The 57671-nt window shown below is 46.2% G+C and carries 32 protein-coding genes (1 of these 32 running past the window's edge); 24 read left to right on the forward strand and 8 right to left on the reverse strand.

The window, feature by feature from the left end:
- Positions 1-276 precede the first annotated feature (276 nt).
- Positions 277-2490 carry an endo-1,4-beta-xylanase gene (locus JW881_07940; protein MBN1697429.1) on the forward strand — a complete coding sequence of 738 codons (2214 nt, stop codon included), beginning with the start codon at positions 277-279 and terminating at the stop codon, positions 2488-2490.
- 44 nt (positions 2491-2534) lie between these two features.
- On the opposite strand, the gene JW881_07945 is transcribed toward JW881_07940, so the two are convergent.
- Positions 2535-3494, reverse strand: a complete 960-nt coding sequence (locus JW881_07945) for a hypothetical protein (GenBank protein MBN1697430.1) — start codon at positions 3492-3494, stop codon at positions 2535-2537.
- A gap of 340 nt (positions 3495-3834) precedes the next feature.
- Between JW881_07945 and JW881_07950 the strand changes: the two genes are divergently transcribed.
- The 7 genes from JW881_07950 to JW881_07980 all read left to right on the forward strand — a co-directional run bounded on the left by JW881_07950 (position 3835) and on the right by JW881_07980 (position 19855).
- Positions 3835-9396, forward strand: coding sequence for a hypothetical protein (locus tag JW881_07950; GenBank protein ID MBN1697431.1), 5562 nt, complete (start codon positions 3835-3837; stop codon positions 9394-9396).
- Positions 9380-11854 carry a penicillin-binding protein 1C gene (gene pbpC, locus JW881_07955; GenBank protein ID MBN1697432.1) on the forward strand — a complete coding sequence of 825 codons (2475 nt, stop codon included), beginning with the start codon at positions 9380-9382 and terminating at the stop codon, positions 11852-11854. Before JW881_07950 ends, pbpC begins: the two co-directional genes overlap by 17 nt.
- Before the next feature lie 290 nt (positions 11855-12144).
- Positions 12145-12813, forward strand: coding sequence for a DUF2202 domain-containing protein (locus JW881_07960; GenBank protein ID MBN1697433.1), 669 nt, complete (start codon positions 12145-12147; stop codon positions 12811-12813).
- Entirely contained in the window at positions 12814-12951 is a 138-nt protein-coding gene (locus tag JW881_07965) for a hypothetical protein (GenBank protein ID MBN1697434.1), read from the forward strand.
- Between the two features lie 215 nt (positions 12952-13166).
- Positions 13167-14546, forward strand: coding sequence for a sigma-54-dependent Fis family transcriptional regulator (locus JW881_07970; GenBank protein MBN1697435.1), 1380 nt, complete (start codon positions 13167-13169; stop codon positions 14544-14546).
- 244 nt (positions 14547-14790) lie between these two features.
- Complete coding sequence (locus tag JW881_07975) at positions 14791-16587, forward strand: hypothetical protein (GenBank protein MBN1697436.1); 1797 nt, start codon at positions 14791-14793, stop codon at positions 16585-16587.
- 142 nt (positions 16588-16729) lie between these two features.
- On the forward strand, positions 16730-19855 hold the full coding sequence (locus JW881_07980; protein MBN1697437.1) for a response regulator: 3126 nt from the start codon (positions 16730-16732) through the stop codon (positions 19853-19855).
- A 129-nt stretch (positions 19856-19984) separates the two neighbouring features.
- Here JW881_07980 and JW881_07985 read toward each other — a convergent pair whose 3' ends face one another.
- The 3 genes from JW881_07985 to JW881_07995 form a co-directional block, all read right to left on the reverse strand.
- Positions 19985-21010, reverse strand: a complete 1026-nt coding sequence (locus JW881_07985) for an adenylate/guanylate cyclase domain-containing protein (protein ID MBN1697438.1) — start codon at positions 21008-21010, stop codon at positions 19985-19987.
- A gap of 122 nt (positions 21011-21132) precedes the next feature.
- The gene (locus JW881_07990; protein ID MBN1697439.1) at positions 21133-23142 is read right to left on the reverse strand and encodes a VWA domain-containing protein; all 2010 of its coding nucleotides are present in this window, start codon (positions 23140-23142) and stop codon (positions 21133-21135) included.
- Positions 23143-23302: 160 nt separating this feature from the next.
- On the reverse strand, positions 23303-26155 hold the full coding sequence (locus JW881_07995; GenBank protein MBN1697440.1) for an insulinase family protein: 2853 nt from the start codon (positions 26153-26155) through the stop codon (positions 23303-23305).
- Between the two features lie 155 nt (positions 26156-26310).
- Between JW881_07995 and JW881_08000 the strand changes: the two genes are divergently transcribed.
- Both JW881_08000 and JW881_08005 read left to right on the forward strand, forming a co-directional pair.
- Positions 26311-27015, forward strand: coding sequence for a hypothetical protein (locus JW881_08000; GenBank protein MBN1697441.1), 705 nt, complete (start codon positions 26311-26313; stop codon positions 27013-27015).
- A 50-nt stretch (positions 27016-27065) separates the two neighbouring features.
- Complete coding sequence (locus JW881_08005) at positions 27066-27884, forward strand: GNAT family N-acetyltransferase (protein MBN1697442.1); 819 nt, start codon at positions 27066-27068, stop codon at positions 27882-27884.
- 25 nt (positions 27885-27909) lie between these two features.
- Here the strand turns inward: JW881_08005 and JW881_08010 are convergent, their stop codons facing one another.
- Positions 27910-28809 (reverse strand): hypothetical protein, encoded by a 900-nt coding sequence (locus JW881_08010; GenBank protein ID MBN1697443.1) that lies wholly within the window; start codon positions 28807-28809, stop codon positions 27910-27912.
- Between the two features lie 337 nt (positions 28810-29146).
- Between JW881_08010 and JW881_08015 the strand changes: the two genes are divergently transcribed.
- The 7 genes from JW881_08015 (at position 29147) to JW881_08045 (ending at position 35824) form a co-directional block, all read left to right on the forward strand.
- A complete protein-coding gene (locus JW881_08015; protein ID MBN1697444.1) occupies positions 29147-30571 on the forward strand; it encodes a caspase family protein in 1425 nt (474 codons plus the stop codon).
- 10 nt (positions 30572-30581) lie between these two features.
- A complete protein-coding gene (locus JW881_08020) occupies positions 30582-30971 on the forward strand; it encodes a VOC family protein (protein MBN1697445.1) in 390 nt (129 codons plus the stop codon).
- A gap of 120 nt (positions 30972-31091) precedes the next feature.
- Positions 31092-32225, forward strand: a complete 1134-nt coding sequence (locus JW881_08025) for a beta-lactamase family protein (GenBank protein ID MBN1697446.1) — start codon at positions 31092-31094, stop codon at positions 32223-32225.
- A gap of 145 nt (positions 32226-32370) precedes the next feature.
- Entirely contained in the window at positions 32371-33198 is an 828-nt protein-coding gene (locus tag JW881_08030) for an ABC-2 family transporter protein (GenBank protein MBN1697447.1), read from the forward strand.
- A gap of 70 nt (positions 33199-33268) precedes the next feature.
- The gene (locus JW881_08035; GenBank protein ID MBN1697448.1) at positions 33269-34063 is read left to right on the forward strand and encodes an ABC-2 family transporter protein; all 795 of its coding nucleotides are present in this window, start codon (positions 33269-33271) and stop codon (positions 34061-34063) included.
- Between the two features lie 2 nt (positions 34064-34065).
- A complete protein-coding gene (locus tag JW881_08040) occupies positions 34066-35055 on the forward strand; it encodes an ATP-binding cassette domain-containing protein (GenBank protein ID MBN1697449.1) in 990 nt (329 codons plus the stop codon).
- Between the two features lies 1 nt (position 35056).
- Positions 35057-35824 carry an N-formylglutamate amidohydrolase gene (locus JW881_08045; GenBank protein MBN1697450.1) on the forward strand — a complete coding sequence of 256 codons (768 nt, stop codon included), beginning with the start codon at positions 35057-35059 and terminating at the stop codon, positions 35822-35824.
- Here the strand turns inward: JW881_08045 and JW881_08050 are convergent.
- Together JW881_08050 and JW881_08055 are read right to left on the reverse strand one after the other, a co-directional pair.
- Complete coding sequence (locus JW881_08050) at positions 35811-37952, reverse strand: tetratricopeptide repeat protein (protein ID MBN1697451.1); 2142 nt, start codon at positions 37950-37952, stop codon at positions 35811-35813. The two genes, JW881_08045 and JW881_08050, sit on opposite strands and share 14 nt — an antisense overlap.
- Before the next feature lie 157 nt (positions 37953-38109).
- Positions 38110-39639, reverse strand: a complete 1530-nt coding sequence (locus tag JW881_08055; protein ID MBN1697452.1) for a hypothetical protein — start codon at positions 39637-39639, stop codon at positions 38110-38112.
- Between the two features lie 669 nt (positions 39640-40308).
- On the opposite strand from JW881_08055, the gene JW881_08060 reads away from it, so the two are divergent.
- The 5 genes from JW881_08060 (at position 40309) to JW881_08080 (ending at position 53731) form a co-directional block, all read left to right on the forward strand.
- The gene (locus JW881_08060; protein MBN1697453.1) at positions 40309-41250 is read left to right on the forward strand and encodes a tetratricopeptide repeat protein; all 942 of its coding nucleotides are present in this window, start codon (positions 40309-40311) and stop codon (positions 41248-41250) included.
- A gap of 93 nt (positions 41251-41343) precedes the next feature.
- On the forward strand, positions 41344-42384 hold the full coding sequence (locus JW881_08065; protein ID MBN1697454.1) for a hypothetical protein: 1041 nt from the start codon (positions 41344-41346) through the stop codon (positions 42382-42384).
- On the forward strand, positions 42371-43171 hold the full coding sequence (locus JW881_08070; protein ID MBN1697455.1) for a hypothetical protein: 801 nt from the start codon (positions 42371-42373) through the stop codon (positions 43169-43171). The genes JW881_08065 and JW881_08070 overlap by 14 nt, the downstream gene beginning before the upstream one ends.
- A gap of 33 nt (positions 43172-43204) precedes the next feature.
- Positions 43205-43870 carry a hypothetical protein gene (locus JW881_08075; GenBank protein MBN1697456.1) on the forward strand — a complete coding sequence of 222 codons (666 nt, stop codon included), beginning with the start codon at positions 43205-43207 and terminating at the stop codon, positions 43868-43870.
- 12 nt (positions 43871-43882) lie between these two features.
- Positions 43883-53731, forward strand: coding sequence for a hypothetical protein (locus JW881_08080; protein ID MBN1697457.1), 9849 nt, complete (start codon positions 43883-43885; stop codon positions 53729-53731).
- A gap of 121 nt (positions 53732-53852) precedes the next feature.
- On the opposite strand, the gene JW881_08085 is transcribed toward JW881_08080, so the two are convergent.
- Positions 53853-54497 carry an IPT/TIG domain-containing protein gene (locus JW881_08085; protein ID MBN1697458.1) on the reverse strand — a complete coding sequence of 215 codons (645 nt, stop codon included), beginning with the start codon at positions 54495-54497 and terminating at the stop codon, positions 53853-53855.
- A 434-nt stretch (positions 54498-54931) separates the two neighbouring features.
- Here JW881_08085 and JW881_08090 point away from each other — a divergent pair, with 434 nt between their 5' ends.
- Both JW881_08090 and JW881_08095 read left to right on the forward strand, forming a co-directional pair.
- Entirely contained in the window at positions 54932-56353 is a 1422-nt protein-coding gene (locus JW881_08090) for a carboxypeptidase regulatory-like domain-containing protein (GenBank protein ID MBN1697459.1), read from the forward strand.
- 661 nt (positions 56354-57014) lie between these two features.
- Positions 57015-57671, forward strand: partial view of a DnaJ domain-containing protein gene (locus tag JW881_08095; GenBank protein MBN1697460.1) — the 5' portion only. Its footprint extends 3 nt past the window's final position; 657 of the gene's 660 nt are visible here — the first part of the coding sequence; it begins with the start codon at positions 57015-57017; the stop codon falls past the right edge of the window.

Here is a 57671-nt window from a genome sequence, read left to right on the forward strand (position 1 = left end):
CTCATGCAAAACAGATGCTGTCATATGAGGCTCCTTGAATAAAAAGTTTTATACATTATATAACGCATAGAAAGTGACCGCTGCTTTGATTTTTTTTTAAAATGCCGTCAAACAATTATTCAACAGGAACCGTTTAGAAAAAACATAAACAACAAAACCGATTTTATCGCTTTACCTGTCTTGATAGAAAAGAAACGGTCAATTATTATTGATGTAAGGATAAAATTCGCGTAAAAAACCGGTCGGTTTTAAAACCGGATAATGAAAGGAAATACAATGAAAAAAATTGTCTGTTTATTGCTGCTGTTATCATTTTTTCTCTTCTCCTGCGTGACCCCGGACAATGCAGCGACCGGACAACGGCAGGAAAAGGCCGCCGGCGACGTCGAGATCACGATAGAGACGGATATTCCTTCACTGAAAGACGTTGTAAAAGATCATTTTTTAATCGGCGCCGCAATTGAACCCAATAAATTGAGAAATCCGAACCATATCGCATTATTGAAGAAACATTTTTCAAGTATCACGGCGGAAAACTGCATGAAGCCGTCTTCTCTTCAACCTATGGAAGGCACGTTTAATTTCTATGCCGCCGATAAACTGCTTGAATTTGCCCGTGAGAACGGTATCGCGTTTCGCGGCCATACACTTGTCTGGCACAACCAGGCGGCGGAATGGATGTTTTATGAGAGCAAGGGAAGTGAACATCCTGCATCAAGGGAACAACTGAAAACCCGTCTTAAGGACCATATATACACTATTATGGAACATTTTAAAGGGAATGTGTACGCCTGGGATGTGGTGAACGAAGCGATTGACGTGGGCAAGCCCGATGACATGCGCAACAGTAAATGGTATCAGATAATGGGCAAGGAATATATAGAACTGGCTTTCCGGTACGCTCGGGAAGCGGACCCGGATGCGAAATTGTTTTACAACGACTATGATATGACCATTCCCGGTAAAAGAGACGCCGTCATAAGAATGGTAAAAGAGATGCGGGAAAAAGGTGTTCCTATCGACGGTATCGGCATGCAGATGCACGGCTCGATTACAAGCCCGACATTACAGTCGTTCGAAGAAGCGCTGGCCGTCTATTCGGGATTGGGTGTGGAAATCCATATAACGGAACTCGATATTAATATATATGGAAGCGGGGCGCAGTCTTTCGAGACGATACCCGAAGAACTCCTTATCGCGCAGGGATACCGTGTAAAAGACCTTTTTGAAATAATGAAAAAATACAAAAACATCACCAGCGTGACGTTCTGGGGACTTGCCGATGATTACTCCTGGCTTCAAAAAACGGACCGGATGAACTGGCCGCTACCTTTTAATGAAGCGTTTAAAGCAAAACCCTTTTATTGGGGAATCGTCGATCCCTCAAAACTAAAACCAAGGATTAATATGGCAAAGGCGGTCGAGGGGACTCCCGAAATAGACGGTACACCCGATGATTTGTGGGAGTTCACCGAATATGTCCCGAATATTCCGGGCACGTTGGATGTGAGTGCCAATGTCCGCACCCTGTGGGACAAGGATAATCTCTATATTCTGACGCAGGTTAACGACAAAACACCCGCCCGGAATGATGAAATAACGGTTTTTATTGATGAGAAAAACGACAGAACGGACACGATGGATGAAAATGACCGGATTTTACACTACAAGCTGGATAAAAGCTGGAAAAACTCGCAAGACGCCGTCGTTTCAATCACCGAAAACGGCTATATCTTCGAGGCCTGTATCCCGTTTGAACATATCGATGGGAAAAAAGCCGTAAAAATCGGATTCGACTTTTCAATTAAAAACGACGATCGTGCAGTTTTAAAATGGAATCATCGGGATAGGATTGAAAGTGAAAGCCCCTCTTTATGGGGATTAATAAACCTGGATACGGCGCCCAAAGGAATGATCGTTTATGAAGGAACTCCCGTGATCGATGCCGAAAAGGATACATCATATAACAAGGGAACGGCTTTCCCCGTTGATCTTTTTATTTTGGGGATTCAGGGCGAAGATGTCCGGTTTGCCGGCGCAACGGCGAACGCCCGGGTGATGTGGGATTCGAAGGGGTTGAGTGTTTATTTGCAAGTTATCGATCCCGTCCTGAGCGATAAAAGCGATCTCGACTACAGTCAGGACAGCGTTGAAGTGTTTATCGATGAAAACAACCACAGGACCACCTCGTATGAACAGGATGACGCCCAATACAGGGTCAATTTTAAAAACCAGACATCCTTCGGTTCCACAGGCAGCGTCGAAGGATTCAACAGCGCGGCAAAAATAATCCCGGGCGGATACGCGGTCGAAATGTATATCCCTTTCAGAACGATAACAGGGAACAAGGGAACCATCATCGGATTCGACCTGCAGGTGAATGACGACCAGTTGGGAAACGGCAACAGGGCAAGCATTTCAAAATGGAACGATCCGACAAATGATTCATGGCAGTCGACCGCACAATTCGGAGTCGTCATTTTCAAATGAAGCGATAAATCGTACGCATGCTTTGGATATCGGGCAATAAGCGGTTATTCCGCCTCCCCGCATTGCTGCTTGACGAGTCTTGTGTGATTGTCGTTATACACGATCCACTCGAGGTCCCTGCTCCAGTCAAGGCTCAATATTTTCCCCCCGGAAACCTTGCAGACGTTATGTATCTCACCGGATGATAAGGTCAGGAAATATATTTCATAGTAGCAATTCCCAGAGCATTTCTCGACCGCAAAGACGATCCCGCCTCCGGTATCGTCGAACCTGAAATACCGGGTCGGTTCCCTGCCCCCGAGGGCGTTCCTGTCGAACTTTTTCACGGGAACGGCCCCTTTTTTATTAATTGCATAGACGGTATAGGCCCTTTCACCGTCGTCGAAGCATATCGCCTTTGTATCGGTCTTGTCGAACCTGAACCGTGACCTGCCCGACATGGCGTAGCTGAAGTTTTCAAGCGGAAGGCGGCCGCCGGTTGTTATATCATGCAGGAAAAACCCGTCACTGTCGTTCATCAGAAGGTACCTGCCCGTATTCGAAATCTGAAACAGGTTGACGGTCTCGAATTGCCCGCCGCTTCCGGGGATCGTCCTGATCTCACGCCGGTAGAGTTCCCGAATTTTCTTTGTCCCGATGTGTATCGCCTTTACGACGATATAGGGTTTGGCAGGGTCTTTCAGCCAGAATTGATAGACCGCGGCTGAGGCATCCATAAAGGCGACCTCGTTCTCGTTGATCCAGCATATTCTTCCCACCGGTTCTCCGTATACCTTTTCGAAATTACCCTTTGCCGTACTGCCGATCCAGAGGTGCGCCTTGTTCGTGTAATAGTTCGCCTTGTCGCGCGCCTGCAGGGCGATTCTGTTGCCGTCCGGAGAAACAAGCGGGCATTCCTCGATAAAGAACGTCCCTTTATCGAAGCGCTGCAGTACGGACTGGGCATTGGCCGCATAACAAAAAAGGCAGATTAATACCGATATAAACAGTATTGTTTTTTTCATAGCTCCCTCCGTCAATGTTCTTTTAATGACCGTTGATAGTGAAATTTTAAAAGACTTTGAATAAAAAAGCAAACTTATCGACGATTCAATAAACCTTAAAAGCAGGGTTATTGAGGTGCCCTTATTTCATTATTTCCCGTCTCAGAAGCTTTTACATATATCAAAACGTTCATTACAGACGCGCGGTACGGAACCGAACACGACACAGCGATATATCGAAATCACGGAACCGGGATGCGGTCTCGATAAAAATATCGAAAATCCCGGCCAAGAAAATAATTGATTTTACACTCTCTATTTACAATAATTAATGAATATCACATAAAGAAAAGGAGTCGAAATGAAGCATATCACCGTCTCTCTCTTTCTCTGTATATTTTTGATCCTTGTCGGCGGTTGTGCCAAAAAAGCGGGACAGGAATTAACAAGAACGGACGACCTGCTATATATCAATTATATTTCGGAATATACGACTGGCTCCGTTTCCTGCACATCGCCGGTTACCGTACGGCTTGCATCCAATGCCGATCTCGAAAACAGGGACATCGCCCTGGAAAACGGGGAGGCGGCGCCGGGAATCCTCATCATAAAACCTCCCGTAAAAGGAAAAGCCATATGGGACGACCCGAGGGTCATCCGGTTTTACCCCGACGACAAACTTCCGTCCGGGGTCTCGTATGACTGCGAGCTCGCCCTGTCGAAAATTTTCGATGTACCGGAAGAACTTTCTTCATTTCCGTTCTCATTTAAAGTGTTTAGACAGGACTTTGATGTCGTCATGGGCGATGTTCTTTTTTCCGGTGATGCCGTGACAAAGCAGACAATTACCGGGACCGTTACCACTGCGGACTGGGCTTCTATCGACAATGTAAAACGAATTATTACGGTAAAGGGAAAGGACAGAGAATTATCCGTTCTGTGGGAACATGAACTGGATGAAAACAAACACACATTTAGAATAGAAAATCTGATTCGTGAAAACAAGACCTATAAAATTAAGATCGAATGGAAAGGAGATCCTATCGGTGTCAATAAAAAGGGAAATACCTTTGTCGATATCTACGGACTAGAGGTTTTCAAATACCTGAATTTCCGGCTTGTTCTGGAAGGCGAACGGCATATGGATATGCAATTTTCCATGCCCCTGGATGAAAAACAGCAGCTGGCCGGGATTATTGCCGTCGACGGGGATGTCAGCCCTTCCCTGTTTATTGAAAAGAATATTATCAGCCTGTATCCGTCAAAAGGGGCGAGAAATACATTGAACGTTACCATCAACAATGAATTAAAGGATGTGACGGGCTCGAAACTCGGTGAAAAAGTGGAATTATCCGTAACCTTCAAACAGGAACCCCCGCAGGTTCGCTGGGTCCGTAAAAAAGGCGGCATTCTCCCGAGTACGGAAGGATTCGTCATTCCCTTTGAAGCGATCAGTCTGAAGGCGGTCGATGTGTCCGTGATTGAAGTGTATGAGAACAATCTCATACAATTTTTGCAGGTTAACAGGGATGTTACCGGCGACAGGGAAATCAAGCGGGTGGGAAGACCCCTTCTGTATAAAACGGTTCCGCTTGAACACAAAGAGGTAAAGGATCTGTATGAATGGAACAGGTTCAACCTCGATTTTTCCGACCTCATCAAGGTCAAACCCGGATCGTTATACCAGGTAAGAGTCAATTTCAGAAGATCGCAATCGATTTACTATTGCACGGATACCGGAGAGGCCGTCATTGCCGATGAAATGCTGAAGGACAATTGGGATTCACAACAGGAAAGGTCAAACTGGGATTACTGGGACGATTACTATTACGACGAGGATTACTGGGAAAACAGAAACAATCCGTGTAAAGACGCATACTACGGGAAACAGAGGGAAATAACGACGAATTTACTCGCATCCGACCTCGGCATCATTGCCAAAGGCGGTGAAAACGGGGAACTTCATGTATTTCTGACGGATATAAAAAACACGGATACATTGAGCGGGATCGATATCGATGTCTATAATTTCCAGCAGCAATTGATCGCTTCAGAAAAAACAAATGCATCCGGCTATGCTTTAATCAAGATAAAAAATACCGACAGCATACCCTTTGCCGTCATTGCCGGACGCGGCAAGGAACGGGGGTATCTCCGGGTGGATGACGGAACCTCCCTGTCCATGAGTAATTTCGATGTCGGCGGTTCCAGTACAAGACGGGGCCTCAAGGGCTTTATCTACGGAGAACGGGGGGTATGGAGGCCGGGAGACACGATGTATCTCAACTTTATCCTCGAGGATAAAGGGAAAATACTCCCGGAAAATCATCCCGTAATTTTTGAACTGGTCAATCCGAAATCCCAGGTGGAAGAACGGATCGTGAAAACTGAAAATATCGCCGGAATCTATTCTTTTCCGGTAAAAACTGATCCCGATGACCCCACCGGCGACTGGAAAGCCCGTATCCGCGCCGGCGGTGAAATATTCAGCAAGGATATCAAAGTCGAGACAATAAAACCGAACAGGCTGAAGATAAACCTGGACTTCGGAAAAGAGCGGCTTTCCGCCCTTGATACATCGATAACCGGAACCATCGAGGCGGCATGGCTTCACGGGGCACCGGCAAAAAACCTGCGCGCGGAATTTACGCTTCTGCTCAACCCCATGCTCACATCGTTCGACGGATATCCGGGATTCAGTTTCGACGATCCGTCACGGGAATACTATCCGGAAAAAGAAACCGTATTCGACGACAATCTCTCGGAAGAAGGCAAGGGATATTTTTCCTTTATTCCGGTGACAATCGACAATGCCCCGGGCGCATTAAAAGCGATTTTTATGGGAAAGGTATATGAAGAGGGGGGGGATTTCAGTATCGACAAGGTAACCCTGCCCTATTACCCGTATACCTCTTTTACCGGGATAAAACTCCCGCCCGGAGACAAATCCCGGGGAATGCTGCTGACCGATGAAGATCATAAGGTTCAGATTGCCACCGTCGACCCGCGGGGGAAACCCCTCTCCCGAAGAGGACTGGAAGTATCCGTATACAAACTCTCCTGGAAATGGTGGTGGGATCAATCCGGTGAAAATCTTTCAAGTTATATCGGGCGGTCATACAGCCAAAGGATTTCAAACGGGGTGGTGGATACCGTCAACGGCAAAGGAGAATGGAGTTTGAGGATCAATTACCCGGATTGGGGACGGTACTTTATCAGAGTATATGATCCGAACTCAAAACATGCCGCGGGAAAAATATTTTATATCGATTGGCCGGGGTGGGCCGGCAGTGCACAAAAAGGCGAGCTGTCCGGAGCGACCATGCTTTCATTCTACTCGGACAAGAATGAATACACCGTGGGAGAGAAAGCGAAGGTGACGATTCCGGTGTCGGCGGACGGACGGGCCCTTGTAAGCCTTGAGACGGGGAGCAAAATAGTCCGGAATTTCTGGGTCCAGACAAAAAAAGGACAAACGACCTTTGATTTCGACATTACCTCCCTGATGTCGCCCACGGTTTATATTCATGTCACGCTTGTCCAGCCTCATGCGCAGGTGAGCAACGACCTGCCTGTCCGGCTTTACGGGGTTTTTCCCGTAAAGGTGATCGATCCCGAGACAAAACTCCAGCCGGAAATCGGTATTGCCGATACCCTTGCCCCTGAAAAGGAAGTTTCCATCGTCATAAAGGAAAAAACGAGAAAGCCCATGGCATATACCCTTGCAGTCGTCGATGAAGGACTTCTGGATATAACAAACTTCGATACCCCCAACCCCTGGTCCGGCTTTTATACAAAAGAAGCGCTGGGAATTAAAACATGGGATATCTACGATGAAGTAATCGGCATACTGAGCGACCATTTCGGTCCCCTGCTCGCCATCGGGGGCGGGGGTGATGAAATTCTTCCCCCCAAAGACCAGAAAGCGGAGCGCTTTAAACCGGTGGTAAAATTCTTCGGACCATTTTATCTTGCCCCGGGCAAAACGAATAACCACAATTTTATTATGCCCCGGTATATCGGTTCGGTAAAAACGATGGTCGTGGCGGCATATGAAGGGGCGTACGGAAACGCGGAGGCCACATCATTCGTGAAAGAGTCCGTAATGGTGCTCGGAACACTCCCCAGGGTACTGGGTCCCGGTGAAAAAATCAAATTGCCGGTCAATGTGTTCGCAATGGAAGAAGGGATAAAGAGTGTCGATATCGGTGTAAAAACGGAAGGTCCCTTACATCTCGACGGCAAGGCAAGTCAAAGGATCTCATTTGCAAAACCGGGTGAAAAATTCGTCTATTTCGACCTTACCACACCGGAAGAAATCGGGATCGCAAAGGTCTTTATCACGGCGCAATGGGGGCAGGAAAAAACAGGCTATGATGTCGAGATGGATGTCAGGCCGTCAAATCCCGCCGAAACGAAAGTTTATCAGGCACTCATTGAATCCGGCAAAGCATGGGAGATGGACATCGATCCCATCGGCATTCCCGGAACCAACAAGATGACCCTCGAACTTTCCTATCTTCCGCCGGTGAACCTGGAAAAGCGGCTTTCATTTTTAATCCGGTTCCCCCACGGCTGTATCGAACAGACCACGTCGTCGGTTTTTCCCCAGGTGTATCTCGACGAGATTGTCGACCTGACCCCCGACCAGGCGGCGGAAATAGAAAGGAATATCAACGCGGGAATCGATATGCTGAAATCGTTCAGAACCCCCTCCGGCGGTTTCGGATACTGGCCCGGCGATACGGATGCATCGCCGTGGGGTTCCAACTACGCCGGGCATTTCTTGCTCGAGGCTAAAAACAAGGGATACAATGTTCCGCCGGGAATGCTCGGCGACTGGGCCAATTACCAGGAGTCCGCGGCAAACAGATGGGATAGTAAACGGGGGTTCGATGAAGATATCAACCAGGCATACCGTCTTTATACCCTCGCCCTTTACGGCAGGCCCAACCTCGGGGCGATGAACCGCCTAAAAGAAAAACAAACCCTGGACAACCGTGTGCGGTGGCGGCTCGCCGCCGCTTATGTGCTTGCCGGAAAAAAACCCATCGCGGAACAGGTAATCGATGAATACAAACTCGATACCTCCGTTCGGGATTACCAGGTCACTTCCGCCACCTACGGATCCGCCCTGAGGGACAAGGCCATGATTCTTGAAACGCTTGTGCTGATGGAAAACAGGGAGATGGGATTTACTTTGCTGAAAGAAATCTCTGAAAACCTGGGAAGCGACCAATGGCACAGCACCCAGACCACCGCATACGCATTGATCGCGATTGCCAAATTCGGGTCAAGACAGGGAACGGGTGACCATATCGCCTGTGATTATACATTCGGCAGTAAAAAAGGAACCCTCCAGGGCGACACACCTTTTGTCTCGACGGAACTGCCGGTCCTGTCCGCACACTTCACCGTAAAGAATACAGAGACAAAACCGGTGTATGCACGGTTTACTTCCATGGGAATACCACTCAAGGGGAAGGAGCTCGATGAAGAAAAGGGGATATCCATGAACGTCACATACAAATTGAAAGACGGTACCGTTATTAGGGATCTCTCCAAATTCACCCAGGGAACGGATATTTTTATAGAAACGGAAATAAAGAACCCGGGTATATACGGAAGCCTGGAAGAACTTGCATTGACGCAGATATTCCCCTCCGGATGGGAAATACTGAACCTCCGCCTTCAGGATATCGAGGATTACTCCGGATTCGGCAAGCCGGAATACCAGGATATACGGGACGACAGGGTGTATACCTACTTTGACCTGGCGGCCAATGAAAGCAAGGTGTTCCGGATAATGGTGAATGCGGCATACCTCGGTGAATACTATATGCCGGGAATAAATTGCAAGGCCATGTATAATAACGGGATAACGTCGAGTAAAAAAGGCAGAAACATTGTTATTGTCGAGTAAATGGTTCGTACAGACCGGGAAACGATTAAAACGATATCTCCTGTCATTAATGGATATTCGGGAAGTGCAATGCCGGGTGATATCCCGTATAAAGCAATTGAAAGGAATTATCAATAAAAAGTGGCATGGCGCCTTTCTGACATGCTTTTTTTTCTTTACGTTCATTCTCCTTCTACCGCTCGAGCAGCCGCTGTTCGAAGGGGATTATTCGACCGTTCTGAAAGACGGCAAGGGGAACCTGCTTTGTGCCCGGATCGCCCGGGACGAGCAATGGCGGTTTCCCCCGGTGACGAAGGTGCCCGAAAAATTCAGGAAATGCATTATACTTTTTGAAGATAAAAATTTCTACGTTCATCCGGGGATCGATCCGTTCGCAATCGCGCGTGCCCTTTGCCGGAATATTGAAAAAGGTGAAATCGTTAGCGGAGCAAGCACCATCACCATGCAGGTGATACGGCTTTCCAGGAAAGGAAAGCCGAGAATTATAACGGAAAAAATAATGGAAGCCCTTCTTGCCTTGAAACTCGAACTCATGTACACCAAAGACCAGATACTGGCGTTTCATGCATCGAATCTTCCGTTCGGCGGAAATGTCGTGGGTATTGAAGCAGCGTCATGGAGATATTTCGGGCGGCAGCCGGATAATTTGACCTGGGCGGAGACGGCGCTGCTTGCCGTTCTCCCGAATGATCCCGCAATGATCCATCCCGGCAAAAACCGCGGCCTCCTGCTCGAGAAACGCAACCGCCTGCTGGACAGGCTCTGCGAGAAAAAGATAATTACACAAACGGAATGTACCCTGGGAAAAGAAGAACCGCTGCCCGGAACCCCCTATCCCATCCCGGCAAAAGCCCCGCATCTTTTCGACCGGATGATAAAAGACGGACATGGGGGAACCTCCGTTATTTCCAGTATCGATCCCGCGCTGCAGCATCTTACCGCTTCGATCATCCGCAAGCATTACAAACATCTGTCTCGCTCGAAAATATACAATGCGGCCGCTTTGATCATAAAAGTCGATACGGGAGAAGCCCTTGCCTATGTGGGAAACACGGAACCGCTTTCCGGCGAACAACACGGTAATGCCGTGGACATTATCGCCGCAGACAGGAGTACGGGAAGTATTCTCAAGCCGTTTTTATACGCATTTATGCTGGATGAAGGGGAAATCCTTCCGGAAGAGATCGTTCCGGATATTCCGCTTTTTTACAGGGGATTTGCCCCGATGAATTTTGCAAAAACCTTCGACGGTGCAATCCCGGCGAGCAGGGCGCTGACCCGTTCACTGAACATCCCGTTCGTGTATCTGCTGCAAAAATACGATTACCGCAAATTCTACAGGAAACTCGCACAACTCGGCATGACACTCCCCTATCCCCCCTCCCATTATTCATTATCCCTGATCCTCGGCGGCGCGGAATCAACCCTCTGGGATCTGACCGCTATGTACGCGACAATGGCGCGGGTACTCAAACATTATCCTGTTTCAGGATACAGTCATGAGGATTACATCAGGAATACCTATCTGCCCGTTCCCGGTAATCCGGCGGATCCAGAAAAAAGAAAAAAATCGGACACGAGTCTCCTGGGCGCTGCTTCCATCTGGTTCACTTTTTCCGCAATGAAAGAGGTTGTCCGTCCGGACGAGGAAAGCAACTGGAATCGATATGCATCGTCACGGCCCATCGCTTGGAAAACGGGAACCAGCTATGGAAACAGGGACGGCTGGGCAATCGGCATTACGCCGGACTATGTCGTCGGGGTATGGGTCGGAAATGCCGATGGGGAAGGCAGACCCGAAATAAAAGGGATCCATATCGCCGGACCGATCCTCTTCGACATTTTCGGCATCCTGCCCCATACGAACTGGTTTACAAAACCGTGGACCGATATGGTATTCGCTGCGGTATGCAAAAAAAGCGGTATGCTGGCATCACAATCCTGTGAGGATACTATCATAACGGAAATCCCCGCCCGCGGTCTTTCTTCTTACCCCTGCTGCTACCACAGGATCGTCCATCTGGATGAAAAGGAAGCATATCAGGTGAATAGTTCGACGTATCCCGTTTCAAAAATGGTTCATAAAAAGTGGTTCGTACTCCCCCCGGTACAGGAGTATTATTTTAAAAAGCGGAACAGTTCATACAAAGTGCTGCCCCCCTTTCCGGACCATGTTGATACAAGGATGGAGTTTATCTATCCCGCGAAGAACAAAACGAACATTTATGTTCCCCTGGAACTCGACGGTACCCCCGGCAAAACGGTGTTTGAAATCGCGCACCGGAGCCCTGATACAACGGTTTTCTGGCATCTCGACGGCGAGTACCTCGGCGAGACAAAAGCCATTCATCAGATGGGGGTTTTCCCCCGGGAGGGAGAGCACGAGCTTGTCGTGATAGACGAGGAAGGGAACGTGCTCACGAATCATTTCACCGTTGTGAAAAGGATGAAGGGCTGACCCGACGAAATGGATACGTGCTCCCCGGTCAAAACAGAGACACAGCCCGCTGTCGACCGGTATCGCATATTTTCGCGAAAGTCTCCCGGAATACCGGCCGCCGTCATCCGCTTTCCTGTAACATCCCGGACGATTCCCATTTACCGCAAATGATAAAAACCGATGTTACCGGTCGGTTTCATTCTCCTTTCGCTTTAAGTTGAAACCGCCCCAACCGCCATCGAGTATAGTTATATTGAGTGATCCATTGAAAGGGATCGGATATACATAAGGTAAAAAAGGAGGTACATATGAAAAAAACAGAATCAATTGCCGCCATTGTCATTGCCCTTTCGGTTCTCTGCATGGCGGTGCCGGTTTTTGCCGCAAGCCCGGATGAAGGCGATATACAACACCTGATCTTCATGCGGGAAGAGGAAAAACTGGCGAGGGATGTCTACCTGACCATGGCGGCCCTTTATCCGCAATCCGGCGTCTTCACCACGATCGGGACGCAATCCGAGCAGACCCATACGGACACGATCCGGGACATGCTCGAGCAATTCGGGATTCCCGATCCCAACCCCGGAGCGAACATCCTGCCGGAAAGCATCGGCGTGTTCACCGGAAAAGAGTACGGCTGGTACTTCACGGATAAATACAATACGCTGGTGTCCCGCGGCAGGATAAGCCTGCTCGATGCGCTGTATGTGGGCGCGTTTATCGAGGAACTCGACATGCTCGATATCGTCTCCTGTCCGAAAGTCATCCTGGAGACGGCCGATCTTTCGGGCACCTGCCGGTGCGGCCTTGCATGCACGGACGTGAAGGCGATCCGGACGATGCTCACACATCTCCTTGACGGATCGAAGAACCACCTGCGGTCGTACGTGAAGAACATCGAGAAAATCATCGGCAAAGGCAATTACGAGGCCCAGGTCCTTACTCAGGAAGAGGTCGACGAGATACTCGGAAGGTGAATGAAAGCCCCGCGCGCGGGGCTTTTTTTTAAATGGTATTGGAACGCGAACGGCCATGAAAGCGGCCGGTTCGATTATCAAAGCCGTTCGGTCAACCATCAATGGAATGCGATGAGTGACTTTCTGAATATCGGGTAAGGGGGCGGTTTCTTTTTTCATCAGCGATGTGCTATATGGGGAAGACCTGTATGTTACAGGCGGAATAATACCGGCTTATTTATGGTTTTATTAAAATCTCCTTCCACACCGCATAATGATATATTCGTATAGCCGTTGTTCCAGTAAATCCGTAATAGCCGCATAATATTTTTTTAAATTGAATATACGATTTTATTATGATATTCTGGCCATAAATGGAAGATGGAAAAGATATATCTATCATTGTCGTTGACGATGAATCAATCATTCTTGAAAGTATAAAAGATTACTTCGATTATTTATCGATCACGATATTTTCGAATCCCGTGAAGGCACTTGAAGCCTTTAAAAAGCAGTATTTTGATATTGCTGTTGTGGATTACAAAATGCAGACTATGAACGGCCTTGAATTACTGATCAATGCCAAAAAAATGAAATCTTATGGCTACGGTATTTTGCTGACCGCCTATGCGAATAAAAAACTCCTGGAACAGTTTATCAATAAATCGCTTATACAGCATGTAATGGAAAAACCTCTATCTCTGGATTCTCTGGAGACGATATTCAACCGGGCTATAAAAATATGCAGAGAAAAGAAAGATCAGCCGGACTATAAAGCGCTTTACAGGGACCTTCGGGATACAATTAATATACAGAGTAAAAACCGGTTATTTTTAGATCCGAAGCTTGATGAGTATTTCGGTAACTTCAGGAAAATTTCATATTCCGATGCAAACATTCTTATTACAGGTGAAACGGGAACAGGTAAAAACGTTCTGGCCATGTTGATCCATGAAATGAGTCGAAGGGCGGATAAGCCTTTCGTGAAGATCGACTGTGCTGCCTTGCCGGGGCAATTGATAGAGAGTGAATTATTCGGTTATGAAAAAGGGGCATTTACGGGAGCCGATCAGTCAAAACCGGGAAAGATCGAATTGTCAAACGACGGAACCCTTTTTCTTGATGAAATAGGAGAACTCGATCTTCGGCTTCAGATAAAACTGCTTAAAGTCTTGCAGGAAAAAGAGGTTGAGAGACTGGGAAGCAACAAAACAAAACCTATAGATTTCAGACTTATAACGGCGACTAATAAAAATCTGCAGCAATTACTCGATCGGAACCAGTTCAGGGTGGACTTATATTACAGGATAAATACCTTCCACCTGCCTGTTCCTCCTTTACGCAACCGAAAAGAACTGCTGAGACAGTTGATATTTCATTTTACTAAACTCTTTTCGGAAGAAATGTATCATAAGGATATTGATATAAGTGACGAAGCATTAAGCCTTCTTCTGCATTATACATGGCCTGGTAATATCCGTGAACTGGAGAATGCAATCAAAAGATCTCTCATACTAGTGGATGAGGAGGCCGAAAAACTTGAACCCGGCGATTTTAATTTTTTATTCAACATCAAACCGCATAATGAAGATATTTTCCACAGTATCGCCGAATACATAATCAGGGAAAAAAAATCCCTAAAGGATATCGAAAAACCTATTCTAAAACAAATCATCACACATTTCAACGGCGACATCAGCACGGCCGTACAAAACACATCGATATCCAAAAATACATTTTACCGTAACCGCTGAATTTTAAGTATATCCCGATCTATGCAGCGACATGTCCGAATTCATTATTGCCGGGTTATTTTCCCAAAAAGAGAAAATCATTCCCATTATGGGAATAAATATATTGATGCCTATGCGGACAACCTCCATGGGACAAGATGTTTTCTGCTGGAATTCAACCGGTGACACTTATTTTTCAACCGGCAGCATGATGGCATGATAATTGCATAATACTGACATGATTAAAATATATAAGGAGGAAAAAATGGATAGGAAGACTATTCGAATATTTTTAATCATTGTTTTAATTGTCTCAGATACCGTCATTTTGTCTGCAGCCGGAGAAAGGGAGCCGGAACCCGTGGACGAAATCGAGGAGCTGGGAGCGCCCGTCGGCGAGAATGAACTCAGGGAAATGATGCCGGAATATTATGCTTATGAAAAGGTACTTAAAAGACTGGGACCGGTTGATCTTGAGGCCAGTATGAAAAGGCTCCCCAAATCTCATCCTGCTTACGGCATGAAACCGGGTGAAATAAAATACGGGGATATTTTTATACAATGCGGTCCCGATCCCAAGGCAGTCCGTCCTCCGTATATTCTGGGCGTTCCGAAAAACAGGCAACCCTTGTATAAAATTCTTGAAAGTACTGATTTCGAGTCCGAGGAAATTTACCGGCAAAAACAAAAAACGAATATGCTTGAGTATTACAAGTGGTACGCTTCTTTTTATGGCGGCAAACTGGGCCGTGTCGGGCAGGAAAAGCTTGCATCCGTTTATATCAAAGCGTATGAAAAAATGGAAGCCATCAGAGACCGGGAAATACCTGCCGAAGAATCTCTGAAAAAAACAGCGGCAATTCTGGCGGAAACCTCACTTATAGAGTATAGCATTTACAAGGAAAACAGAATCACGCCCCCTGCTTCGAATCCATTCAGCAACGGCAATTACCGTGACCCGCTGTTCAAAAAAAAGGTGGAGGACATGTTCTACAAGTCCTTTCTTTATTATACAGACAGAGAATACAGAGACAACCTCAAAATTCCGGTAAAGGAAATTACATTCAACCGGGATTATTATCAGAACGACTCAGCCTTTTTAAAAATAAATCCCCGGGAGGTTTCTTATGAAACCGTCAGGGTCAATGTTACCAGTCCGGATAGTCTTGCCGAACATCTCAGGAAACATGAAAGCATCCTGGAAAGGGAACATACAAGCGTGACAACCAGCCTGTCTGATGCAGAACTTTTGTACTATGACTTCCGTGTCTATTCCGCAGAACATCCGGTCGTGTCGGATTGGGAAACCGTCAGGCATGTCAGTATCGTCGGCGGCTGCTGGGTCCATTTGATAAGAAAAAAAACAGTGACGACAGTAAAACACCCTGAAAATGAAGTGATAGATGAAAAAGTATACACACTGCATGAGGAGCTTTTTGTATGCTGGCTTATCGGAAACGGCTGCCTCGGAGATTATAAAGCCACTGACAGTCTGAAATTTCTGGGAAACTGGCATTTCTCGACATATGACGCTGTAAGAAGAAAGGCTTATGGTGTAGAACCCTATAGAAAATCCAATGGAGTGAAAAAACATTATCCCATGCGGGCCTGCGCTTACTGTGTCGGTACTTACGGCGTCACCTTTTTCTGCCACAACAACGCGAATGCCTTTACCGTCAGGAAATGGAATTGGGCCTGGATAGACGATCCTGATGAATATCAGGGAATTCATCCTCCATATGGACTATACGGCGTGCTTGGTATCAGCAACAGGACGTGTCTATTGAGTCCCGGTGTCATATTGAAGGGGGGAATACCGGGATCGGGATTACATTATAATATTCCCGCCGTCGCGTATCTTCCCCATACACATGCGGTGGATCTGGCGATTTCAACTCTTATTGAATTAGCTGCTCCTGCATGGGGATACGGATTAGGAGTATATTATAATGCTAAGAAAAATGACTGGAGATCTTCCGGCGCCAAATATACTCCCCATCTTATTCCCCCGGAATTGGGATTAAAAACCAACCGCACTTTCTTGACGGAAGGCTGGCCTTAGTAAGCGATGCGGATGGACAAACGGATCCTGGTCAGGACATCCCAACGGCATATCCGCCTCACGCAGGCGGATATGCCTCATTGACGTCGGGAGTATTGGGGAGTATGATTTAAGCACAAAAATGAAACTATTTATACAAATTATGCTTGTAATAACTATTGTATTCCAAAACGGCTGCTCGGTATTCGAAGAAGGGATATTCCGGTCGACGGCCAGCAAAGGACATCTCGATCTGCGGTCATGGGATCCCGTCAATGACAACCCTGCAGATCTGTCGGGTGAATGGGAAATATACTGGAACCGTCTGCTGACTCCGGACGATTTCAATAAAACAGACCCGGTTCCCTCATACATCGAAGTCCCATCACCCTGGCAGGGGAGAAAAATCGACAATGAACTCCTGACACCGATGGGCTACGCTACATACAGATTGACAATTCAGCTGAACCGGTATGATACGGTACTGGGTCTTTATATCCCGAATATGGATAATGCCTACCGCCTGTGGGTCAATGGATCATTAATTTCAACAGGAGGATATGTCGGAACCAACCATGATGAAATGAAACCTCAGCGGTTGCCCTTAATACGGTTATTAAGTACGGCTGAAAACAATCTCGAAATGGTGATCCAGATATCAAATTTCCATCATCGTAACGGCGGAATGCTTCATCCGGTCTTGATCGGGAGCTGGATAACTATTAACAGGTATCACGACAGGGGAATAGCCTGGGAAATGTTTTTATTCGGAGGCCTTTCGCTTACCGGTATCTATCATCTAATATTGTCCTTAATAAGAAAAAGAGAACTATCATGCCTTTTTTTCGGTCTTTTCTGTATAATCATCGGAATACGGATACTGGTTTCAGGGCATTATTTGCTTGTTTACGCCTTTCAGGGGATAAACTGGGAATTTGGAGTAAAGCTTGAGTACCTGAGTTTTTACTTTGGCCTTCTCTTTTTTTCACTTTATCTATATGGCCTTTTCAGATCAATAATCAACGTCCTTGTTATTCGGATTATAACGATAATTTCTTCTCTTTTCATTATAACCGTTCTGGTGACACCGGCCGTAATATATACACAATACACATTGATACCGTTTCAAATACTGGCGGTAGCCGGCGGTGTATATTATATAGTATTTCTTTTAAGAATCAGCCTGAAATCAGACCGTGAAGCTGTTTTTGTTTTATGTGGATTATTATTTATTTTTACGGCGATGGTAACCGATATTTTATCCTCTCATGCCGTATTCAGACTGAAGCCTCTCATTCCTTTTGGATCATGTCTGTTTATCTTTTCCCAGTCCCTGCTTCTGTCGATCAAGTTTACAAAAACCTACCGCGAACTGGACAATTTATCGAAAAACCTGGAGAAGAAAGTAGCTAAGCGGACCACCGAATTGCAGGCGGCAAAAGACAAACTTGAAATATCACATAATGAAAAAATGAGTTTTTTCGTAAACCTGTCACACGAAATAAGAACCCCGCTTATGCTGCTAAGTAACTATATGAACGATTATATAAACGACCACGGAAGCCATCCATCCCTTTTAATCATGCAGGAAAACATTCATAAATTGATTCGCGACATGATTAATTTCTTTGATATTTTAAAATTTGAAAAAGGCATGAATATCTATAACCACGAAAACATCGTGGATTTTTCCAGGTTCTTGACCGCGAAACTGAGGTTGTTTTCATCTTTTTTTCGGAAAAAGAATATAGCATTAATAAGCGATATAGCGCCTTCGCTATATATAAAAGCCGATCCAATGTCAGTAGACAGGATTCTCAACAATCTCCTTGAAAACGCCGGCAAATACACGAAAAAGAACGGTCGCATTTGTGTGAAATTACATGGAGATACTACGAAAGTACGTTTTTCTGTTGCCGATACGGGAATCGGCATCAAAGAGGAACAGCTAGAGAAAATCTTTTTACCGTATTACCAGTTGTCCCATAAAAAACGGAACATCCAGGGGATGGGAATGGGGCTTGCAATTATCAACAACATTATCGGGGAATTGAAGGGAATAATAACCGTAAACAGTAAACCGGGTGAAGGCAGCGTTTTTCTTGTGGAACTCCCTCGTTGTTCGGTGGAAAATACGCAAACGCCCTGTTCGGATTTTGTTGAAACAGGAAGCGGTTTTTTCATTTTACCAGGCGATGAAATGCCTGAAAAAAATCGATATGACAAATCAAATCCTGATCTGCTGCTGGTCGAAGACAATGAAGAATTGCTGTATCTGATGAAAAAAAATATGGGACATTTGTTTAATATTTACTCTGCCGGAAACGGAAAAGAAGCAATCGCCGTATTGGAACAAAACCCGACAATTCAAATGATTGTTTCGGATATAATGATGGATGAAATGAACGGTTTCGAACTGCTTGAAACAGTACAACAAATTCAAGGGTTTGAAGAAGTTCCGTTTATTTTTATCACAGCAAAAGCAACCATAAAAGAAAGAAATTTTGGGATCGAAAAAGGAGCCGTCGACTACATATTCAAGCCGTTTTCAATCAATGAACTGGCATATAAAATTCAGGCTTTATTCCGCTATCGATATTTACAAAAGAAATTACATCAAAAGGAAAAACAGGCTTCTTTGGCGGCAATGACGGCCAGTATTGCACACGAAATTCTAAATCCACTCAGCGGGATTTCGGGTCCGCTGGCTAATCTGGACAAACAATTATTGCAGGAAAATCTTGTAAAAAAGGATTTTTTATTCAAACACATTAATTATATACGACAAAGTGTTTCAAAAATCGAGAATATAATCCGTAATGTTAAGCTTATTTTCAGTGAACAGAAACTAAAAAAAGAAAATATCGATATAAAAAGTCTCATCGATTCAATAATCAGTAAGTATAGGGAGTCTTCAGAAAAGAAAATAAAATTTGTCCTTAATGACTTTGAAGATTTAAGAATTCATACGGATAGAACAGCATTTTTACAGATAATCGACAATATTGTAAGCAATGCCGTAAATGCAATTGAAAACCAGGGAACGATTTCAATATCCTGCTTGAAGGAGAAAGATCAATTCATAATTAGAATCGAGGATAATGGACCGGGAATTCCCGATGAATTGAAACCCGTGTTATTCGAGGCCTTTTTAAAGGGAAATCATAATTATCCCGGAAACGGACTCGGGATGTTTATCGTGAAAGAACTTACAGCAAAACTGAACTGGGATATTCAATTTGAATCCGAGGAAGGAAAAGGTACTGTTTTTCTGGTAAAAATCAACTGATTTCACAACACGACATCCTTTCTGATTTTCTCCTCCACACCGTGAATGCCGAATAAGATATATTGATGCGGATGATTTAGCAGTCCTTTCAGGAACGGATTCGTTTCATGTAATTCTAAAGCCCCCCCCTCATTCCCCGTCATTGAAAACAAATGCCGTCACTTTCTTGCTGATTCCCTTCACCTTTATGTCGATTTCCGTGAACGGGCGTTTCGTCTTGAGTTTTTCATAGGCCGATTCGGAAACGACGATGCTGCCCGGTTCGGCCGCGCTGCACAGCCGCCGCCCGACATTCACCGTGTTGCCGATCATGGTAAAATCGTACTTTTCTCCGGAACCGACCGCGCCGACGACCGCCACGCCGTAGTTGATCCCGATGCCCACCTGAAGCGTCTCTTTCCGCTTTTTGTTGAATGACGCTATTTTTTGCTGGATTTCGAGCGCGCATTTGAACGCGCATGACGGTGAGGGAAACTGTACCATGATCTCGTCCCCGATAAACTTGTCGATATCGCCCGAGTTTTTATTGATACACTGCACCTGGATGCAAAAAATCTCGTTGAGGGTATTGATGACCATGAGCGGGTCCATCTCTTCGGCATACGTGGTAAACCCGCGCACGTCGGAAAAGAAGACGGTCACCAGTTTTCTTCGGGGCTGGATGGTGATCTCTCCGGTCCGCAATACTTCCACCATCTGTTCCGTCGAGCCCGAAACATAATGCTTGATGGAAATCTTTTTTCTGCACGCCTTTACCATCTCATTGAAATTGTCGAAAAGCGACGCCACTTCGTTGAACCCCTTGACCGTCAGCCTCGTGTCGAAATCGCCTTCCTTCACTTTCTGAAACCCTAATCTCAGCTGAAAAAAAGGCCGTTTGATGAAGAGGATATAGGCGACGAGGGGAAAGATGAATGACAGAATAAAAATGATAATCGATATAAGAACGAAAAGCATGTTCACCGTCATCAGGTCCTTGAAGGCCTGAGATCGGGAAATGGAAACCGCGTCCGTTTTGGCTTCCGGCAGATATGTTTTGATAACATGTTTTTCCAGGTTATATCCGAAGACAAAGTAACTCAGGATCAAAAGGAGAACAAGTATCGCCGCGCTCGCGTACAACACCGTTTTTATGTCTGTTTTAAATAGTTTCATTCCACCGTTAACTCCTTCTTATATCATTATCATAGTATAGAACTGCTTATTGTAAAAGAAAAAATTTATAAGGGGCTGCTAAAAACGTATATATGTTACCTGACAATGGTCGGAAAAAACCGTCAATTACCCAATAACTTCTTCACCTCGCTGTTTTTTTGTACAATGACCTGCGCGACCGACTCGACTTCCGCCGTTTCCACATTGATCACCCTTCCGAAGACAGCCAGGGAAGAACCCATCTCGATCACCGTCCCCGTGACGATAAAGTCGGCGGCAAGGAAATTGCCGATACGGATCGCCGTCGTCGTATCCATCAGGTCCGAGACGGCCAGCTCCTGCTCTTCGAGAATGATATCCAGTTTATCCCGTTCGACCATGGTCATTGTATCGAGTCCTGAAAACTTTGCAATGGCCATTTCATTCAAAAGATCCAGAAGCCGCATTGGTCGTTCCGGCTTCGATGTAAAACCCGAAACCGCGATTACCCCCTCGCCCCCGGAAGGGAATCCCAGAATCATTTCATCGAAAAGATGCGACAGGTGGGCTTCAATAGATCTGTCCTTTACAGGTACCTCGATTTCCGCATTCTCTCTGATCTCGGCAACCTGCTTTTCATCGTAGGCCAGTTCCTTCCCGATAATGGAGATATAGTTGTCCATAATTTTAATTTCATCCTCGAATCCTTCATTATCGAGACGAAGCCGCACGTTTTCGAGTACTTTCCGTATGTCGAGGCATCTGTCGAATATCGATTTCATGACGGCGGTGATTTTTGTTTCCAGCGCCTCGATATCCGGAGAGGTGAGTGTTTCGTACTGATCTTCCGTCATATCGTCCGACCACAATCGATTTTTCAGGTTATTCAGTTCATCTATTTCTTTCCGGGCATTGTAATATATCCCGCCGATTGTTTTCAATTCCAGGGCAAACTGCATCATCGTCCCGGACCGCAGGACCATCGCGTCCGAGAACCCGGTTACCGGAGAAGGGTCGGTAACAAATTTGGAAGCGAGTGTATAAGGACCGATTTTTTTTCTTTTCCCCCCGAGATCGGTATATGAAAGGGTAAAACGAAGGACGTCTTTTTTCCCTTTATAGTTATTCGGCGGTATGTTAACGTGAACGAGCATCGTTTCGTAATCGCGATGATGAAGTGTCGGTAACGAATAGCCGATACGGTTGCCCTTGATGACATAATCGTAACCCCACGTCCCTTCGATTTCCGCGTCAATAAGCACCTCGCATTCCATGGACAAATCCAATGCCGCGGGAACGACCATCCGGTCGAGTTCGCTTCCGAATGTCTCCTCCATTTCATCCCTGTCTGAAATGAAACGCGAGCTTCCCCCTCCTTTCTTCGCGAGGTCCTGCATGAGTTTGAGATCGAAATCCGTCCCCAGGCCGATGGTTGAACAATTGACGCCGATTTCCTTGTAGCGCGCTGCCATATCGAGGATCCCCTCGGAATCACCTCTTCCATCGGTGAGAAAAAGCACCCTGTTGGCGTATATTTCCCGAAAATATGTCATTGCCTCTTTATAGCCGAGTTTGAGGCCCGCCACGAGGTTCGTTCCGCCCCCCGGTTCGATGGCATGCACCTTCTGTTTGAACTGAAGCCTTTTATTTTTGTCGTTCATCCGTGTCGCCGGAAAAAGAACGGCCGCTTCATTATCAAAGGTGATGAGTGACACATAATCGATATCTCTCACCCGTTCGATAAATATATCAAACGACTCCTTGACCCACTCCATTTTATCCGCCGAACTCATCGACCCGCTTTTATCGATCACAAAAGCGAGATTCATGGGGGGAAGATCCTCGAATCGGCGCTCCCTTGCCTGAATCCCGATATGAAAGACCTCTTCCTGGCCTTTGGATGAAAGCTGCCGGTAGCCGGAATACAGAAAAACACCGACATCACCTTCAGGTTCGGGATAGTCGTAATCGATCTGTGCGATATATGCGTCCACATATACTTCTTCCGGCGGAATAATAATTCCTTTTCCGGCGAGGTACTTGCCCCTCGTTGCCGAACCGGCGGATTCCGACTGTGCCCCGGCGATAAGCAGCCCTGAGGAAAAAATAAGATAACATGATACAATTATACATATGCCGGCATGGCGTCGCATCGGAAACCTCCCCTGTAAATGATAATGACCTGAAAAATGGTTGTCAATAGTATGAAAAAAACTCCCGTTCGTTTCCCGTTTTCCAGCCGATTCAGGTCGTTTTGCCATTATCTTTGAGAACACATCGGGATTGCCAAAGACGAACCGATCGGGCTTTACATTACTCTTTTTCCGGGTAAAGAATTACCCTGGCGTACCGGTCGCTTTTACAATATTGAACAGCCAGATTCCGAAGCGTTTCCGCCGTCAGCGATTCAACGGACTCCATATAATCAAGCAAGGTAAGGGGATCGAGCTTATGAACATACATGGTCTGAAGCATGGTAAGCCAGTAATTGTTTTCCTTGATGTTGGTCTCATATTCCCGTTTGAGGATTTCCTTTGTCTTCTGTAATTCCTGAGGGGTCGGGCCTTCGATTTTTATCCGCTCGATTTCCTCAATGACCAAGTCACTCAGGCGTTCGGCCTTTTCCGGCGCGCAGCCGAATCCGATATAAATGTAATATTCTTCGTCCGGATAATGTTGAAGATTCGTAAAGGCCCAGATGTCATAGCTTCCCCCTTCTTTTTCGCGGATTACCTCCCGTAACCTGATATTGAAGACTTCGGAAAGCGCATTGATCGCTATCCTTCCTTCATATGACCACGTTGCATCGCCCGAATATGTCAGGAGAACCTGGCTTTTAGGTTCGATGCCTTTTCTGACGTCTTTCAACACGACTCCGGCGGGCGGATCGATATTGAGGTCTTTCCATGTTTCCTCACGGTCTGTTGCCGGCAGATTGCCGAGATAGGTTTTGATAAGCGGTTCGATGACATCCATCCGAAAATTGCCGACAAAAAAGAAGGTAAAATCCGATGCGTCCCCGAAACGGTCGCGGTAAAACTCGAGAGATTTTTTCATATCCATTTCACCGAGTTTTTCGACGGTAAGCGGTTCTCTGCGTAAATTATCCTGTGATAGGACTTCCCATACCGTATCCCAGAAAACCCTTTCGGGCGAGGAGGCCCTGTCCTGGATTTCGGCCTTTTTCCTTTCCTTGTATGTTTCAAAGGAGTTGGCATCCATGCGGGGCTGTGTAAATGAAAGATAGATAAGCTTGAAACATGTTTCCAGGTCTTCGGGTACGGATGAACCTTCTATACCCTCATTCAACTCATTGATCCATGGAATGACATGCACGTTTTTCCCGGCAAGCAATTTTTCGAGTTCCGTAAGGGAGAACCCGTCAAGTCCGCCCTCATGCACCAATGCGGCCGCCGTCGATGCCGCGATAAACTCTTTATCCGGAACAAGGGAATGTCCGCCGGGGCTGTAGGCACTGAAAAGGACTTCATCGTCCTTGAAATCGGTTTGTTTCAGTACGACCGTCACTCCGTTCGAAAGGGTCAGCTGCGTGACGCCAAGCTTTGGAATTTCGAGCCGGTTAATAATCGCTTTTTCTTCGAGTTTCCCGGAAATTAGCGGCTTTTCCGTAACGGTATCGATATAGGGAAATATCTCCATTTCCTTGACCGCCTCGAATCGGGAGGAAATCATCTTTTTATCCGGAAGACGAATATCCTCTTTCTCCGGTCCCTCGACGAGGACGACACGGTTATCTTCCGTCATATATGTTTCCGCATAGCCGTTTATTTCCTTGAGGCTTACGCCTGGGAGGAACTGCTTGTAGATCCGCTGTTCATACTCGATTCCCGGTATTGATTCGCCCACAAGAAAATGACGGATATATTCTTCGGCGAAATCCGCGGAATTGCGGTTTCCGCGGTCATTATATATGCTTTCGATCCATGTTATAAGCCGTTCCTTTTGCCGATTGATTTCCGTTTCCGTAAATCCATAGCGTTTGGCCCGCTCGGCTTCGACGAGAAGTGTATCGAGTGCATCGATGATTCTCCCCTCCTTGACCGTAGCGCCGATCACGGTGAACTCCTTCGACCGGTAATTACCGGCGTAACCGGCATAGGCTTCGGTAAAGGGGGCATTCGCGGTTCGCGCGATATCCGATAGCCGCTCGTCGATGATGTTATGGACCAGATTGGCGATCATCCGCACCCGGTAATCCCCGACGGTAACGGACGGAAGCACATCATGTTTGAGATAGATATTGATGCTGTATGATGTGGCTTCCGGATCCGTTGCGACATTAATAAGGGTCTCCTCGTGATCGGGAATGACCTCGGTAAACCGTTCCGGCGCATTCTCCTGACTCTTCATGCCGGAAAAATATTCCTTTATCTTTTCCTCCATCCATCCGGCTTTAAAATCACCCACGGCGATCACCGACATTAAATCCGGACGGTACCATCGCTCGTAAAATCCCCGAAGCAGTTCCGCGTCGCAGGTTTCGATGATCCCGATATCGCCGATCGGCATTCTATCCGGATAACGTGAACCGTAAAAAAGAAAGGGATACTGTTTTTCGCTCAACCGTGCTTCCGCGTTCTTTCTCATTCGCCATTCTTCTATAATAATCCCCCGTTCCTTTTCGACCTCCTCCTCTTCGATCAGCATATTGCAGGCCCAGTCGGCAAGGATTTTGAGAGCTGTTTCGAGAATTTCATCGTTCTCTGTCGGTATTTTCAGGATATAGACCGTCTCATTGAAACTCGTGAATGCATTGAGTTCCGGGCCGAACCTCATTCCGACCGATTCGAGAAAATTGACGATTTCCTGTTTTCTGAAATTCTTCGTGCCATTGAAGGCCATATGTTCGACAAAATGGGCGATCCCCTTTTCATTTTCCCTTTCAAGGATCGAACCCGCATTCACGACAAGACGGAATTCCGCCCGTTTTTCAGGTTCGGTGTTCCTCCGAATCAAATATGCAAGACCGTTTTCGAGTTTACCCCTCGTAATCGCCGGATCGACAGGAAGTTTGTCTTCCGGCTTGAGGAGTAATGGATTGTTTTCATCGACGGCGGACGTCGTCGTCTTGCACCCGCCCAAAAGAAAGATGAATGTCAAGCATAATAAAAGCGCATATATACGATTATTGGTTAGTAAAGACATGTTCTTACCTCATTTATATGGAATGTCACTACTATAATAAAAAACACCATATTGGTAAAGTGCCGATATCCGGCGATCAACAATGAAACCCAGCAGAAATGAAAGCCCGTGTCTTTCCACTTGAAAAAAAGTCATGATTGATATAGTGTCGTTGTATGCGATGTCAGGGACACAGTGGTTTTATTGTGCTTATTGTTTTTCTTTTTTTGACGTCATGCTTTCCCCGGCAGCCGGTTAATCCGGCGCTGTACGAAGAATGTTACGATTACAACTACGATGCATTCGGCGGCATTACCTTTACCATTGAATGTGAAGCGGGAAACGGGGAAACGGGCACCGATTCCATGCTTTATTCGGCGACGATAGAGAAGGGGGAACTCTCCGTCGACTTCGCGGACGATGAAGATCCGGGATCGCGCAGTAACGATCTCAGGCATTACCGGACCGTATCCGAATACATCCTGCAACTGCTTTTTTCCGTCTACGACACCTTTCGGAATTATATCACCTTACTGCCGAAATCGGATATAGAAACAAAAATCGCGCCCACTCCCGAAGATCAACTCGCTACCGATTTCATTATACTGCAGACGATGCAGTCAAAAAAAACGAAACCGGAAATACGTCCGGTATTCAAAAAAACATGCATGCGTTACTGCGTGAGTTCATTCGACCTTGAAATCGAGTCGATTCATTACCGGTATGACATCGAATATGAATGTATGCAGATGCTGATATTCCCCCGGATTATTACATTTATCGATATCAATGATGGGCATCCCGGGCCGCTTGTCATCACGGCAACCGAGGTAAAGACCTCGTTGCCGCATGGTCTGGTACATCCCGCAGAAGACCGATAGAGACAGACGGCGTGAGTCTGAGTGAACACCCATGAATACCGGAGGAACCAATGATCAGGAACATCGGAAAAGAAGATTACCACAAGATAGCCCGTCTTTTTTTCAGCGGATTCTTCCCCACCGATTTTGAAAAGCGGTACTTTGTGCCCGAAAAAACACTCGCCGTACTCGAAAAGGACGGCCATTGCGCTTTTTCATGGTTCACGACACTCAGGGATATCGGTATCGCCATCCTGGTGTTCGACCCGGCAATCGATGATGCGGCAAGTATCGACAGCCTGCTCCGGCACACATTGCGCCTGATTCCCCTGAAAGAATTGAAAGGGTTATCCCTGATTTCGACAAAAAGGCTTTCAAACGAACAATTACGGGCCGTTCCCGGCCCGATCAAACGTTCGGAAATAAAAATGGCATACACAAAAGGATATATAGAAATTCCGGAGGTGAAGATCGTCACCTACAAGGAAGAATATTTCGACCAGGAGCTCGCGCTTGAGTCGAGATTGTTTTACGAGTTCAGGAAAAAACATCACTGGGAACCATACCGGATCGAAGACGCCCCGGAAGAGGAATTGGAAAATATAAAAAAATATTTCGATAAAAACAGGGAATCCTTTTTCTTTTATTTTGACAATAGGACCCTTGTCGGAAGCACCCTGCTGGTCAACGATTTCATTCAATCGCTTTGTATTGCCGAAGAATATCAAAGAAAAGGATACGGTTCGTTACTGACGAAATATGCCGTCAATCACGCCCTGAAAAAAGGCTATAAAATCATCCACCTGCTTGTCTTTGACGACAATACGGCCGCTATCGGTATGTACAAAAAGATCGGCTTTGACGAAAAAAGGTATCAATATATTTATTAACAAACCATGCGACCGCAGTGAATGGTTATAGTGACGGAACCTTTACCGTATAAACATAGTAGTTCGAGCGATAAGGATAATCGCTGATATAAAAGAGGTCGAAAAAGGATTTAAATTTTTCCGGAAGCTTCGAATAGACAAACTCGGCAATAAGGATGGTTCCCGGTTCTGTGTAATTTTTTTCGAGGTCATTGATTTTATTGTAGATTTTCGTCGTCAGTACATTCGCCCTGGTCACGCCCGGTTTCAATGATATGTCGATGATTATTTTCAATTCGATCGGCTCTTTCAATAGATGATTGAACATATTGTATTCGCAAAGCCAATGCAGTATATGAATCCCGCTCAACACCGCCTGATTGCAGGTCGATTTTACCCCTTCACTCTCCTTGACCGTATTCTGGAAGAGAATGAAGCCGCCGTCACCATGCCAGGTGAGGAGTTTCCCGTTTCGGCCGCCGCAGATTTTCATTATTTCGTTCTTGATATCCGACATTATCCGTTTCATTTTTTTCGGATAACGCAGAATGAGATTCGAACTTCCGGCAATATCGGTTTTCAACAGAACCTGCACGTCTGTATGTTCTTTTTCTTCTTTTTCCAGCGTCTTTATCAGCGCCTCGATCCCGTTCATCTTGTATTTTTTCCCCGAATAGATCCCGTTATTGTCATAAATGGAAAGAAGTATCTTGACGAGTTTCATGAGTTTCTCGTCGGAGAAGGTTTTAACGATAATGTCCGCTTTTTCTTTTTTGGTAATGGATATTCCGAATGTCTTTCCCGCGGTTTCATGAAAATCGAAGGTACTGTCGATTTCCGAAATAAACCGTTCGAGGGGAAAACTGTTGTTGACGATGATTGTCTTGATATCACGTCTGATCTGGTTTAATTTTGTTTTTGAAATCGTTTTCTGGATCTCTTCCATAGCCTGACATTTTACCGTATAATTTTATACGTAGTATATAGTACAGGCAATCATATATATTTGTCAAATAATTCTTGTTTGAACGAACGGGGAAGCATACCGGTCCACGCAGATTCACGAAGCGGGTATGTGATATTTGGTATGGATATCCGAACCGTGGAACACTTGTTTACATAGCAGTCAAAAATATATTATAATAAAAAGAGATACATCATAAGCGATGCCCCGGTAAATCCGGCGGATGATAACCGGATATCGTGTGTCGCAAATAAGTCGACATGATTGCGGGAAGTGAGGAAACGTATTCTTGCGGGGGCTATAATAAGGAGAAACGGGAATGGAACGTGAAGGACAAAGAGAAAGTCTTTTTATCACGATTAATAGATACAAGGATACCGTGCTGACAAAACTTGTACCGCAGACCCGTGAAAATATCGATCCGGTAAAAGTTCTTGAAAACAGGGACATCGGTTTTTTCGACAAGGTGGAAAAACTGAAAAACGTCTCTTCATCGCGGATATGCGAATCTCTCGAACACCATATCAGGCATTGTAAGGACACCGACACGTTCCTCTTTTCGTATTCCGGCCACGGAATTATCGACGAACACGGAAAACTCTATCTCGCCGCGAAAAACACCAGACTGAATGCCCTGCGTTCGACGGCGGTACCCCTTTCTTTTTTAATCGAACTCATGGAAGAATGCCATGGGGGCGAGAAGATTTTTATTATCGACTGCGCGTTTATCAGCATGGCGCGCAAAGGAGTCACGCAAAAGCAGGTCTCACCGGGCGATTGTTTCGGCTGTATCGAAGGAAAAGGACTCGCGGTCATCTCGTCTTCCCGAATCACCGAGTATCCTTTTTACAGCGAAAAAAGGATCAGTCTGAATGAAGACGTTTATTTTATGCATCATATTGTCGAGGGACTCGAGACCGGCAATGCCGATATTGACGGCGACGGATTCGTCACGGTCGGGGAATTGTATCGGTATATAATAAAAAAGATGGAAGCCGACACGTGCGGGCAATTGCCGGTATTGTGGCTTTCCGATCAAAAGGACGATATCGTCATCGCGAAAAATCCCCGCGGAAGGACGGTGCGCCGCGAGAAGGAGGAAGACGAGAAGAACCTCGAGCAGGATAACGATGCGCCGTCTTCCCCCGCTATCACCTCCACGATCGCAAAACAGGGATGGAAAAGCGTGAAACCCGGCAGGGAATACGCCTTTTTCTTTTTATATATCGCGCTGCATCAACCTTCGGTTATCCGTGAAAAAAATCAGGATTGTATCAACAGAGAAACCTCGTGTTTCCTGAGTTATATATCGCATTGGATTCGCGGCGCGGGCGGGAAATTGTGGGTTCACAAAAAAGAAAACAACGAATATATTTATCTCTTTCCTTACACGGAAAATAATATTAAAAAGATATTCCAGTGTGCATTCCGAATATTGCTCTACAAATCGATTTATGATTTCGAACACAGCGCGATACAGGATTTGCTTTCTTTCAGGCTGGGGCTTCATCTCGATGCCGCCCGGTACGAACCCGATCCGGAAAACAAAATTCTCGCTTCATCCGCCGTCAATTTCTGTTTCCACTTCGGAGAAAAACTCGAACCCGAATACCTGTATGTCACCCGCGACGTCAGGGCATTGATGCCCCAGCACTACCACCGTTTCCTTTTTCCTTCGGGGAATATGGAATCTCAAGACCTGTACCGGCTCGGGTTGTCGTATATAAAGGAAACAATCATCTGAGAGGGAATGCGTGAACATCACACATATTGCATTATGGGTAAACGACCTCGAAGCCATGAAATCGTTTTATCTCCGGTATTTCCAAGGCACCGCTTCCAAGAAGTACCGGAATCCCAAAAAAGGATTTGAATCGTATTTTATTTCATTCGGCAATGCTACGAGGCTTGAACTCATGAGATCGAAATCAATGATAACGGAAAAGACCGGCGAAAAAGGGTATAATTTCGGGTATTCCCACCTAGCATTTTCGACAGGGAGCGAGGAAGTCGTTGACCTCCTGACTGAGGAAATCGAAAAAACAGGGTGCACGGTTGTTTCCCGGCCCCGAAAAACGGGTGACGGATACTATGAAAGCAGTATACGGGACCCGGAAGGAAATCTCGTCGAGATTACCGTTTGACCTCTTGCCGGGTAAGGCGGGTCGATACGTCGCTTCGAAAATATCGGCACGGTATAACGGAAAAAAGATTCTTGCACCTTTTCCATAATTCATTTATCCTTGCCTTCAGTGGAGGATAAAATGATATACGAAGGCACTATCGACACGACACCCGAAGGCGCCGGATACAGCCCGGAGGTTATTGGCCGGCTCGACAGCCACTTCTGCAGGTTGATCGACGAAAAAAAGATTCAGTGCGCGGGGTACCTTATGGCCCGTTCCGGGAAGATCTTTGCAAAAAAGAGCATGGGAAAGCTTTCCGGCATCGCGGACAAGGGCGATTTCAAGCCCGATTCGATACGGAAAATCGCCTCGATCACGAAAGTCTTTACCGCAACGGCGATTCACATACTCCTTGAAGAAGGGAAACTCTGCATTCATCAACGCGTTTCGGAGATTATCGACGAATTCAATACCGATATGCATAAAGACATCACCATCTTCCAGCTTCTCACGCACACATCCGGCCTCCCTTCCGATCCGGGGACCTTTCTCGAACCGTATCCCCCGCCGTATTTCTCAAGCGATACGACAAGGAAAAACTGGATAAAAAAGTACCTCTCGGGCCCATTGCAGTATCCCCCCGGGACGGTATGGAATTATTCGACAAAAGGATTCATGGTCCTGGGTGAAATTATCGCACGGATAAGCGGGGTCTCATACCCGGACTATATCGAAAGCAACATCCTCAAACCCCTGGGAATGAACAATACCTTTTTCGTCGTCCCCCCGGAAAAACGGGATACCGTCTGCGTCGTCGAAAAATCCGAATGGGAGTGGCTGAACCGGGAAGAAAAAGAAGAGGATAAGGAAAACGGGACTCCTTCGTGGTACGCAGGAGGCGGACTCTATTCGACGCTCGGCGACCTGTACCGTTTCGGCCGGATGATTCTCGACAGGGGAATCCTCGACGGAACCAGAATCCTCGGAAAGAACACGGTCGAAGCGGCCACCCGCAATTATCTGAAAAACATCCCGTGTTATAACTGGGGTTCCGGTGAAAAGGACAAACATTACGGCCTGGGATGGGAAGTCGACAAGGAACCGCTTCTTCCGCCCGGCGTGATCGACCATGAGGGCTCGGGCGGCGCCAGCCTGTTTATCGATGTTGCCAACGACTTTATCATGATACATTTTGCCGTGTTTTCCGATAATACCTGGATCGATCATGCAATGTACGGGACAAGGGTCATCGGCTGGTCGGGGCTGGAATAACACCATAGGAGCATACAGGTAACCGGAACGCGTTACATTTCATGCACAGGCATTGTTGACGGCGTTTCCGGTTATATCCCGTACAGTCCTTCATCCGGCCGGCATGTTCCTGCCTGCCGGTGGCAGAAAAAAGGCGGGGGGAGCAATGTATTTTTTACGGAAAGCGGCAATCATTTTCAATACCATCAAGGCGGTCGCCTTTGTCACGTACAAAGAGTGGGCGGCGTATCGTTCGCACATCCTCGTTTCTCTTTTTACCGGCCCCATTTACTTTCTGGTTCAGTATTTCATATGGAAGGCCGTCTATTCCGGCCACGAGGTGATTAACGGTTTCACCTTTTCACAGATACTTACCTATTTCGGACTCGCCACGATCATCAATTATCTGATCATGGATTTCGCCGACTGGAACCTCCAGATGCTGATCAGAACGGGCCGGTTCATCACGTATATCCTCCGCCCCCTTTCACACCGCCTTTTCGCGTTTTCACAGAAAGTGGGGCACCGGGTCCTGGGATTCTGGCTGGAGTTCATCCCCGTCTACCTCCTCTTCTTCTTTGTCTTCGGTATACGTCTCATTCCGGCGAAGCCGTTCTGGTTTATCGTTTCACTTATATTGAGTTACTCGATCATGTTTTTCATCAATTACTGCGTGGGAATGTTCGCTTTCTGGCTTACCCGGATATTCGGGGTCATGGAAATGTTCAGGATCATGAGAAACCTGTTTGCCGGTGTTTTTATCCCCCTGAGTTTTTTCCCGATAACGATCCAGAAAATATTTTTCTTTCTTCCCTTCCAGTTCATCGTGTACGTCCCGTTCAGGGTGTTTATCGGATCGTACGAACTGGCCGGGATCACCCTTTCCATCCCGCTCGTCATCCTTTTCCAGGCCTTTATGCTCGGCGCGGTCATGCTTGTCGCGGAAATCATCTGGCGGTTCGGCATCCGGCGCTTTACGGGGGTGGGGGCATGAGGAGGTCTTTCGGCATATATGGCTGGGCTTTACACCGCAACCGCCGCTTCTTTGCCGGGGGAGTCCGTCCATGAAGAAGTCCCCGTTCTCCTTTATTCATGTCTACCTCATTTCCCTGAAAAACGCGCTTTCGGAGCGGATGGTGTACCGGGGCGATTTTTTTATCAGTTCCGTCATTGCCCTGCTTTTCGAGTTCGTCGTTCCCATGATCACCCTCCTCATCTACAGCTCCGGTTCCTCGTTTCCCGGCTGGACCATGAACGAGGCCCTGCTCATCCAGGCGATCTTTCTTCTGGCCAAGGGAATCGCCTTTCCCTTTTTCTTCGGTATTGTCTTCAATATCCTGATCCTTATCCGTGAAGGCTCGTTCGACATCCTCCTGCTGAAACCACGTTCCATCCTCTTTCTCTCGATCGCAACGGCGATCGACATCAACTCCATGGGAAAACTCCTGGGGGGTATCGGTTTTTTCGTTTTCATCATCACGCGATTCCCATCGATCGGGCCCGCGCAGTGGGCCGCCTTTGGCGGGCTTTTTCTTCTCTCCCTTTCCGTCTTTTTTTCATTCGCCCTCTTTCTTTCGGGAACCCTCTTTGTCTGGGTGGGAAACAGCAGGATGTGGGAGATATTCAACACCTTCACCCTCTTCGGCATGTACCCCCAGTCGATCTATTCGCAGCCGGTTCAGATACTGATCACCACCGCGATCCCGGTCGCGCTTCTGGCCTCGCTTCCCGCGAGTGTGCTTTTGGGAAAAGAACCGGTATACCTTCTTCCCGCGGGCATCGTCGCCGGGGTTCTCTTGTGCGCGGGTATTTTATTCTGGCACGGCATGCTTCGCCGTTACACGAGCGCGGGAGGATAGCAATGCTCATTTCAGTCAACGCCTTGAGAAAGGATTATACCACCTACAAAAAAGGCCATACCTTCAGGGACACGATAAAAAGCCTGTTCCACCGCGAAAAAGTGATCGTCCACGCGGTCAGGGACATCTCCTTTTCCGCATCGAGCGGGGAGCTGATCGGCTATCTGGGACCGAACGGTGCGGGAAAGTCGACGACACTGAAAATTCTCACCGGTATCCTCTATCCCACCTCCGGTGAGGTGTCTGTGGCGGGCTTCACGCCGTGGAAGCAGCGGAAACGCTATGTCGAACATATCGGGGCGGTCTTCGGCCAGAAATCGCAGCTTATCTGGGACATTCCGCCCGCGGACGCCTTTTATATGAACAAGGCGATCTACGGTATCCCGACCCGTGATTTTAAAAAAAGGCTCGATGAGATGGTGGGAATGCTCGACGCCGGGGACCTGATCGTAAAGCCCACACGCCAGCTGTCACTCGGCGAACGGATGAAGTGCGAGTTCGTCATGGCCATGCTCCACAATCCGCGGATCATCTTTCTGGACGAGCCCACGATCGGTCTCGACGTGATCGCCAAAGACAAGATACGGGAATTCATTCTCGAACAGAACAGGAGGGGGGTCACCTTTATACTCACCACCCACGATCTCGACGATATCGAGCACCTGGCCCGCCGTGTGATCGTGATCAACCACGGCGAGATCGTTTTCGACAACACCCTGAACAACCTCAGAAAACACCTGGGACTCAAAAAAATCGTGCACCTGACCACGCGGAAGAAACTCCCGCCGTTCCGGGAGGGGGGTATCAGACTGCTCGAAGGGATATCGGACTACGAGGCGGAACTCGAATTGAACCTCGAAAAGGTCACATTGAATCAGTTTATCCGCGGCATCGACGACCACTCGACGATTATCGACATGACCGTACGGGAACTCCCGATCGAACATATTATCAGGGATCTCTATCTTCAAAAGACAGGGGAGGAAGACTGATATGATCGTGCTGCATATTCCACATTCGTCGACCCGCGTGCCCGAAGCGGTAAAAAAAACCTTCACACTCTCTGAGGAGGAACTGGCGGAAGAGGTTTTTCTTCTGGCCGATATGTACACGGACGAATTGTTCGACGTACGTCGCGGGGGTGTCGAACGGATCGTGTTTCCGGTCAACCGCCTCGTCCTCGACCCCGAACGCTTTACCGACGACGCGCAGGAGGAAATGGCCGCGCGGGGGATGGGGGTCGTCTATACCGTCACCGCGAAGCTGAGGCGGCTACGGAAGAACGTGACGCCCGAAGAACGGCATCGCCTCATCGATACCTATTACACGCCCCACCACCGGCTGCTCGAGGAAGCGGTCCGCGGCAACCTGTCCCGATGCGGCAGATGCCTCATCGTCGACTGCCACAGTTTCGCCTCCCGGCCGCTCCCCTATGAGACGGACCGTTCGGCAGACAGGCCCGACATCTGTATCGGGACGGACGCTTTCCACACGCCGCCCCGGCTCATCGATTTCGCCGCCGCGAACCTGGCGTCCTCAGGCTATGGTACGGATGTGAACCGGCCTTTTTCCGGAAGCATCGTCCCCCCCGCCTATTACCGGCAACATCGATCAGTCTTTTCCATTATGCTCGAAATCAACAAACGGCTGTACATGAACGAGACGACCGGAGAAAAACTTCCGGGCTTCGATGAGCTGAAAGCGGCGATACGGGGGCTTATCGACGCGTTGTTCGACGCGTCGCCCTTTATTTTTTCATGAGTTCCGAGGCAGTTTTAAGATTCACCGCAGCGTCTTCATAATCCGGATCGATTTCCAGGGCCTTTTTCCAATAACGGACCGCCCGTTCGAGATCGTTTTTCCGCGCCTCGATCACGCCGAGTTTGTTGTACGCGGCGGCCGATTCCCCGGGTGAATGCCGGATGATTTCCCTGTATTGCTCAACGGCCTCTTTCTCGCGACCGGTATTCAGGTACAGGGTGGCGAGGTTGTAGCGCGCCGGTGTTTCTTCCGGATTATGGAAAACCGCTTTTTTCGCGTAGTCTTCCATTATATCGAGGTTCCCCCATATACCGTAAATATATGCCAGGTTGCTGTACGCCCCCGAATGCTGCGGGTAGACCTCGATCGCGCGAGTAAATTGCGCTATTGCTTCATCGAAGCGGTTGTTGTCGAGATACAGGAGACCCAGGTTATAGATGCTGATAACGTCCCACGGATCGATTTCGATCGCTTTTTCATACATTTCCTCGGCCGTATCGATCCGCTTCCGTTTTTCATACAAGGTACCGAGATACGAATACGCCGGATACGAATCCGGCTTGACATCGATCGATTTTAATAAATACGCTTCCGCTTTATCGAGGTTCCCCTGTTTCATATAAACGTTCCCCATCCTCGCGTACACTTCGGATACGGTCTCGAGGGCATGGGGGGTCTGCGGATCGATGAGGTCGAGGCTTTGTGCGTATTCGTCGAGCGCCGGGCCATAGTGTGCCTGTTTTTCATAAATAAACCCGAGATTGAAACGGGGCCGGTAGGCCGGATTTTTTACGACGAATATGTTCAGGTTCGAAAGTACCGCGAGGCATACGATGGAAGCGGCCGTCACAATGCCGGGAAGGGGTTTGCCGTCAATAACCGATCGTACGACAATTGTCAGAGAAAATCCGGCAAAAACCGCCCACACGCACATGGAGGGCATCCGGTATCTGCTCGTCACGAAAAAAAGAATGGACGGGAGGGCGAGGAGAAAGCAAAAAAGCATCAAGGACCTGCCTTTCTTTTTATAAACGGCAAGCGCCATTCCGACAAGGCCCGCGGCAAGGATAAACGAGGCCGGAAAAAACGGAATATAACGATAGACCGATTCACTTTTCGCGAAATAGGTGTCCCTGTTTCTCATTATCTCGTAATCGGAAAAATACAACACCAGCTTCTTCAAGACAAGCGCGATTTCCTTTACGGGATGCTCCGTGATGAACGCGAATGCCTTCCCGTACCAGTAGGCGTCCCGTTCCGCGAACGAGCCGGCACCGAATGTTTTCAGCGGTTCGTCATAGAAATCCTCGAAAGCGTAGCCGGGCTGGAGGGAAACGCTTTCGTCATACGATTCGTTATTGCCGATGTAAAAGTTGATTCCCCCATTGGCGGAGATCGCAGTCGGGTGTTTTCCGGCGATCAGATTGCGCAATGTCACCGGGAAGATGACGGCGAAGGCGACGACAGCAAAAACAACAACGGTTTTTACTCCGCGTTTTTTAAAAATCAGGTACCCATAGAGGGGCAGAAGCAGCAGATTCGTGGGTAACGCACACAATGACAATCCGAAAACGACCGCGGACACGATGACGCGCAACGTCCCCTTGTTTATTATAAGAAGATAAAAGGAAAGGAGGGTCAAAAAAACCGCGCTTGCGGGAATTTCCATTTCCGTTGAGAAAAACACGGAAGGGAAATAAAAGGCGTATATTAATGCGCCGATAAAAGCGGCAATGTCGTCGAAATAGATCCGGCCGATCAAAAACAGCAGGACGCAGCTTATGCCGCTCATGACGACCTGGATGAGCATCACAACGAGATCGCTCCTGTCCGATACAAGATAAACAAAAGCGATAAAATAGGGATAAAACGGTGCCTTGTAAAAGACCCCGTGCTGCCGGAGGCTGAATATATCCCCCTTGACGACGGCATCCGCCCACTCCTCATGAAACAGGGCGTCTGCGATATGTTCCTGAAAAAAGGGCGAACCGGCGTAATCGATCAGATAGACCAGGCGGACGAGAACGGCCAGAACGAAAACGATAACCGGAAGTTTTCGGGTATTTACGAATGAACAGACTAAGTGAAAAACGTCCGATTTTCCCTGGGGCCGGATTTTTTCTTTCATGGTTCGATTATAAAGCAATAACGGAAAGAGAGGAATAGGGGGTGATTGACGCCGTAACGATCAATTCGCGGCGTGTTTCTCAAAATAAAAAACGGGCTGTCTGCCCGGAAAATCGGTAGACAGCCCATTCTGAAGGAGACAAGTCATATGCTGCAGATTAGCAGAACGATACGGGAAGTCCCACGTAAAACTGGGCGATAAGCAACGCGTCCACGATATCGATACTTCCGGAACAGTTCACATCGGAAAGCCCCGGGTTGATCGATGAGTCGTCTATCATGCCCACGTAATACCGGGCGACTAAGAGCGCGTCCACGATGTCGACGGCACCACTTCCGTTCGCGTCCCCCATTATTATGGCCGGGGCCTGTGTGGGCGAGACGGTCGTCATGGTCGTCGGAACGGGCGTATCATTCGGATCGGCCGTCGGGAGGAGAGGCGTGGGTGCCGTCGTTCCGCCGCTTATCGTTGGAATGGGGGTCTGGGTGGGGGTCTGGTTCGGATCTTCCGTGGGTGCCGGTTCCGTTGTCGGCTCCCCCGTTATATCGGGAAAAGGTGTCACGGACGGGTCCTGGGTGGGCCCCGGCGCGTAGTCGAGAAAGTTCGCGGTAACGGCCATGTCCCTGTCCAGGATAATCCCTTCCACGTAGTCTTCGTTCGAAACGACATCGCCCTCGTATCCTATAAATTCAGGCTGCTGGCATTGATACCCGCAGGGGCACGGGGTCGGGACGAGGACGCTCAACGCGATCTCCGTTCCGTATTCAAAATACAATGTCGCGGGCGCATCCTCCGGGGTAACGGGCTCAAGAAGTCCCGAGATATAGACACTACCCTCACCTGTTATATCAATGGTAAGGGAAACCTCCTCAACGGGCACCGCCGTCGGGGATATCGTGGGGGCGACCGTCGGTTCGCTTGTCGGACTTTCCGGGTTCGCGTGCCGATATACCTCTTCCGACAGGGCGCTTTCCCCGTTTTCATTGAAGGCGGTAAGCACATAGTAATAATCCTCATCGGCAATAAGATCCGTATCTTCATAATACACCCCGCCATAATTACAGGCGATCAATGCAAAGGGTCCGCCGCTCCGGATCCCCCGGTAGATATTATAGCCCAGGGCGCCCGGTGATTCGTCCCATGAAATCCAGATTAACGGCCTTCTCGCGTTGGTACCGCTGTCCAGATTCTGCGGGGGTTCCGGTGTCGGTGCCGGATCGGAAAAATCCGGGATCGAAAACGAAACAGGGTCGCTTATCTCATCATGGCTTTCCACGCGTACCTGATAATTTCCCGGGATGATGTTGATACACGGGTCATAACACGGTGGGTTCTCGTAATGGCAGGTTTTATACATGAAGGAAGGGACATTAAATCGAATCCTGTCGGCCATATACTCGCCCCGTTCAAGCACCACTTTATAATCCCGGTAGCCCGGTTCCACACATTCAATATGAACGTGATTGTACAATTGCCAGGTATTCGAGCATCTGATCTCGATCTCCGTCCCGGGAATCCCGCTTTGGGGGGATATTGCATCGATACCGACCACGGGCTCCGGCGTCGGAGTACCCTCCGGCGTCGGGGTAACCTCCGGCGGAGCCGGGGTCGGTTCCATCGTCGCTTCCTGGGAATACAGGGAAACGATACTACAGAGAAACAAAAGAGAAAATAACATCTTTTTCATAATGTTCTCCTTTTTTTTTCAAACCGGCTATTGCCGCGTTTCATTATTACAAAACCTTTTTCGTACATAATCCTGCACGAATTATCAAATAAAAGCGTCCGCGCGGGTAGATACGGACCTTTTTTAATGAACCGCGCGGAAACAGGGAGTCCGAAAGAATATAATGAAAATTTATCTCATTTCACAAAATGATTTTTAATAAAAATAAATATAAAATATATTTACACTTGTAAATATATCTTTACCGCGGCAATAAAAGAATGTTTTATTTATTAATAAATCTGGACTTATTTTATCATATTGTCTTTTTTCTGTCAAGAATCAAACTATAGGGGAAACATGCAGAACGAGAGGAATTCGTTACATTTATAATTTTCAGTAATTTTTGAAAGTTTTTTGTAGACATTTCAGCATTTGTATTGTAGAATCCATTCAACCGGCGGTTTATTCCGGCACGTTTTGCAGGTGAAATTATTAGTTTACATTTCGTTTATTCAAGGAAAAAAAATAAATCGGATTTAATCCGGGAAAATAAACAGTATGCAAAAAAAAAGCATTGTTCCATCTCTTCTACTCAGTTTGGTATTCATTGTTATAATTGGAGGCATGTGTTATTTATACTACTGCATACTATCGCTAAAAAATACCATGCATGTATTTTCACAGGACATGAATCAACGGTACGAAAAACAGGAATCGGAACTGCAAAGATTGATATTGAATTTTAATAATTTTAAAAAAGCCAGTTCCGGCCTTGATCAATATATCATGAGACAGCTTGCTCAATTACGCAATAAAATCGATAAACAAAAAGTAACGCCGCAACCTGCAAAAAAAGAAGAAATCATACCTGCTGAACCGCAGTGGAGAGTAACGGTTAATGTTCAGGACGAGTTAAATGATAATTATCCCTTTTCCGACCTTAAATACAGTAATGCCTACAAAGAAGGCCGTGTTTTTTACGGCAGAAAAGAATTCACCAAGGCCAAGTATAAATTCCACGAATTACTCAAATTAAATCCACCCTTTTGGCATGCCCAACTCTATTATTTATGGTCTGTTTATTATGAAAGCCCCGTCAAGGCAGCCAGCGACATGGATGTTCACCGTTTATTGAATCAATTTCCTGCAGATTATGAAAAAATAAATGAAGTGTATAAATTACAATCCATGTTGTGCATGGAAAACGGATTCTATACGCAGGGGATTGAATACGGAGAATCTGCCCTGGATCAAAAAAATCCGGAAATCGAATTCAGAATCTATTTAGCCAAATATGCTTTTTTAGCTGAAGATTATTTACACTGCATCAGTTTTCTCGATACGCCGGAAGTAAAAAAACAAAAAAATCCGGTTTGTTATTATCAATTAGGTGTTTCTTATCACAAGACCAATAACAGAACAAAGGCAATTGAAAATTACGAAAAGGCCATCGTTTTAAACGCAAAACAAATTGATATATATAAAAATATCGGTTACCTCTATGCCGAAAATAAAGAATACAAAAAAGCCATTTCTGCTTTTGAAACCTATCTGAAAAGCGAAAAATCGGCCGAAGTATCTTTAGCCCTTGGGGAATGTTATTTGAAATTCGAAGAGATTAAAAAGTAAATATTATCTTTGCTTGCTTAATTTCTCAATATCCTGAAGCATCCAGCGCTGTAAAAGCCCGGAATTATTTGAGTAAACATTAAGGAGCATGAAATGTACGTATTAAAAAAAATTCTTGTTGTCTGGTTTATTCTGTGTTCACTACCCCTATGCAGTGAAGAAATCTATATTGCTCCTCTTTTGCTCTTTAACGATTCCGACCAGTTTGATACAGGTGAAACCGATGTCAATCAGTCTATGTTTATCGAAAAAATGGAAAGTGTCTACCGATGGGAAAATATGAGTTTTAAACCGATTCCCAATAACGCACATGCACCGGGTTCTTTTCTGGATGCCATGGAATTATGCAATGAATTCCAGATTGATTTTTTAGTATACGGGTTTATTGAGTACCGGGAGGTTTATATCCATGGTGAAATAAAGCTATATAACCGGGAAAAACGGGAAGTAATTCAGTCTTTTTATGCCAGCGACGATACATCCAATCTTGAAAGATTGCTGATCGATCTGGCGGAAAAATTCGGGAATTATCTAAACACCATGTTTGACCTGACACCGGAAGAAGAAGCACCACCGCCGACAGGAGGTATTTTTTCCTTCGGTATATCCGGCGGCTATTTTTTTTATCTGATCCAGGATTGGGCGGATTATCTGCTTCCTCTGTATTCTGTTCAACTCCAGGCTAATTTTATCCCCATAAAACCGGGAGAAGGTAAAGGGTTCCGCGGTTTTTATTTCAAAACCGGTATAACTATAAATTTTACACACGCGGTCAACCGTTTGGGATATGAGGAGGTTCATTTTTTGGGTTTTGCATTCGGCCTGTACCTTGGGCTAATGGCGGACATTGGCATTCATCACACACTGGGAATTGTGGTTACACCGGAATATTATATTGACTATCTTATACGGAATGCCCGTTATGATGACCAGGTGTTGCTTCCGGCTTATCTTTTCTCAACAAGTCTTTCGCTGAATTATCAATTTCATTTTAATCGCATGTTTTCCATGTCATTGGGAAACCGGTTTTCCCTGCATCTGGTCGATCCGGTGCGTATAACATATAATCCATATGTGGTTTTTGAATTCAGTTTAAATCCAATATTTGGAGGTAAATCCGATGAAAATAAGTAATTTGATTCTTCTTGTTGCCATTTTGGCCCTTCATCTGTCCTGTACAGAAGGTCTGTATGATCAATTCGGGAAACCTGTTGATGATCCTGTGATTGTGAAACCGTTTGTATCTTCCTTTGTAGATGAAGAAACCATTATTATTACCTGGGACGACGATCCGGCGGCTGATAACTATATCTTGTATCGAAGCGAGGAGGTCCCTTCCGAAAATTATCATGTAGTCTACCGGGGGAAAAAGAATTCTTATCTTGATAGGAATTTTATTGAATATCTATCAAACGAAAATGCCCTTTTTCATTATTCACTTTCAAAAGTCCGCGGCACGCGGGAATTCGGCCCCTCAGAACCCAGTTTAGGGATATTCAGCAAGATGATTAATGACCCCTTTGAACCCAATAATGATGAAACCCAGGCTCATGAATTATCAACGGCGAAAATTGAGGGAAATATCTATTTTTTCCGTGATGAAGAACAAAATTTACTCATTGATGAGGACTGGTTTTTTATAACACTTCAGCCAAGACAACAGGCGGAACTTGTCCTCACTCAAAAAGGTGATACTAAATTACAATATTTTCAATATCAAGTTCTCAACAGCAGTAATAATCCGACTGATATAAGTCATAATGTTAGATTCTTTGTTGCCAATAACAGTGATTACCTGACAAAGATATATTTCAAGATCATTCCATTAATAAAAAATTACATGGTAAGCGGTATTCAAACAAATGGAGGAAGTCAAAGGGGATATTATTTAAAAATCACCGGCTTGTGGGATTCAATATAAAAGCAACATTTTATTTAAAAAAGGAGTGGTTTAATGAAGAAATTAATTCTTTTACTTTTTTTTGGATGCATATCCGGTCTTTTAACAAATTGTTCCATTAATCCGCCCTCTGAACCCGGAGGAGACGATGATACAACGACGACTGAACGAGTAGACATCCTTTTTCAACCGGGAAGTGAGGAAGGAGTCATCGAATTCCAGACAAATGATCCGGAATATACCGGGGGCGCCGGATATTCACTATGGACATTGACGGATGCACCAACGGCTGTTTTTCATGATCGTGAAATATGGCTCTCGAAACTATCCGGCCATTGCTGGATCTCCGGTTATGGAGCTGTTTATTGTCAGCAGGACAGTTCGGAATTCGGATTGACCTTTATAATCGGCATGATTGCTTTGGATGGATATTATTGTGTTGGCGAGGTAATTCACGGGACCCAATTTTCCTATCTTGTCCCATGGACCAAATCCGATCATATTTTAACCGGCTATAGCCAGAACAATCAAATACGTCTGGAATTTGATTCCGGAGAAGACCATTTCAACTTTTATATCAATGGGAGTGACCCAATCCCCTTCATGGATGATGAAGAACCGATCCATCGTGAAGGCCGGCAGGGATACATTGTTGTGATTTCACCGAACGATATATTTCCGGAAACCCCTGTACGTATTCAATTTAGAGAAATTAATTAAAAAGAGGATATTATGAAAAATTCACTAAACAAAATTACAGCATACATCGTTACCATATGTTTCGCCTTTATGTCTCTCCCTGTATATTCCAATCCCGGGGAATCAGTATCTGCGAATACAACATTACAGGCCGCTATAGATATCACAGCAGAAAATAATGAGACCTATTCGGAATGGGTTTACCCTCAAAAAGCCGCTTTCCTGGAGTATGAAGGGGTCGGTTTGTTTCTTCCGGCGGGATCTGTAAAAAAACCCATTGAAATTACCATTGAAAAATTAAGCAGGGTAAACCTTCTTCCCGGGACAATGCGAAATTCTACCGCCGGTGCGGCGGGATTCCGCTTTGGACCTCATGGAACGGTTTTTCAAAGGGATATTTTTATAGGCATGCCTTATTCCCCAGAAATAGTGAATTCAAAAACAGCCCTATCAAATCTATTCACCTATTTTTTCAATGAAAAAATCAATCGATGGGAGAGACTAAACCGTATCTCCGTTGACAAAGATAAATTTCTTGTTACAAGCCGCACCAATCATTTCACCGATATGGTAAACACCACCCTGCAGTTGCCGGACCTGCCCCAGGGTATGGATTTTGATATCAATTCGATTAAGGACCTTAAAGCCGCCAATCCAATTGAAGGGATTCCGCAAATTCAAGGTCTTGAAGCCGATAATTCAGGGGCGGCTTCTTTTCAAATTCCTCTGCGGGTACCGCAAGGCCGCGGTGAAGCAACACCACATTTGGCTCTCAGCTACAACTCTGAATCGCAAAACGGCTGGCTTGGCCGGGGATTTGACATCAATTTTTCCCAGATAACAACTGATACCAAATTTGGCCTGCCAATTTATACGGACAGTGATACATATGTCCTGGACGGAGAGAACTTGGTCCTGTTTAGTGATTATGATGAACCGGACGTCTATCGACTCAGAAAAGAAGAATCCTTTCAGCAAATTCGGCATTATGAAAGAGACAATTACTGGACGGTAGCATCCAAAGACGGGAGTGTCAGAACCTATGGAACCGGCAATGGCTGGATTGGTCCCAACCGGTCCGACAGGAATCAAATCTACCAGTGGTATATTACACGGGAAGAAGACAATAACGGAAATAGTGTCGATTACTCCTACCGGTATGATGACGGCAACAGATATACGTATCTTAACCGCATCGATTATTCCGGATATTATTCCATTCGTTTTTTAGCCGACAATACATCCCGGCTTGACAGACGGATCGACAGCCGGGGACATTTTGCATCTAAAATGGTTGAACGACTTGACAGGATTGAGATTTATTACAATGACTCAAAACGTATCCGGGCTTATCAATTCAATTACCGCATCAATGAATTCGGCCAAAGCCAGTTGGAATCCTACACGGAAGAAGACGGAAACGGAAAGGATTTTTATACCTATGAATTCAATTATTTTGGTTTGAATGAAAGATCCGGTTCAACAACAGAAAATCCCCGATACGATGCCTTTAGTGAGGAAGAAAAATGGAGTGCATCTTCGAATGCAAATTTTCAGGGACTTGATCAAAAGGTTGCTGCTTCCATTGGCGGAAGCCTTTATGCCGGTGTACAAATCTGGGTTCCAAAAATATGGGGCAAAAAAACAATTGCCAGCTTCGGGGTACGGGGAGCCGTCGATACCGGATTCGATTTTTCCAAATCCACTCTCATGGACCTGAATGGTGACGGCCTTTCGGATATGGTTTGGAAAGACGTAGGTTTTCTCTATTATTATCCCAATCAATCCGGACCCTTTCAAGATTCCAATCACATGGGGTTTAATCTCGTTTCCGATCAATTAAGCAATGTTGGTACGTTAATGAACAAAGGAACCCAAAACAGTTTTTCTCTTGGAGTTACAGGGACGCTTCTTGGAGCCTCGCTGGGTATTTCCAAGATATTTTCCTGGAGTGAAGGGCAGAGTACTTTTGCTGATGTGGATGCCGACGGCTACATGGATATAGTGCAAATAAATCCAATCAATTCATCAGACTGGTTGAGAAATAATGGAAATGGTTCTTTTGAAGCAACTCGCTGGGAATTTGAAGGAGATGAAACCACTCAAACCGATATTGACGAAAATCAATTGAATGAATTCCAAAGAACCTATTATCGTCAGGACCCCTTAAGAAGGTGGAGTGTCTATTATCCCGGAAGGATAACTATAACCAATTCGGTCAGCCTGATTGACCCATCCGGGGGAAGCAGCGACGGGGTTTCTGCCGACACTTATTTGGGAAACAGTCCGTGGTCTATTGAACTGGGAAGCGGTCAGAGTTCCATAACACAGGAACGAAATTGGAATATCAATCAGGGAGACAAAATATATTTCCATCTCGACCCGGGAGACGACGAACGGGGCGACAGTGTTGAATGGGAGACAACCATAAAATATAATCGAATTGCGTATTTTAACGGTGCAACCGAGGGGGCCCTTTTTCTCCCCCCAAAATCAAACAACGGGGGATACCCTAAAAGTGACAATCGCTTCAGACCAATTTATGAACAGGAAGAAGGGACATCACATTATCTCCTTCGGAGTAATTGGGGCGATTATGCCACACCATCTGTCTATAAAGCCCTGGTTGAAAATTATTATTTTATTCCACAGGCTATTCCCGGAGATATTTTTAAAAAGATCTACAGTATGGCCGATATAGGCGGTCTTGCGATAGGTCCGAACTCAGAGAAGCCCAAGCTGTTGATGGGATATCCATATATCCCGGAAAAAGACCTGTATGTGCGCCGGGGCACTCATGCCGATGGTTTTATAACTAACCTGATTCGAACAATAAAGGAAGGAGGAAAACTTTCCGATACCGAACTCGATTCTATAACCTATTACAAGTCCTTTGATAACAGTGATGTTGGTGTATATACCGATGGAAACGGCAATACGTCCTACAGGCAGGCTCGAAGAACAGAACCGGCCGCGAGAATCAATACAGCGAGAACCGGTAATTATGGTGACCTTATTTATCAGAATTTTGATACTCCGGGTGAGTACAGAGAAATTTTACTTGACCGGGTGTACCACTCCGCTTCCCCCAACACGCTCCTCTATTCAATCTGGCTCAGTAATGAAACAGGGAACTGGTCGGTTTATGGAGAATATCCCGATCAAAGCCGGTTTCCACTTAACAGCCGGAATACCGGTGCATCGGGTGTTATTCTCAATGACGGTGGTCTGGAACGAAAGTACACCTTATCCGGCAAGTCCTTTTTACTGGAAGAGGTTTCATCATCACTGTATGAGCAAGCTGTGGAGCAGGAATATATGAATGGTGTGCAGCCTGCTGATTTCTCTGCCTTGGGCTTAATAGAAATCCCGGCTGCATTTTATAATGATATTTACGATAATGTAGCCACGGCGGATGAACGGACGCTTTTGGATACAGCCTTTGTTCCTGTAACTGTCAATGGCGCTGATGTATACAGTCTGGAGCAACAAGGGCTGAGTGATCCGGACCTGTTAACGATTCATCGGCTTTTTGACGATGCTACCATTGGTGACGGAATCACTTTTAACCAATTTCCGGATAATGAAAAAAGAATCATTTTGCTTTCTCAAGCCGAATATAATAGCATACGATCCTATTTCTCCGATGCTTTGTTTACTTCGTCTTTTAACAGACTGACTATTCCCGGAGCTACTGAAGATGATCCTGATACTTACTGGTATATTCCGAACAGTACTTCCGGATCCGGGGCATTATCCGATCTCTATTATTTAATGTATCGTGACTGGGAATTATTCCCTTATTATCGTGAATCAGGCGGCAACCGGATTTTAAGATCGAACCTGCCGGCCCATGTTCCCGAGGGTTGGAAAGATATTGTATCCGCACTCTGGCAAAACCGGGACTATTATTCCTGGGAAACGTTAACACTGACTATCGATATGGGCGCTAATGCCATACTGGATGTTGAAGACGGCTATACGTTACCATCCGGTAAAAAGTTTCCGGATATTGCGCCGGGAGTGAAAAATCTGCCGTCCGGATCTGAAGCCGGAAGAGTAACCTTTATCGCCTTAAACAACCAGAACCGGAGTCTTATTTATGAAGGCTATGTTCCTGTTTTCAACAGTACACGGGATTATGATACCCGGGATATGGTCGTTTATCCTGATGATATATTTCCCATGGAAGAAGTAGATGAGAACGCCAATCTCCCGGACCTGGAAGGAATTGACTTTGATGATTTTTCCGGCGGTAATATGGGATGGTTTTATAATATCTGGTGCGGATATCATCCCTTTAAGCGTGAGTTGATCGGAACCTATGTGAAACAAAATAAAGATGAGGAATATGTTATCCCCAATTACACTATCAGTGTTGTCATTAATCGGAATCCCGATCCTGAATCCAATGATTATAATCAAATTCTTATCAGTGAAACAGGGGTACCTCCGGATACCACAGAAATCAGCCGGGACGCCTGGATCGGCGAGATTTCAAGTTATTCCAAACCGGAGCTGGATGATAATGGAAATAATACCAATCTGGAGGTGATGTTTGCCCCATTTATTTATGAAAGCGTTATGAGTCCCTGCAGAAAGGGTGGTGATGCTTTTTACAATGTGCCTAAAGGCAGTTCTGCATTTAGTGGAGGAAATTTATCCACTATCAATAGAAGTAAAAGTGATGCCACTGATGTGAATGGCGGACTTCAAGTTGGTCCTGTCAGTGGTAATTTTAGCCGGAATGATGGGACCTCCTGGCAATACGCCGGGCTTATGGACTTGAACGGGGACCGTTACCCGGATATTCTCATTGAACCCCAGGATGGGGGGGAAAATGCACAGTATATTAGCGGATATAAAGGAAAATTCACAAATTCCGGGACTGTTAAACTTCTTTTTGACCGGATGAGTGAATACGATAACCTGACTTTTGGTTTTGGTGCCACTGCAGGCGGGGGTTCGGCCGGGATGACATGTTATATGAGCGACAAAGCAAGGTTCAAATTAAGTTTAATGAATCAGGGCGATGATGATAATCAAGGAGGAGGGGCAAGTGGTAGCGCAGGTTTAAATGGAACCCTGGGTCAGGGAATTCAAACCTGTGGATTAATGGATATTAATGGGGACGGATTGCCGGACCATATTTCCCGTAATGGGACAGGGGATTTTTCCGTCATACTGAATACGGGAATGGAAACAGACTGGGAATCTGCTACCTGGAGCGGGGGTATGGATACCGATCTGGCTGATTGGTCATATTCCCAGAATGATGATAGTGCATTCAGGATTGCCTGCGAATCTGCCGGTTTATCGTATAATAATAACGGGAGTTACGGGGCCACTGCCTCGTTAGGAATTCAAAATTTTGGCGTCAATGCCGGCTATACAGGCAATTGTGATAAAACCGCTTTTCGATTAGAAGATGTGAATGGCGACGGACTATTGGACCAGGTAGGCAAAGACCCTGATGAAGCTTTTTTCAGGGTCCGTTTTAACCTGGGAGATACTTTTAGTACGCAGACAACCTGCCTTTACCGGCCTCCCTGGAATGTCACCAATATTAGTGAGTTGTTATACGACGCAATAATGGAAGACCTTTCTCTTATCGGGTCCCAGATGAGGGGACTGACACTGGCGGGAGCTTCCCTGGGGATTCCGGTGGTTTCAGATATATCCAGGATAGGGAATCAGTTTTTGGAAGCCATTAATCCTTTTGGCGTTGATGATGTGCTGGATTATTCATCAGGCGTTTCCATCAATCTTGGGGCGGATGTCACCTTTGAGTGGAACTGGTTTTTAATTGCCCTGGTCCTGACACCGGGAGTGAATGGTACGTATGCCACAACCACTACCTCGCTTCAATTTACCGACATTAATGGCGACGGGCTGCCAGATCATGTGATGAAATTACCGCGTGAAGATTTTGTGCGGGTTAAAACCAATATCATGGGCAAAGTCGGGCTTCTTCACGACATTACCCTGCCTTTTGGAGGAACTATCAGTCTTGATTATCAGGAACAGGGAAATACTGAAGACATGCCCCAAAGGAAATGGGTTCTTTCTCAAATGATTCAGGATGATGGACGAAGCGGCCAGGCTCCGGCCGGAACCATTCACACGTATACAACCCGGTTCGAATATGAAAACGGAAAATATCATCGTGCACAAAGAGAATTCCTCGGTTTTCAGGTTGTCCGGACTATTTTTGGTGATTCAAGCTCCATCGAAAGAATTTATTCCATTAAGGATGTTTATGACAAGGGCCTGGTTCTTTGGGAAACATTCGTTTCTTCCACCGGTTCCACACTAAAAGAGACATTTAACACGTATGAGGAAGTGACCAATGACGGTCTGGATAACAAGATATCCCAGTTCAATGCCCTGGTAAAGCAGAAGAATCGGATCGTTGATCCGACCGGAAGTAATGATATTGAAACGCAATTGCTTTTTCAGTATTCCGAAAATGGCAACATTACCCGGCTTGACGATAGCGGGTCCACTCATCATACCGATGACGATTATTACCTTACTATTGAATATGCCAGCGATTTAAACGGATATCGTCCGGGTTATCCATCGGCTATGGAGGTTTTTCACGGCACAGATCTCATCCGTAAACGGGAAGGTGATTACTATGGCAATGGCAACCTGAAAAATCTCAGGCTTTATGTTACGGATGATGATTATTATGAATATAAATTTGAATATGATGATTATGGAAATACCACTTATAAAATAAATCCAAGCGGACTCACAACCAAATATACCTATGACGGCCAGGTCCATCAATTTCTAACACAAATCGATGTTTATAAATCATCTATCTCAACCGGCTACACATCCTCTATGACCTGGGATTATCCCACCCAAACCAATCTCACGCGAACAGACCAGAACAACCAGACGGAAACCCGGACATATGATTCCCATGGCCGTCTTAAAGAAATATTCAGTCCTTATGATGTGGTCGGTGAAACACCTGCCGTGTCCTTTGATTATCCGGAACTTGATGCCGCCCTGTTATACTCGGTGACGCAAAACAAACTGCGATTCGATCCATATGACAGCCAGGCTATGACAACCCTCACTTATTGCGACGGTCTGGGACGCATTATACAGACGGCCAAGCAAGGGGAAACCGGCTATGGTTCCGGCCGGGTGACCGGATGGAATGTCTCCGGCTCATTGATTTTCGATGCAAAGGGCCGGACCGTGCAGGAAGGCCAGAATCTTTTTGTCCCGGGTTCCGTGTATCCCGGCATCCAGGAACTCGTCCGTCCAACCACCATCACCTACGACCAATTGGACCGGGTGATCCGAAAAAAATTACCCGACGGCAGTGAAATAACCGTAGAATATCTTTTTCAGGATAATATGCAACTGGTCAGAACAACCGACCCTCTGGACAATATTACCGATAGCCTTACAAATGCAAAAGAAAAAATCATATCGATTCAAAAACTGAACCAGTCACATAAAATTCTCACATCGGCCCAATATCACTATGACGCCCTCGGACGCCTGACTGAAGCACTGGATCATCAAGGTAATCCTGTTCGTATCACTTATGATATGCAGGGCAACAGAACCAGTCTCTACAGTCATGATACAGGCCTTACGGAATATTTCTATAACAATTTCGGATTATTAAGTCGTAAAATCGATGCGAATTTAAGGCATTCTGGAAAAGCCATAGATTATTCTTATGATGATTTCGAACGCCTGGACACGATCGATTATCCCTCAAAGCAAAGTTTCGAGGACACGGTCTATCATTATGGTGCTCCGGGGGCTCCCAACAACACCGCAGGCCGGCTGGTTTCTATGACTTATTATGCGGGCAGCACCAGCTATGAATACGGGGCATTAGGTGAAACCACATCCATGACCCGCAGTATTCAACGGCAAACCGCTGCCGGTGAAATCAAGACGGCAACCATCGGCTTTACATACGATTACCTGGGACGTATGGAGACCATTGATTTTCCGGACGGAGAGGTATTAACCTATCAATACGATACCGGCGGACAGGTAAAAAGTGCGAGCGGAACAAGGGGAACCCTGACCACCCACTATGTCCGGGAAATCGGGTATGATGAATACGGTCAGCGAATTTACATTCAACTGGGAAACATGACAGAGACATATTACACCTATGATGAAAACCGGCGCTGGCTGAATAGTATTCTCACAAAGGATGCATACGGCAATAAACTTCAAAATATAAGCTACCAATTCAATGATGTTGGAAATATTCTGGGGTTCGATAATACATCGGACACCTATACAACGTCCGTGACTTACAATTATGATGACCTTTACCAGCTAACCCGGTCGGAAGGGGTTCATACTGAAAACCCCTTTGGTTCAGGTGGTTCTGTTGCCTATAAAAGTGAAAATGAGCAGGTCTTTGCCTATGATTCCATCGGTAATGTAATCAGTAAGGCTTCACAGATCGTAAACAAACCCCAGGTAAGCCAGGGAGACGGACTCAATTATGCCCTGGATTATAAATACTACAGTGATAAACCGCATCAACCGGAACGGATCGGCAATATCTGGTATCTCTATGACCTGAACGGTAATGTGGTGGAAGAACGGGAAGGCGGTCATTCTACCGGTGGATGGACCAGCGGAGGTTATCATCTCACCATAGAGGATTCCATTTATAAGGTGGATTACGGCTTTGGCCTGGAACGGACCCAAACCCAGGGGAATGAGGACGATGTCTATATGCGGTATTACTCATGGGATGAGGAAAACAGGCTTATCGAGACCGTAGAAGAGGATATCTGGGTCACTTATTGTTATGATCCTTCCGGTCAGCGAACGGTTAAATATATCGAAGGCGGAGAAACCTTGTATTTTGACAGTCTGTGGAGTATTACCGAAGACTATCCTGATTTCCGCCAATCCAAACATATTTATGTGGGAGAAAGCCGCCTAGCTACCAAGATGACCATTGAAGATGATACCGGTATATACTATGAAAAGGCCAATACTTATTATTACCATACCGACCACCTGGGAAGCGCCCAATATATAACAGATCCCGACGGAGAGGTCTTCGAGCACCTGGAATATACCCCCCACGGCGAATTGTGGATAGAGGAGTTTGCCGAATCCAGCGGCAAGATCCGCTTCCGCTTTACCGGCAAGGAGCTGGACGAGGAAACGGGCAATTATTACATGGGTGCCCGATACCTGGACCCCAAGCGGGTCAGGTGGATCTCTGCCGACCCTGCGGGAAGCGAACTGCTCGATCCGAACCGGGAGGATTTCAATTTTCTGGAATCCCTCAACTGGTATGTGTATTGTGATAACAATCCGGTTATATACAGGGATCCGAATGGGTTGGCCAAAGGTGATACTTTAAATAAATTTAATTTTGTGGCAATAAGAGACTATAAATTTAAGAAAAAACAGGGTACATATATAAATCCTAAAACTGGTAAACAGAAAAATTATAATATCATAAAAATCCCCGAACATACTCAAATTCCAGGCACCGGATCGGAAACTCAAGCACCCATCTATTTTAGAGAACATGGAAAACCCAAGCATCGTGAAATGATGCTTGAAAAATGTCTGGAAATGGCAGAGAGTGGAAAATACAAAGCGGTATATGCAGATTTTGCATTAAGAGATGTCGGTTTTGATGCCAGGTATACATACAGCAGGAAAGAACCTGATATTATTGGTATTACAAATGAGGGAAAATTTCATACATGGGAAGTAGCAAGTCAATCACAAACACCACCACGAACTTCGAGAAATAGGCTTAAAGAATGGTATCACAGAAGATTGATTTATAAAGTTGAAAAAATTATCGATACCGGCAAGGTAGAAAGGGGTGGTATCCTTTATCCTTATTAGAAAATGAATAATTTATTATGAATAAAAGACGCCATGGAGAACAACATTAGTACCCCCATAAACCAGCCCGATTTATACTATTTGGGTAGCTTATTTCTGCGGAATATTTTTAAAATCCAGTTCAAAAATCGCAGGAAATGAGTCCCACATAGCATTGCGCGATAAGCAGCGCGTCGAGAATATCGACGGAGCCGCTTCCGTTCACGTCGGCGCAGGGCGGCGTAAACAGCCCGATAACGCCCACGTAGGTCTGCGCGACGATCAACGCGTCGGCAATGGTGATTTCGCCGTCTTCATTGGCGTCCCCGTAAATCCCGCTCGGGCAGTCGGGGTCGGTCGTCGGTAAAGCGGCCGGGGACGGGGATTGAGTCGGCGAATCGCTGACCGTGAACTCTTTCATGTTGCTCGTCCCGGCGGATGTGACGACGTACACGAGATACACGCCGTCGGACACCATGCGCGAAGGTGAGGCGCACGGGGGGTCCGAATAGTAACACTCCGGATTCACCGCCTGAGGCACGTCAAAGAGAAGCTTGAGCCCGTCCGGGGAGGAGGCGGTAATCCGCGCCTCATAAAGCATACTCATCAGCGCGTCCCGGAAATAAATCACATTGCCGGAAGAAAGAAATCCCGTTCCGGTAATCGTCACCTCCGTACCGACCGGTCCGCTTTCCGGACTGATGGATGTGATTGCGGGTGCCTGTGCATACAGCGGAACTGCAAACACACACAGGATACTCAAAAAAAGATACGTTTTCCTTTTCATTTTGCTTTTTTCCTTTCATATAATCCGGGTATTCGCGCAAGCCTCGTGCAAACATCGATGTCAATAAAACCGTGTTTCGCATTCGGCGGCGGAGTTTTGTAATACCGGCGCAACAATCATGAATCAACCATACTCCTGATACGGTACTGACTTCTTTGCAGCACATACTGCTATTTTTTCAAGTGCCCTATTCTACACATTTTTTTTCAAAAAAAAATCGGCTTTTGGATGAAATACCGCTAAGTGATTCGACCTATGAAAAATATCGTAATTCCCATGTTCCCGGGAAGGGCTATCGCAGGTAATTGGGGGCAAAACAAAAACGACATATCGGCCCGATGAAAAAACGTCCATAGCTATCCGCACGGACGACCATTTGTTTCTTTTCGTCTATAATTGATGGAAAAATAATCTGGCGGAAAGGAAACAATGCTATGTGTAAAAAAAATGATACATTATTATCAATGGCTTTCGTATTATTTTTTCTGCTTTTCCTGTGTACCGGAAATACCATGGTTTTGGCGCAGGTATCGACACCCAGTCCCACCCCCGTCCCCGCCGTTACCTGTCAGCCGTGTATATTCAATGCAAGCGGGTATGTGAGAAGCAGTACCACAAACGCGGGGATAAGCGGCGCCTCCATTACGGCGGTTGGCAGTATGGGAACAAGGAGTACGACGACGGACAGTACCGGGTATTACAGTCTGAATGTCGCCAATTGCATGTCCGGCGATAATGTCGATTTTACGATAACTGCGCCGGGATATGAAGACCTTATCACCGGGCGGGGGGTTCTGTGCTCTTCCACCATCGATTTCCTGATGGACCCGGTAACCCAGGAAACGACACCCGATCCGACTCCCGTCAATACCCCCGGCAAAACCTGCGCGCCCTGTATATTCGAGGCAAGCGGGTATGTACGAAGCAGTACGACAAACCTGGGAATAAGCGGCGCTTCACTCACCGGTGTCGCGGACCTTGGAACGACAAACACGACAACGGACAGCACAGGGTTCTACCGGCTGCGTGTTTACAACTGTATGCCCGGCGATATCGTCGATTTTACGATAACCGCGCCCGGGTATGCGGATCTCATTACCAGCCTGGGGGTTCAATGCTCTTCCACCATCGATTTCCTGATGGACCCGATAAGCCAGGATTCGGCCGGGGATGTCTGGTTTGTTCCGGAACACAAGACCCATACCATGCTCGACCTCACCTATTTCGGCGACACCATACCGATCGATCCGTCACTGATTCCAATCGCCATTATCGGTCCCTATACTTTTACAAATGAAGTCCTTATAAACAGCGGAAATCAGGTTCTTGGTGAATACGAATTTACCATTACCTTTGACAGTTCCGTAGCCGTCATAAATACAAACGAGGGAACGAACGGCGTCACGGCGGGTGCGGATGGATTCGTGAGTGCGGTCCATACGGAAACCACGGGCGAGCTTTCGGTGAGCGGATTCGATGCAACAGGAAAGGGTCCGGGTTCGACGTTACATGTCCTTACCATTCACTGGCTTGCCAGGTCGTACAGCGGGACGACAACCCTCCACATTGGTGTGACAACGTTAACGGATACAAGCTCAAACAGTATAGGCGCTCCGCGGGGACATGACGGCTCGATCGAGATTGTCACTGTTTCCTGCACCCTTACAGGCGATGTCGACAACAGCGGGAGGATCGATATCGTCGATGCCCTTATGCTGGCGCAGTATTATGTCGGTCTGAATCCACCGGGAATCGATCTCGTATGCGGGGACGTTAATCACTCGGGTACAATAAATATAGTCGATGCCCTTTTAATTGCACAATATTACGTCGGGCTTATATCAAGTTTCCCGTAAGACACGATTCCGATGTTGACAATATTGCCGATCGTCCGCAATTCCTGATGAAGCAAAAATGCCGTTGGATGTAATTATTTGTCCAGGTTATAATATATTTTTTACCGTCCGGATATTGCACTTTTTTTAAAACAAGTTATAATGGTAAAAAGGTTTTTTTTGAAACTTTTTCAACAGGAAGACCCCCGGCAGCCTGTTTCGGCGGCACCGGGGGCAGGTCCGGGACGGCACTTGGCTATGGGAACCCGTTACGCAATCCCTTTTAAAATAATGGTAAATGTGGAAAGGGGAGGTGTGCGTTTTTGGCTTTTCGGGTGACGATGTCCGTAAGATAGGAATATGGTTTGTCTGTGGTAGTGCCGCAGCGAGGAAGCGGATGGGAAAGAGAGGGTTGTTTTAGCGGGATTGATGCGACGGAAGGGATGGAAAGAAAACAGGGGCTGTTGCGTGCCTGTTGTTGTCGAGGATTTTCGGCGCGTTTGGTTTTAAGACAGAGTGCGGGGCTGTCATCCAAAAAGTTGACATTATTTTCGTCAAATGCCGGATAGCAGGTTAATTCCTTATGTATATAGTATTTGTTTGGTGTTATTTTTTTATACGATAATTACACGTGAAATTAGTTATAAATCCTTACGGAATATTCTAATTTGGCTTGTTTGCATTGTCGAGAAATTTATATAACGCTTTTCCCGCCAGACGAAATCGTATTTATCAGGAGGTACTGCAACTGAACACACTCGAAAATGATTCTCTTATATTCGGCTTGAATAAAAACTCTACTATAAACGACCTAAAACAGTCGTATCGATTATTATTGAAGAAATACCATCCTGACTTACATGCCGGTAACAGGGAGTATGATCTTAAAATACTCGGTATCATCAATGCATATCATAGATTGCTGAAACAATTTTCAAACGCTTCCGAAAACAGCACCGGACCTGATTCAACCGACATTAAAAATACTTCCGATACCGGCCTGGTAAAGCATAAAGATCCGGCATATGCCTATTATAAAAAGGGAATTGCTTATTATAACAAATTATTTTCCATTGATCCGCTCGACTGGCTTAAATTGCGAAAGGCGGAAATGAACCGCAAACGAAATCAATCGAGCGGCAATAACAATCAAACACTATTGACAATAGAGGAATTGCTTCATAATACAAGCAGAGGAATATATTATTTTACTATCGTTACCACATATTATCCGCAATCCGCATGGGCGTCAGATTCAACAGAAAAGATAAATTACCTGAACAGGAATTTGAAAGAATATCTGAAAACAAAGAATTATTTGACAAATAAAAATGCCGAT

It is taken from the genome of Spirochaetales bacterium (assembly GCA_016930085.1).
GTDB lineage: Bacteria > Spirochaetota > Spirochaetia > SZUA-6 > JAFGRV01 > JAFGHO01.

Excerpts from the sequence above, each read along its gene's own strand:
- JW881_07940 (MBN1697429.1), top strand. The coding sequence starts at position 277 with ATGAAAAAAATTGTCTGTTTATTGCTGCTGTTATCATTTTTTCTCTTC.
- JW881_07945 (MBN1697430.1), bottom strand. The coding sequence starts at position 3,494 with ATGAAAAAAACAATACTGTTTATATCGGTATTAATCTGCCTTTTTTGT.
- JW881_07950 (MBN1697431.1), top strand. The coding sequence starts at position 3,835 with ATGAAGCATATCACCGTCTCTCTCTTTCTCTGTATATTTTTGATCCTT.
- JW881_07960 (MBN1697433.1), top strand. The coding sequence starts at position 12,145 with ATGAAAAAAACAGAATCAATTGCCGCCATTGTCATTGCCCTTTCGGTT.
- JW881_07965 (MBN1697434.1), top strand. The coding sequence starts at position 12,814 with ATGAAAGCCCCGCGCGCGGGGCTTTTTTTTAAATGGTATTGGAACGCG.
- JW881_07970 (MBN1697435.1), top strand. The coding sequence starts at position 13,167 with ATGGAAGATGGAAAAGATATATCTATCATTGTCGTTGACGATGAATCA.
- JW881_07975 (MBN1697436.1), top strand. The coding sequence starts at position 14,791 with ATGGATAGGAAGACTATTCGAATATTTTTAATCATTGTTTTAATTGTC.
- JW881_07980 (MBN1697437.1), top strand. The coding sequence starts at position 16,730 with ATGCTTGTAATAACTATTGTATTCCAAAACGGCTGCTCGGTATTCGAA.
- JW881_07985 (MBN1697438.1), bottom strand. The coding sequence starts at position 21,010 with ATGAAACTATTTAAAACAGACATAAAAACGGTGTTGTACGCGAGCGCG.
- JW881_07990 (MBN1697439.1), bottom strand. The coding sequence starts at position 23,142 with ATGCGACGCCATGCCGGCATATGTATAATTGTATCATGTTATCTTATT.
- JW881_07995 (MBN1697440.1), bottom strand. The coding sequence starts at position 26,155 with ATGTCTTTACTAACCAATAATCGTATATATGCGCTTTTATTATGCTTG.
- JW881_08000 (MBN1697441.1), top strand. The coding sequence starts at position 26,311 with ATGCGATGTCAGGGACACAGTGGTTTTATTGTGCTTATTGTTTTTCTT.
- JW881_08005 (MBN1697442.1), top strand. The coding sequence starts at position 27,066 with ATGATCAGGAACATCGGAAAAGAAGATTACCACAAGATAGCCCGTCTT.
- JW881_08010 (MBN1697443.1), bottom strand. The coding sequence starts at position 28,809 with ATGGAAGAGATCCAGAAAACGATTTCAAAAACAAAATTAAACCAGATC.
- JW881_08015 (MBN1697444.1), top strand. The coding sequence starts at position 29,147 with ATGGAACGTGAAGGACAAAGAGAAAGTCTTTTTATCACGATTAATAGA.
- JW881_08025 (MBN1697446.1), top strand. The coding sequence starts at position 31,092 with ATGATATACGAAGGCACTATCGACACGACACCCGAAGGCGCCGGATAC.
- JW881_08030 (MBN1697447.1), top strand. The coding sequence starts at position 32,371 with ATGTATTTTTTACGGAAAGCGGCAATCATTTTCAATACCATCAAGGCG.
- JW881_08035 (MBN1697448.1), top strand. The coding sequence starts at position 33,269 with ATGAAGAAGTCCCCGTTCTCCTTTATTCATGTCTACCTCATTTCCCTG.
- JW881_08040 (MBN1697449.1), top strand. The coding sequence starts at position 34,066 with ATGCTCATTTCAGTCAACGCCTTGAGAAAGGATTATACCACCTACAAA.
- JW881_08045 (MBN1697450.1), top strand. The coding sequence starts at position 35,057 with ATGATCGTGCTGCATATTCCACATTCGTCGACCCGCGTGCCCGAAGCG.
- JW881_08050 (MBN1697451.1), bottom strand. The coding sequence starts at position 37,952 with ATGAAAGAAAAAATCCGGCCCCAGGGAAAATCGGACGTTTTTCACTTA.
- JW881_08055 (MBN1697452.1), bottom strand. The coding sequence starts at position 39,639 with ATGAAAAAGATGTTATTTTCTCTTTTGTTTCTCTGTAGTATCGTTTCC.
- JW881_08060 (MBN1697453.1), top strand. The coding sequence starts at position 40,309 with ATGAATCAACGGTACGAAAAACAGGAATCGGAACTGCAAAGATTGATA.
- JW881_08065 (MBN1697454.1), top strand. The coding sequence starts at position 41,344 with ATGTACGTATTAAAAAAAATTCTTGTTGTCTGGTTTATTCTGTGTTCA.
- JW881_08070 (MBN1697455.1), top strand. The coding sequence starts at position 42,371 with ATGAAAATAAGTAATTTGATTCTTCTTGTTGCCATTTTGGCCCTTCAT.
- JW881_08075 (MBN1697456.1), top strand. The coding sequence starts at position 43,205 with ATGAAGAAATTAATTCTTTTACTTTTTTTTGGATGCATATCCGGTCTT.
- JW881_08080 (MBN1697457.1), top strand. The coding sequence starts at position 43,883 with ATGAAAAATTCACTAAACAAAATTACAGCATACATCGTTACCATATGT.
- JW881_08085 (MBN1697458.1), bottom strand. The coding sequence starts at position 54,497 with ATGAAAAGGAAAACGTATCTTTTTTTGAGTATCCTGTGTGTGTTTGCA.
- JW881_08090 (MBN1697459.1), top strand. The coding sequence starts at position 54,932 with ATGTGTAAAAAAAATGATACATTATTATCAATGGCTTTCGTATTATTT.